We start from the raw sequence: 54,889 nt of genomic DNA, 5'->3' as shown, positions 1-54,889 counted from the left end.
GGGGGAGAGGGGCGTGCCGTTCAGCGTGGCACTGCGCACCTCGGCCGCGCAGTCGACGAAGGTCTCCGCGCCGGGTTCGTGGCAGGTGAAGGTCACGGTGGACACGCACCGCACCTCCGGGCCGTCGGGCAGCGCGGTGAGGTCGATGTCGACGTCGTACCGCTCGACGCTCAACAGCGAAGCCCTGTGCTCGGCTTCGGTACGGGTCAGGCTGCGGATCCCCATGTGTCCTCCCTCGGCAGACAGCGGGCGTCAGCGTACGACGGGGGTCGCCGAAGATCACAGGCATTTTCAAGTGGCCCGCGGACAGAGCGATTTGGGGCCGCCGTCACAAACCCGCGACGGCATCCGTCAGCGAGGCGTCGGACCGAACGAAAGGACCATCCGATGCTGAACAACATCATGTACGTCACGATCTACGTCACCGACCAGGACCGGGCGCTGAGCTTCTACACGGAGCAACTGGGCCTGGAGAAGCGGGTCGACGCGCCCGGCCTCCAGCAGCGTTTCCTCACCGTGGGTGTCCCCGGCAGCCCGGTCGAGCTCCTCCTGTGGTCCCACGCGCCGTCCGCGGGAGTGCCGGCCGAGCCGGAGTCGGGCCTCGCGCCCGGTCCGGTCTTCCTGGAGTCGGACGACCTGAGGAAGGACTTCGAGCTGCTGCGCGGCCGCGGAGTCACCTTCGACCAGCCCGAACCGGAGGACTACGGGTACGGCATCCGCATCGAGGCGGTGGACCCGGACGGCAACCGGATCGCCCTGCGCCAGCGCAAGAGCTGACGCCGCTCAGCTGCTCCGCCGGTCCGCGAGGAGGAGGACGGAGAGGGCGACGGCCGGCGCACTCAGGGCTTCCGTGCGCGCTCGTCCACGAACCGGGCGGAGACCCCCAGGCCCACGCCGGTGGCCGCGAGAGCCGCGAGCGTCGGGTTCACATAGCCGGGGACTTCACGGTCGTACGTCGAACCGTCGTTGCGGTGGCAGACGAAGCGGACCGGCACGTACCAGACGCGGTAGTCGTCGATCCGGTAGTCGGAGGCGGTGACGCCCGTGCGGCACGGGATGATCGGGGACGAGTCCGTTCCGCCGTCCTCCGCCGTCAGTACCGCGCCCGCGACGACGAGCATGCCCCACGCGTACACCGCGGCCGCGCCCGCCGCGACGACGTACGCGAGACCGCGCAATGACGGCGCGAGGCCACCGCGCCCCAAGGCGGCGAGGCCCGCGCCGAGGAATGCCACCCCGGACACCACGGCTATCACGACGAACAACAGACTGAGGAGGAAGCTCACGCATCAGGGACGATCAAGGGGCGTTCGGCGGTTGCACAAGTCCGGCCCGCGGTGGGCAGATAGCGTGCGGGCATGACCGGTCCCGCCGAGCCCCCGCTGCTCTTCCTGGACGTCGACGGAACGCTTCTGCCGCTGGCCGGGGCGCGGCTCCCCACCACACTCGAAGGCTGGGGCGACTGGGAGCAGGTGACCAATCCCCAGCTGGCGAAGATCGATGCCGGCCACGGCCCGCGTCTGCTCGCGCTGCCCTGCGCGCTGGTGTGGGCGACCGCGTGGATGCACCGGGCCAACGCGGTGATCGGGCCGCTGCTCGGGCTGCCCGGCCTGCCCGTGGCGGAGCTGCCCGAGGCGCCGATGACGGACGCGGTGGGCGAGTTGAACTGGAAGACGCGGGCGCTCGTCGAGGCCGCGGCGGGGCGCACGTTCGTGTGGGTCGACGACGCGATCACCGACGTCGACCGTGCGTGGGTGGCGTCGCACCACGCAGGGCAGGCGCTCCTCCTGGGCGTCGATTCCGGCACCGGTCTCACCGGCACCGACCTGGCCGTCGTGGCGGACTGGCTGCGCCAAGTCGGCTCCTACGACGGCGTGTTGTGCGAGGACTCCGACGCGCCGTGAGCGTCGGTCGCCGCGGACGTTCGCCGCTGACCCGCGCCTTCGTGCACCGCTCGGTGGCCGCCGCGCAGGGCGGAGGCGACGGCGGAGATCACGGCCATGCCGGTGGCCACGCTGAAGACGATGGTCAGGCCGTGGTGGAACGGGCCGGAGACCAGTTGCGGGAAGAAGGTGTGGCCGGTCAGGGCGGCGCGCTGGGACTCGGAGACGTGGTCGAGGGCGCCCTGGGAGGTGAGCAGGTGCTCGATCGGGTTGTTGCCGAGGAACGTCGCGAACAGGGTGCTGACCGGCGGCAGCGACGCGGCGTGCTCGGCCGCCGCTGCCGGTACGCCGTGCGCCTGGAGTCCGTGGCTGAGTGTCCCCGGCAGCGAGGAGGCGAGTCCGGAGACCATCAGGGAGAAGAACACGCCGATGGACAGTGCCGTACCGGAGTTCTGGAACGTGGACCGCATGCCCGAGGCGACTCCCCGGTACTCCGGCGGCACGCTGCCCATGATCGAGGACGTGTTGGGTGAGGAGAACATGCCCTGGCCCAGGCCGTTGAGCAGCAGCAGCGCCGCGAACGTGCCGTAGTCGAAGTCGACCGGCAGGGCGAGCAGTCCGAGGAACGAGCAGGCGACGAGGGCCAGGCCGAGCGTGGAGAACAGGCGCGCGCCGAAGCGGTCGGACAGGTAGCCGGACAGCGGACCGGCGAGGAGGAAGCCGAGGGTGAGCGGGAGCATGAAGATGCCCGCCCACAGCGGCGTGTCCTCGAAGTCGTAGCCGTGCAGGGGCAGCCAGATGCCCTGCAGCCAGATGATGAGCATGAACTGGAGCCCGCCGCGCGCGACCGCCGTCAGCAGGGCCGCCAGATTGCCCGCGGCGAACGCCCGGACCTTGAACAGGGCCAGGTTGAACATGGGTTCGGCGATGCGCTTCTCGACGTAGCAGAAGAGCAGTAGCAGTACGACGCCCCCGGACAGGCCGGTGAGCACCCACGGGTTTCCCCAGCCGGTGGCGCTGTCGCCGTAGGGCTGGATGCCGTAGGTGATCGCGGCCAGGAGGATGCCGGCGCCCGACGCGAAGGTGACGTTGCCGAGCCAGTCGACGCGGCCGGGGCGGCCCGTCGCGGTCTCCCGGAGACTGACGTACGACCAGATCGTCCCGGTGACGCTGATCGGGACGCTCACCCAGAACACGGCGCGCCAGTCGACCGCCGCGAGGAATCCGCCCGCGAGGAGGCCGAGGAACTGTCCGGCGAGCGCGGTGATCTGGTTGATGCCCAGCGCCATGCCGCGCTGCCGGGCCGGGAACGCGTCGGTGAGGATGGCCGCCGAGTTGGCGGTGAGCATGGACCCGCCGAAGGCCTGGACTATGCGCCACAGGATCAGCCACAGGGCGCCCGCCCCCGCGTGGAACGGGTCGAGGGAGAGCGCGACGGACGCACCCGCGAAGATCAGGAAGCCGAGGTTGTAGATCCGTACCCGGCCGAACATGTCGCCGAGCCGGCCGAGCACGACCACGAGCACGGCCGAGACCAGCAGATAGCCCAGGATCATCCACAGCAGATAGCCGATGTTGCCGGGCGCGAGCGGGTCGAGGCCGATACCGCGGAAGATGGCGGGCAGCGAGATGATCACGATGGAGGCGTCCATCGTGGCTATCAGCACGCCGAGCGTGGTGTTCGACAGCGCGACCCACTTGTAGCCGGGCCCGGGCTCGGAGCGCGCCTTCACAGCCGCTCCGCCATCCGGTCGAGGAGCGGCAGAGCCGCCGCGAGCGTGGCGCGCTCCCGGTCGGTGAACTCGTCGAGGACCGCGGCCAGCCGCTGCACCGACTCGGAGCGCCGCTCGGCCAGCATGGCCCGCCCCTGCTCGGTGACCTCCACGATGCTCCGCCGCCCGTCTGCCGCGTCAGGGGTACGACGGACCAGCCCGCGCTGTTCGAGCACCGCGAGGGTGCTCGCCATCGCCTGCGGACGCACGCGCTCCATCTCGGCGAGCGAGGTCGGCGAGTCGGGCCCGTCGGCGGCCAGCCGGGCCAGCACGGACACACCCGACAGCGATACGTCCCCCACGGCGTGGGCCTGCCGCAGCCGCCGCGTCATACGCCCCACCGCGAGCCGCAACTCGGAGGCGAGCCGTGTGCTGTCGCTCGTATCCGCTCTCATGGGTACTAACATTAGGTTTATCAGTCTGGACTGTTCAATCAATTGTTAGTAAATGTGACGACCTGTTCAAATTTGGACAAGCGGCCCAGCAGTCGGTGCCATGAAGGTCCTGCGAGAGCGGACCGAGCTCGCCGAAACCTTCGGCTGGGTGTCCCAGTTCTCCGACGCATCAGTGAAGACGCTGGGCGTGCTGGACGCGGCGGTGGGGTTCGGCCTGATCCTCCCGGCCGCGACCGACATCGCACCGGTCCTCGTCCCGCTGGCCGCGCTCGGCGGCATCGCGCTCGCCGGCGGCGGAGCGGCGGCCGACTACTCGTCGCCCTCGCCCTCGCTCTCGACGAACAGCAGCCGCACGAAGTCCTTGACCGGGCCGACGATGTCGAGGTCCTGGTCGAGGACCCACTGCAACTGGAGCCCGTTCAGTACGGCATGGAACAGGATCGCGGCGTTCTCGGGGCTGATGCCCTCGCGCAGTCTGCCGCGGGCCGCCTCGTCCGGGAAACCGTCCGAGAACTGGGCGCGACTGCGCTCATAGCGCTCGACGAAGTAGACGTGGGCCGGGTGCCCGGGCCGTGACGCCCCCACGGCGAGCTCGATCCACAGCCGCATCAGCTCCGGCGCCTTCTGGTGGTGCCGGAGCAACCCGCCGAGATACGGCGCCAGTTGGTCGAAGCCGCCGACCTGGGCCAGACCCTGCTGCCACTCCTCCGCGTCGCGCTGGGCGAGCACCTCGGTCAGCAACTCGTCCTTGTCGCGGAAGTGGTGGAGAAGGCCGGCATGGGTGATCCCGGCCCGTTCGGCGATGTCCCGCAGGGAGGCCTTGGCGTAGCCCTTCTCGGCGAAGCTGTCACGGGCCGCCCGTACGATCTCCGCCCTGCGCGCCGGCGTCCCGGCGTACGGCCCGCGCGCTTTGGCCCGGCCTTTGGTCTGCCCCACAGTGCAACCACCCTCCCGGTCCGGTACGCCGATCAGCCCTCAGCCGTCCGCGGAGGCACCCTCGTACCGCTGGAGCATCTGCTCCACGAACGCGAGGGCTTCCGCGTGCCGTGCGGTCATGCCCATCGTGTTCTCCATCATGATGATCCGCCCGAGCGCGTTCGTCAGCATGAGCAGCACCGCGGGGGAGAGTTCGGGCGGCAGCTCCACGCCGGTCTCCGTGAGGCGGCGGGTGAGCGCCTCCAGCTGGGCCTCGCGGTAGCGCTCGGCGCGCTCGGCCAACTCGGCGCGGATCGCCTTGCGGTGGTTGGCGAGCGCGGTGAACTCCGTGGTCAGCGCGTTGCCCGGATGGCTGTTGAGCTGCCACAGCGCGCGCAGCGGCCGCGGCCCGTCGAGGAGGCGGATCTGCCGCTCCAACTCCTCGTCGCCGCGCCGCCGCAGCACGGCCAGGAACAGGTCGTCGAGCGTGCGGAAGTAGTACAGCACCAGCGCCGGCGCCACCTCGGCCTCGCGCGCGACCCGGCGGATGCCCACCGCCGCGTACCCCTCCTTGAGCATCAGGCGCTCGGTGACGTCGAGCAGCACCTGGCGGGTCTTCGAGTTCTCGGTGCCCATGCGGCGGGGTGCGGTCATGCGGCTCATTCTCCTTGACGGTTCCACGCGCCGATCTCCTTGACGGTTCCACCCACCGATGTTAAACACTTGTTCAGCGCTCGTGTTAAACACTCGTTCAGCATGGACGGAGGGCCAGTCGCATGGCTCGCTATACGGGCACCCGCATTCCGCGCGTCGAGGACCCGCGGCTGCTGACCGGCACCGGCACCTACGTCGACGACATCGTCCGCCCCGGCATGCTCCACGCCTGCTTCGTCCGCAGCCCGCTCGCCCGGGCCCGCATCGCCGGGATCGACGTCTCGGACGCGCTCCAACTCGACGGCGTGCACGCCGTGTTCACGGCCGCCGACCTCAACCCCGGTGTGCGCGAGCAGTGGTACACGCTGAACGGGCGCGACCACCCCGACACACCGCGCCCGCCGCTCGCCGAGGACGAGGTGAGGTTCGTCGGCGACCCGGTCGCGATGGTCGTGGCCGTGGACCGCTATGTGGCCGAGGACGCGGCCGAGTCGGTCGTCGTCGACTACGAGGAGCTGCCTCCGGTCGTCGACTACGCCACCGCGCTGGAGTCCACCGAGTCGGTGCACGCGACCCACCCCGGCAACCTGGTGGGCGAACTCGCCGGGCGCCCCATGGAGGATCTCGCGCCCGTCTTCGACAGCGCCCCGCACGTCGTGAGCGTGACCGTCCACCAGCAGGCCTACGGCCCGGTCCCAATGGAGACCCGCGGCATCGTCGCCGAATGGTCGGCGCCCGCGGGGGAGATGACGATCTGGGCGGCGACCCAGTCCCCGCACGAGGTCCGCTCCTTCTGCTCCCGGCTGCTGGGCGTCGACGAGCACCGGGTGCGGGTCGTCATGCGGGACACCGGCGGCGGCTTCGGGCAGAAGGTGCTGCCGCAGCGTGAGGACATGTGCGTGATGCTGGCCGCCGTGAAGCTGCCCGCCGCCCTCAAGTGGATCGAGGACCGGCAGGAACACCTCCTCGCCGCCGGACAGGCCCGCCACGAGCATGGTGAGGCCCGCATGGCCCTCGACGGCGACGGCCGCATCCTGGCCGCCACCCTCGACCACGTCCAGGACGCCGGCGCCTATCCGACCCCGTCCCCGGTGCAGAGCGGCATCGCCGTCGGCATGCTCTTCCCCGGCCCGTACCGCATCCCCGAGGGCACCTTCCGCTCCCGCTTCGTCTTCTCCAACACCAGCGGCCGGGTCGCGTATCGCGGCCCCTGGCAGTTCGAGTCGATGGCCCGCGAGGTCCTCCTCGACACCGCCGCCCGTGAACTCGGGCTGGATCCGGTCGAGTTGAGGCGCCGCAACATGCTGCGCCGTGAGGACCTGCCCACGGCGAACTTCAACGGCATGCCCTACGACGACATCACCCCGTACGAGACCTTCGAGCAGGCCCTGGAGATCCTCGACCACCCGGCCTTCCGGCGCGAACAGGAACAGGCCCGCGCGCAGGGCCGTCACCTCGGCGTCGGCACCTGTACGTATGTCGAACCGACCGCGGGCGCGACGCCGTTCCACGGCACCGAGGGCGCCACCATCCGTATCGAGCCGTCCGGCAAGGTGAACGTCTAGATGGCCGGCGGATCCTGCGGGAACAGCCTGGAGACGACGGTCGTCCAGCTCACCGCGGACGCGCTCGGGGCGGCCGTCGAGGACGTCGCCACCATCCAGGGTGACACCGCCCTCACTCCGTACGGCGCCGGAACAGGCGGCAGCCGCTCGGGTCCGATGACCGCCGGCGCCATCGCCGAGACCGCCTCCGGACTACGCGAGCGCATCCTCGCCATCGCCGCACACCGCCTCGAAGTCGCCGTCGGAGACCTGGAGTTGACCGGCGGCCGGGCAGCCGTGAAGGGGGACCCTTCGACGGGCCTCACCTTCGCCGAGATCGCCGACCTCGCCTACTTCCAGCCCCACGCCCTGCCACCTGGCGTCCCGGCCGGCCTGGAGGCCACCGGACGCTACCGCACCCCGCACTTCATGATCTGGGCCAACGCCACCCACGTCTGCACCTGCGAGGTCGACCTGGCCACCGGCGCCGTGAAGCTGCTGCGGTACATCGTCAGCGAGGACTGCGGGCCGATGATCAACCCCAGTGTGGTGGAGGGGCAGATCCACGGCGGCACGGTCCAGGGCATCGGCGGCGCACTGTACGAGCACCTCGCCCACGACGAGGACGGCAACCCCCTCGCGACCACCTTCATGGACTACCTCCTGCCCACGGCCACCGAGGTACCGACCATCGAACTCGGGCACATCGAGACACCGAGCCCCGGACCCGGCGGCCACAAAGGCGTGGGCGAGGGCGGCGCGATCGGCTCCGCGCCCGCCGTGGTGAACGCCGTCGCCGACGCCCTCGCACCGCTCGGCGTGCGCATCAGCAGGCTGCCGCTGACACCCGCGTCGATCGTCGACCTCGTCGAGCAGGCCCGCAGGAGGAGCGCATGAAACCGGCCGCGTTCGACTACCACGCGCCGGACAGCGCCGAGGAGACCGTCGCGCTCCTCGCCGAGCTGGGCGAGGAGGCGAAGGTCATCGCGGGCGGGCAGAGCCTGGTTCCGATGCTGGCCCTGCGGCTCGCGTCGTTCGGGCATCTCATCGATCTGCGCCGCGTGGAAGCGCTGCGGGGCATCGAACCCCGCGACACCTCGGTGCGCATCGGCGCCACGACCACCCAGGCCGCCATCCAACGCTCGGAAGAATTACGGCGGTTGACACCTCTCCTCGCCCGTGCGACCCCGCTCATCGGCCACTTCCAGATCCGCAACCGCGGCACCCTCGGCGGCTCCCTCGCCCACGCCGACGCCGCGGCCGAGTACCCGGCGGTGGCACTGACCCTCGACGCAGAGCTCGAAGCGCTGTCGGTGCGGGGGCGCCGTACGATCCCGGCCGGGCGCTTCTTCACCGGGACCTGGACCACGGCCCTGGCCGAGGACGAACTCCTCACGGGCGCCGTCTTCCCCGTCTGGTGGCCGCCCTGCGGGTTCGCCGTCGAGGAATTCGCCCGCCGCAGCGGCGACTTCGCGCTCGCCGGCGCCACGGTCGCCGTCGGCCTCGATGCCGCCGGGCGGATCGACCGGTGTGCCATAGCCCTGTTCGGACTCGGCCCGGCCCCGCGCAGGGCCCGCACGGCGGAGGCGGAACTCATCGGCACCGAGCCCGACTTGGACAAGGCCGACGGCATCGGGAGCCTCGCCGTCGCCGACCTCGACTCGATCCCCTCCGACCTGCACGGGTCGGCCGCATACCGCCGGCGCGTCGGCGCGGCCATGGTGGCCCGGGCCTGGCGGCGCGCCGTACGAGAGGCAGTCCATGGCTGACGTCGATGTCCGGGTACGGGTCAACGGGACCGTGCGCCGGGACACCGTGCCACCCCGCCTCACCCTCGCCGACTTCCTGCGCGTCAACTGCGGCCTGACCGGCACCCACTTGGGCTGCGAGCACGGCGTCTGCGGGGCCTGCACGGTGCTGCTGAACGGTGAGGCGGTGCGCGCCTGCCTGGTGTTCGCCGTGCAGGCCGACGGGAGCGAGGTGACGACCGTCGAGGGGATCGCGTCGGCCGACGGTCAACTGTCCGTCGTACAGGCCGCGTTCCGTGAGCACCACGGACTGCAGTGCGGCTTCTGCACGCCGGGGTTCGTCATCTCCGTGACCGCGTTCCTCGCCGAGAACCCCAAGCCGACCGGCGAGGAGATCCGCGAGGCCCTGTCCGGGAACCTGTGCCGCTGCACCGGCTACCAGGGCATCGTCAACGCGGTCCGGGCCGCCGCCGACAGCGAGGACCGCGCATGAGACTGCAGAGCACGCTGACCATTCCGGTGGCGGTGGGGGAGGCATGGCGGGTGCTCCTCGACATCGAGCGCATCACCCCGTGCGTGCCCGGGGCGACGCTCACCGGCCGGGACGGCGACAGCTTCCGGGGCCGGATCAAGGTGAAGCTCGGGCCCATCGGCCTCACCTACAGCGGAACCGTCACCTTCGTGTCGCTCAACGAGGCGGCGAAGACAGTGGTGTTGAACGCGACCGGCCGGGAGACGCGCGGCAACGGGACCGCCAAAGCGACCGTGACCTGTCGTCTCGTCGACTCCGGCGGCGGCGCCACCGACGTGCTCGTGGAGACCGATCTCGCCGTCACCGGCAAGCCCGCCCAGTTCGGCCGCGGCACGCTCGCCGAGGTGGCGGGCACGCTCATCGGGCGGTTCGCCGAGAACCTCGCCGCCGAACTCGCGGCCACGGCACCGGACATGGCGTCGGACGAGCCCACCGTCGTACGACCGCCCACCGCCGACCCCATCGACCTCGTCGAGGCGACCGGAGCCCTCAAGCGGCTGCCCCCGATCGCCACCGCACTCGCCGCGCTGCTCCTGCTCGCGCTGGTCCTGCGCAGCCTCCGACGCACCGCACGGTGACCCACCACCGTCACCCCAACGCCCCTCAACCCACCCACGAAGAGAGGTCAGTCATGCCCGGACGAGTCGAAGGCAAGGTCGCCTTCATCACCGGTGCCGCCCGCGGCCAGGGCCGCAGCCACGCCGTACGGCTGGCCGAGGAAGGCGCCGACATCATCGCGATCGACGTGTGCAAGCAGCTCGACGGCGTCGTCTTCCCGATGTCCACACCGGAGGACCTGGAGGAGACCGTCAACCAGGTGCAGAAACTGGGCCGGCGGATCCACGCCGTGCAGGCCGACGTCCGCGACCACGACGCGCTCAAGGCCGCGGTGGACGACGGCGTCGCCGAGTTCGGGCGTCTTGACATCGTGGTGGCCAACGCCGGCCTCGGCAGCGACGGCGCCACGCTCGACGCCATGGGGGAGAAGACCTGGCGCGACATGATCGACGTCAACCTCACCGGCGTCTGGCTGTCCACCAAGGTCTCCACCCCGCACATCGTCGCCGGGGGCCGGGGCGGCGCGGTCGTCCTGACCAGCTCGGTCGGCGGCCTGAAGGCCTACCCGAACATCGGCCACTACATCGCCGCCAAACACGGTGTCGTCGGCCTGATGCGCACGCTGGCAACGGAGTTGGGGCCGCACGGCATCCGCGTCAACTCCCTGCACCCCACCCAGGTCAACACACCGATGGTGATGCACGAGGGCACCTACCGCATGTTCCGCCCCGACCTGGAGAACCCCACCGTCGACGACTTCGCGGCGGTCTCGCAGGGCATGCACATGCTCCCCACCCCCTGGGTCGAGCCGCTCGACATCAGCAACGCCGTCCTCTTCCTCGCCTCCGACGAGTCCCGGTTCATCACCGGCGTCACCCTCCCGATCGACGCCGGCGCCCTCCTCAAGTGAGCCGCACAGCAGAGGAGTTGTGCCCGTGACCGCCACCGACACCCTCTACTGGGACCCCTACGACCCCGACCTCGCCCGCGACCCCTACCCCCTGTACGCACGCCTGCGCGAGGAGGCCCCGCTCTACCACAACGAGCAACACGACTTCTACGCCGTCAGCCGGCACGCCGACGTCCAGCGCGGCCTCGCCGACTGGCAGACCTACTCCTCCGCCCGCGGAGACATCCTGGAGATCATCCAGGCGGACCTCGAACTCCCGCCCGGCACCCTCATCTTCGAGGACCCGCCGGTCCATGACATCCACCGCCGCCTGCTCGCCCGCGTCTTCACGCCCCGCCGGATCGCCACCCTCGAACCGCGCGTACGGGCCTACTGCAGGCGCGCCCTCGAACCGGTCACCGGCGCCGAGCGCTTCGACCTCGTCGAGGCCGTCGGCGCCGAGATGCCGATGCGCGTGATCGGGATGCTGCTCGGCATCCCGGAGGCCGACCAGCCCGCCATCCGCGACTACACCGACGACACCCTGGGTACCCGGGACGGCGGCAAGATCGACCACGAGAACATCCTCAGCACGGACGCCTTCAAGGCCTACATCGAGTGGCGCAAGCAGCACCCCTCGGACGACCTCATGACCGACCTGATGACCGCCGAGTTCGAGGACGAGAACGGCGTCACCCGCACGCTCACCGACGACGAGGTCCTCACCTACTGCACGGTGGTCGCCGGCGCCGGCAACGAGACCACCGGCCGCCTGATCGGCTGGTTCGGCGCGCTGATGGCCCGATTCCCCGACGCACGACGGGAGTTGGCGGCCGACCCGACCCTCATCCCGAACGCCGTCGAGGAGATCCTCCGCTTCGAACCGACCGGCCCGTTCACCGCACGGTACGTCACCGAGGACGTCCGGCTGTACGACCGTACGGTCCCGGCGGGAAGCGCCATCCTGTTCATCCAGGCAGCCGCCAACCGCGACCCGCGCCGCTTCCCCGACCCGGACACCTTCGACATCCACCGGATCACCCAGCACATGAGCTTCGGCGTCGGCGCCCACTACTGCCTGGGCGCGGCCCTGGCCCGCCTGGAGGGCCGCGTCGCCGCGGAGGAGATCCTCGCCCGCTTCCCCGGCTGGGACGTCGACTGGGACCACGCGGAGCTGGCGCAGACCTCGACCGTCCGCGGCTGGAAGACCCTGCCGCTCATCATCGAAGGAGCCCGGCGATGACGGACCACTGGACGGTCACCGTCGACAAACGCGTGTGCGTCCGCACCGGCCTGTGCGCGGCCTCCGCACCCGAGGAGTTCGAACTCGACGAGAGCGGACAGGGCCGCGCGAGGTCCGAGACGCTGCCCGCCTCCGAGACCGTGCTGGAGGTCGCCGAGTCGTGCCCGATCGAAGCCATCGGCATCAAGCACGCCAAGACCGGGGAGCGGATCTTCCCGCCGGAGTCCTGAGCGCACTGTCCGAACCATTGTGCTGAGACGCCCGCATTCATAAGCTAACCACCTGGAAGGTATTGAAACGATTCAAGCAAAGGGGCCTGAGCCGTGGCCGAGGACAACGGAAACGCGCTGAGCCGCAGACAGCTGCTCGGCATCATGACGGCGACGGCAGCCGGGGCCGCGCTCCCGCTCGCCACCGCACCCGGCGCCGCGGCGGCGAGCGCGGGACACCCTTCCGCTCCGGGGCGCCTGGAGGTCGACTCCCGCGTCGCCCCCTTGAACACCGGGACCGCACCGGCCTTCAGCTGGATCCCTCCGGTGGCCCGGCAGTCCGCGTACGAGATCCAGGTCGGCACCGGACGCGGTCGTGCCGACGTCTGGCGCAGCGGCAAGGTCACGGGCTCCGACAGTACCGAAGTCGCCTACGGAGGCCGGGCGTTGAGCCCGGAGCAGGCGTACCACTGGCGGGTGCGGACCTGGGACGAGAAGGGCACCCCGGGCCCCTGGAGCGAGCCGTCGAGCTGGGAGACCGGACCCGAGGACTGGTCCGGCGCACAGTGGATCGGCGGCCGCACACAGCAGGACCACGACTGGAACGACCTCACCGCCACCGTCGTCTTCCGCGGCGGCACGGACCCCGTGTCCGGCCTCTCGCTCCTCCTGCGCGCCGAACCCATCGGCAAGACCTGGGGCGAGGGCCTCAACTGGACCCTCCGCCGGAGCGGCGACGACATGCAGCTGGTCATGAGGACCAGCCACTACGCCGGCAACACCTGGATCGACGACGGCACTTCACAGCCCGACTGGGGCGTGAACCACTACGACCCGCAGAGCGAGACCAACCCCACCACGGCCGGCACCCGCACCGTCCCCATCGCCACGGTCACCCTCCCCGCCACGACCGGCCTCACCAAGGACACCTGGGCCACCCGCGACCACACCGTCCAGGTCACGGCCCACGGCCTCACCGTCACCACCACCGTCAACGGCGTCGAGGTCGACACCCGCACCCTCACCGGCGACCAGATCCGCCGCCACGGCAGCTTCGGCTTCGCCGGCGGCACCGGCGCCACCATCCGCGGCGTCAAGGTCACCGGCACCGGCGCCCGGGACTTCGCCGTCGACCTCACCACCGGCGCCAACCCCTTCGAGAGCGGCATCGCCACCCTCGCCGGCCTGACCTTCCCGCCGAAGAATCCGTACATCCCCGCCAAGAACGCGATCCTGCCCATCGCCGCCCCGGCCCCGCTCCTGCGCCGCGCCTTCACCCTCCCGCGCGGCCGCCGTATCGCCAGGGCCCGTCTCCACCTGAGCGCCGCGGGCAACGTCACCCTCACCGTCAACGGCGCCCCCCTCACCGTCAACGGCGCCCCCCTCACCGTCGACGGCAAGCCGCCGACCGGCGACCGCACCAACGTGCCCCGCCTCCTCACCGACCAGAGCACCTACGACCGTACGGTCCTCTACGACACCTTCGACGTCACCGCACTGCTCCGCGCGGGCGGCGAGAACGTCCTCGCCGCCGAACTCGGCCGCGGCTGGTATGGAGTGACGACCCCTCAGGAGTGGTACTGGCAGCTCGCCCCGTACACCGGCCAGCCCCGTCTGCGCGCCAAGCTCGTCGTGACCTGCACCGACGGCTCCACGACCACGCTGGTCACCGACGAGGACTGGCTCACCACGGACGGGCCGACCGTCTTCGACTCCGTCTACTCGGGGGAGAAGTACGACGCCCGGCGCGCCGAGGAGCTGGGGGAGTGGCGGTCGGCCGGCCACCGCACCGGACGCGACTGGCGCCCGGCAACTGTCCTGATCCCGCCGGGCAGTTGCTCCGGCCCGTCCCCGAAGTACCACGGCGTACTGCCCGCCACGACGATCCCCGAGGGCTTCAAGCCCGCCGCCGTACGGGCCCACGCGGCCGAGCCGGTGCTGGTGAACCGGATCCTGCGCCCGGTGTCGCTCACCGAGACGGCACCCGGCTCAGGCGTCTGGGTCCTGGACTACGGCCAGATCATGACCGGCCTCGTCCGGCTGTCCCTCACCGGCATCCGCCCCGACAAGGAAGGCCTCACCCTCCGCATCCGCGGCGGCAACCGCATCGCGAGCGGCGACGGCACCACGGCCTCCCCGCTCTCGGTCGAGGAGGAGAACTACCAGCACGACGCCAACCTCCAGACCCACTACTACACCCTGGGCAGACGGCCGGCGCAGACCTGGGAACAGCAGTTCAGCCACTTCGGCTTCCGTTACCTCGAAGTCATGAACCTCGAAGCCGTCCTCGGCCGGATCCCCGACCTCGCCAGGGACTCCGAGGTCCTGACCGTCGCCGTCGCCCGGACCGGCTTCGCCCGCACCGGCACCTTCACCACCGACAACGCCCTGATCAACCGCCTCCAGAGCAACCTGGAATGGGCCGAGCAGAACAACCTCGTCCAGAAGCCCACCGACACCCCGTCCCGGGAGAAGAACGGCTGGACCGGCGACGCCATGGCCAGCTCCGAGTCCCAGTCACTCACCTGGGACGTGAACGCCGTCCTCACCAACTATCTGCGCCACTTCCCCGACACCCAGATCTCCACCGGCCAACTCCCCATGTTCGTCCCCGTCGCCAAGGGCGGTTACGGCTACGACCACACGCCCGGCTGGAGCGCGGCGTGGAAGGCGGTACCGGCCTGGGACTCGGCCTTCTTCGTCATCCCGCGCGAACTGCACACGTACTACGGCAACAGCAGCCTCTACGCCGAGCTGTACGACCACCAGGACACGCTCCTCACCTACTACGAGACCCTGTTCACCGCCGAGAACGACTACAAGTTCGAGGCCTCCCTGGGCGCCTACTCCGGCGCGGAGGCCCCCGGCAGCAACGCCGTCATCAGCCTCGCCTTCTACATCCACTTCTGCGACTACATGGACGAGGTGGGACGGCGTCTCGGCCGCACCGAACGCGCCGCCCACTACGCCGAGTTGGCCCGCACCCTGCGCAAGGCCTTCATCGCCGACTACTGGGACCCCGGCCTGGGCCACTTCACCCAGGGCAGCATCTCCAGCGAGAACACCCTGGCCATCGCCTTCGACCTGGTCCCGGGCTCCGACCTCGACCCGGACGACCCCCGCCACCTCGCGGGCACGAAGCCAGTCGCCGAGAACAAGCGGGCCCTCGCGAAGCTGCTCGCCGACCGGATCGTCGCCGCCGACCACCACATCCAGAACGACATGTACGGCTCGCGCTACGAGTTCAACATCCTCAGCGACTACGGCTACACGGACATCGCGCTCAAGGCCGTCACCCAGACCGGCGTGCCCGGCTACGTCCACCAGATCGCCAAGGGCGCGACCTCGCTGTGGGAGCAGTGGACCGACCGGCTCTCGGTCGACCACCACTACCGCTCCAACGTGGCGAGCTGGTTCTACCAGAGCCTCGCCGGCATCAAGCCGACCTCAACAGCCTACGAAACGCTGCGAGTTCGGCCGTACATCCCCTCCGTCGCGGTCAACAGCGAGGTCCCGAAGAGCGTCGACGACACCGACCTGTCGCCCGCGACCCTCGACCACGTCAGCTCCTCGATCGACACCGTACGCGGCACGGTGGCCTCTGAGTGGCGGCGGAGGGCGGACGGCCGGATCGACCTCGCGGTCACCGTCCCGTACAACACCGAGGCCGAGATCTGGGTGCCCACACAGGACAAACCGGTGAGCGCGCCGAGCGGCGTCACCCACGTCCGTGACGAGTCGTCGGGTGGCGCCGCCTATGCGGTGTACCGGGCGCGGGCGGGGTCGTACCGCTTCAACGCGTAATTCAAATCCGTGTCCCTCACGCCCGGTTCGGCGTGAGGGGTCCGTAACTCTGCTTTGTTCCGGATGACTTGGTTCGGTAACCGAAGGTGGCTGAAGTGATGGTCACGCGCGGCGCCGAGGTGCAAGACCTCGGCGCCAGGCATGGAGGATGTCATGTCCGAAATGTATTTCGACGTGCGCCGCCCCGACGGTTCGACCCGGAGGGCCTGATGACTTCGGCACCGCGGCTCGCGGGGACTCACCACACCGTGGCCGTGATCGGCGGCGGCCAGGCGGGACTGTCGGTCAGTCACGGTCTGCGCGAACGCGGCATCGGTCATGTGGTCGTCGAGGCGAACCGGGTGGGACACGAGTGGCGGGAGCGCCGCTGGGACTCCTTCTGCCTGGTGACGCCGAACTGGCAGTGCAGACTGCCGGGTCACCCCTACGCCGGCAGTGACCCGGACGGCTTCATGGTCCGCGACGAGATCGTGCGCTACCTGGAGGAGTACGTCGCCGCCTTCCGACCCCCACTGGTGGAAGGCGTGTCCGTGACCCGGCTGCGCCGCTCGCCGGCCGGCGTCTTCGAGGTCGCCACCACGGCGGGGGAGTTCACCGCCGACCAGGTGGTCGTCGCGACCGGCCCCTACCACCGGCCGAGGATCCCGAGGGCCGCCGAGCGGCTGCCCGCCGCGGTCGCCCAGTTCCACTCCTCCGAGTACCGCAACCCGGACCAACTCCCGGACGGTGCCGTCCTCGTGGTGGGCACCGGGCAGTCCGGCTGCCAGATAGCCGAGGACCTCCACCTGGCCGGGCGGCAGGTGCACCTCGCGGTCGGCAGCGCACCCCGGGTCGCCCGCTTCTACCGCGGCCGGGACTGCGTGGCCTGGCTGGACGAGATGGGCCACTACACCAAGAGCATCGACGTGTTCGACGACGCCGACGCGGTGCGCCTGCGGGTCAACCACTACGTCACCGGACGGGACGGAGGCCGCGACATCGATCTGCGCGCCTTCGCCCGCGACGGGATGCGCCTGTACGGCCGTCTGACCGAAGTCGGCCACGAGCGGCTGGAGTTCGCGGACGACCTGAAGGTGAACCTCGACCGCGCGGACGCGGTGGCCGAGGGCATCAAGGACGCGATCGACGCGCACATCGAGGCAGGCGGCATCGAGGCACCCGAGGAGGCGCGATACGTACCGGTCTGGGAACCGGACGGACAGGCGGGCGAGTTGGACCTCGCGGCGGCCGGTGTCACCTCCGTCATCTGGGCGACCGGCTTCACCCGTGACCACCGCTGGATCGAGATCCCGGCCTTCGACGGGCGTGGCTACCCGATGCACTGGCGGGGCGTCTCCAGCGTGCCCGGCCTGTACTTCCTGGGCCTGCCCTGGCAGCACACCTGGGGCTCGGGCCGGTTCGAGGCGGTGGGCCGGGACGCCGAGTTCCTCGCCGACCACATCGACGCGGGCCGCCGTATGGCCGACGTGTGCGGAGCCCTGACCGGTGCTCCCACCGCCGTCACGTCCGCACTCCCCATCGGGTGAAGGGCCGTACCCCGTCATGGTCTTCGACGCACACCGCCACATCGGTGTCCTGCCCGCCTTCCCCTTCTACGGCGGTCCACCCGTCAACCCCGACACCACCGCCCGCGCCACCGTCAAGCAGCTCCTGGCCGACCTGGACGCGGAGGGCACCGAACGCGCCCTGGTCATCCCCAACTACGGCGTCCCCGACCCGGCGATCGCCTTCTCCTTCAACGAGCTGGCGATCGAGGCCGCGCAGAGCGACGACCGGATCCGCGCCGGCCTGTGGGTCTCGCCGCGCCCGGAGGACGACCGACGCACCGACCAGGCACTGGCGTTGGCCGGGGAGCGGGGCGTGCGGGCCCTCAAGCTGAGCTTCCTGCTCGGCGGCCGCCCCACGGACCCGGCCTGCCGCCCCCAGCTGGACCGTGTCTTCGCCACCGCCGCGCGGCACGGCCTCGTCGTCCACGTGCACACCTCTCCCGGCGCCGCATCCGACATCGACGAGGTCGGACACCTCGTCGACCGGTACGCCGACCAAGTGCCCGTCCACCTCGTGCACTTCGGCGGTGGGATGAGCGGCCACATCAAACTCGCCGGCTCCCGGTTCTTCGACTGGATCACGGCCGGCAAGCGCGTCTACACCGACCTCTCCTGGGCCATCGGCTTCACTCCCCGCTGGCTGGCCCAGGAGATCGAGCACCGCGGCATCGGCCACGACCGGGTGCTCTTCGCCAGCGACCAGCCGTGGGGCGACTTCGCGGGCGAGTACGCCCGGCTCGCCGCGGCGACCGGCGGCGGCGCCCTGGGCGACCTCGTCTTCCGGGACACCTTCGCCACGCTCTACGACTGACCGATCCCGTCCCCCTTCCGCACCCACAAGGAGACAGCCATGTCCGAAACCGCCCAGCTCAGCGATGTCGAGCAGAAGTCCCTCGACGAGATCCCGCACCCCTCCCTGCCCGAGGGCTCCAGCATCTACGGCTCCACCAAGGTCTTCCCCGACTACCAGGCCGAGAACGGCGAGACCTACTTCACCCTGGTCCACGGCATCGCCCACGAGTCCTCGGTGTCCTTCGTCGCCGTCCTGCAGGCGACCCGCGCCCTGCGCAAGGGCTTCGAGACCGCCATCTACTTCTACGGTCCCGGCTCCCTCAACTGCCTGGCCACCCGCGGCTTCCCGACCACCGGCAACTCCGCCTTCCCGGGCGAGCACAACATCAACAACCAGCTCAAGACGTTCATCGCCGAGGGCGGCAAGGTCTACTGCTGCCGCTTCGGCCTGTCCCTGCACGGCGCCCGCGAGGAGGACCTCATCGAGGGCGTCATCCCCACCCACCCCCTCGACGTCCAGGACGCGCTGATCCACTACGCGCGCAAGGGCGCCATCATCAACTCCACGTACCAGCTGTAAGGGGCCGGCCATGAGCGTTGGCACCGGATCGACAACCGTGGACGTCCGCATCATGACCCGTGCCGAACTCGCCCTGCGCGGGGTCGCGTCGGACGCTCCCGTGCGGCGTCCCGACGGTGCGGGACCCAGCGACGACGGCCACGTGCTCGTGGGCGGTGCCAACGCGGCCCTGCCCATCAACCCCCAGAGCCCGTACCGCGTGCGCGACGGCCGGGTCTGGCTCGGTGAGGACGACACCGGCCTCACCCTGACCGCCGTACAGCGTCCCAGGTTCTACGACCTCACGACCGCCGACGGCGTCCCCTACGAGCACATCGCCCGGCTGCACGGCGCCGACGTCCTGGCCACCACCGTCGTCCAGACCTGCATCCGCTACGCCGAGTCCGACCGCTGCCGCTTCTGCACCATCGAGGAGTCCCTGCGCTCCGGCGCCACGGTGGCCGCCAAGACCCCGGCGCAGCTCGCCGAAGTCGCCGAGGCGGCCGTACGACTCGACGGCGTCAAGCAGATGGTGATGACCACCGGCACCACCACCGGCCCCGACCGCGGCGCCCGCAGCCTGGTCCGCTCCGTGCGGGCCGTCCTGAAGGCCGTACCCGGTCTGCCGATCCAGGTGCAGTGCGAACCACCGGGTGATCTCGCCTGGATCCGCGCCCTGCACGACGCCGGGGCGACCGCGATCGGCATCCATGTGGAGTCCCTCGACGACGAGGTGCGGCGGCGCTGGATGCCGGGGAAGTCGTCCGTCCCGCTGGCCGAGTACGAGGCCGCGTGGGACGAAGCGGTACGGGTCTTCGGGCCGAACCGCGTCTCCACCTATCTCCTGGTCGGCCTCGGCGAGGATCCCGACGAACTCATCGCGGGGGCAGGTGCGTTGATAGACCGGGGCGTGTATCCCTTCGTCGTCCCCTTCCGGCCGATGCGCGGCACCCTCGCCGCCCGCGACGGAATCACCGCACCCAGCGCCGAGCTGCTGCGCCACGTCACCGAAGGAGTCGCCGTCAGGCTGCGTGCCGCCGGGATGCGCGGCGCCGACCAGAAGGCGGGGTGCGCGGCCTGCGGGGCGTGCAGCGTACTGCCGACCGCAGGCGGGTGAGGGCGTGCTCCTCGACGGATCCCCGACACCGGCGGCGACCGAGAGGCCGCAGGACATCCTGGCTCTGCTGGGCGACCGCAGCACCCTCGCACGCCAGACCTCCTTCCACGTCGAAGAGGCCGCCGGGCAGGGCGAATCGGCCGCTTACCGGCGGCTGCGCCGGAACGTCTTCGTCCACGAGCAGGGCCTCTTCCACCGCCACGACCTGGACGACCGGGACGACGATCCGCGCACGGTGGTGCTGGTCGCCAAGGACGCCGACGGCACGGTCCTCGGCGGGGTACGGCTGGGGCCGGTCGCCGACGGCCCCGACCTCGGCTGGTGGGCGGGCGGCCGACTCGTCGTCACGCCGGGCGCCCGTGGCCCCAGGGGCATCGGGGCGGCGCTGGTGCGAGCGGCGTGCGCCCGGGCGGAGGCGGAGGGCGTACTGCGCTTCGACGCGACCGTCCAGGCGCGCAACGAGTCCCTGTTCCGGCGGCTGGGCTGGCGATCCGTGCGGCCGACCGAGGTGGCGAACACACCGCACATGCTGATGCGCTGGCCCATCGGCCGCATCGCGGCGCAGACGGCCCTGACGAAATCCGCCCTGGGCCCGCTGCTCTCCGGGCTCCTCGAACCGGCGGTCCGCGATGCCGCCCCGGACCCGGTCGGCGGGGCTCCGGGCAGCGCGTCGGGGGCCGCCCTCGGCGGCGCGGGGTTCGTCGGCGACGACGGCACCCCTGTCCCCGGCACCGACGTGATCGCCGCGTGCGACGCGATCGTGCCCTCGATGGTCGAACGCGACCCGGAATGGGCGGGCTGGTGCTCCGTCCTCGTCAATGTCAACGACCTCGCGGCGATGGGCGCCGCACCGCTCGGCCTGCTCGACGCCCTCGGCGCCAGGGACGCCGGGCACGCGGCCCGGGTGCTGGACGGACTGGCCCGCGCGGCACGGGCGTACGCCGTTCCGGTCCTCGGCGGGCACACCCAGCTCGGTGTCCCCGCGGCCCTGTCGGTGATCGCGCTCGGCCGGGCCGCGCACCCGGTGCCGGGCGGTGGCGGGCGGCCGGGCCACGCCGTACGGCTGACGGCCGACCTCGGCGGCGGCTGGCGACCGGGGTACCGGGGCCGTCAGTGGGACTCGACGACCCATCGCCGTACGGACGAACTGCGCGCCATGACCGGCGCGGTGGCCGCCGCCCGGCCCGCCGCGGCCAAGGACGTGTCGATGGCCGGGATCGCCGGCACCCTCGGCATGCTCGCCGAGGCGAGCGGCTGCCGGGCGCTGCTGGACGTGGCCGCCGTACCGCGACCGGCCGCCGAAGCCACCGTCGGCGACTGGCTGACCTGCTTCCCCGGCTGGGCCATGCTCACCGCCGACGCGCCGGACGCCCCGCCGCTGCCCGCCGGGCCCGCCACGGGCGCCGTTTGCGGCGAACTCACGGCAGGAGCAGGCGTCGGGCTGCGCTGGCCCGACGGAGAGATCACCGAAGCGGTCACCTCCACCGTGACCGGGATGGGACCCGCATGAGCACCCTGCGCATGGCCGCCGTCGCCGCCGAATTCGGCCGCGACCTCGAAGAGGACTTCGCGATCGCCGAACGGCTGGTCAAGGAGGCCCGGGAACAGGACGTACGACTGCTCGCTCTCCCGGAAGCGTGCCTGGGCGGATACCTGCTCAGCCTCGACGACTCCGCCGAACTCGACGAAGGCCCGCCCGCCCTCGCCCTCGACGGCCCCGAGATCCGCCGACTGGCCACCCTGGCCCGGGAGATGACCGTCGTCGCCGGCTACTGCGAGGCGGATCGGGACGGCCGCCGCTACAACAGCGTCGTCTGCGTCAGCGGTGACGGTGTCCTCGGCAACCACCGCAAGGTCCACCAGCCCCTGAGCGAGGACGCGTCCTACGCCTCCGGCGACCGCTTCCACGCCTTCGACACGCCGGTCGGCCGGATCGGGATGATGATCTGCTACGACAAGGCGTTCCCGGAATCCGCCCGGGCGCTGGCGCTGGACGGGGCGCAGATCGGGGTGTGCGTGTCGGCGTGGCCGGGTGCGCGCACCAACGCGACCGCCGACCTCGAAGAGGACCGCTGGAAGCGCCGCTTCGACCTCTTCGACCGGGCCCGCGCGCTGGAGAACCAGATCGTGTGGCTGTCGGCCAACCAGGCGGGGACCTTCGGGTCGCTACGCTTCGTCGGCAGTGCCAAGGTCGTCGACCCCGGCGGCGAGATCCTCGCCGGCACGGGAGTGGCGGCAGGCATCGCCGTCGCCGAACTCGACGTCGTCCAGGCTCTGGAGACCGCACGCCGGTCGATGGGGCATCTGCGCGACCGGCGGCCCGAGACCTATACACACGCAGGAGCAGTCAGCGCATGAGCACGATCCGGATCGCGGCCGCGGCCGCCCACTTCGGCCGCGACCTGGAGTTCGACCTCGCCCGCATCGCCAAACTGATCGACGACGCACGTGCCGCCGGGGCCGGGCTGCTCGTGCTGCCCGACGCGGCCCTCGGCGGATACCTCGCCGACCTGCGCCATCCCGACCCCGAGGCGCTGCCCCCGGCCCTCAAGCCCGACGACCCGCTGATCCTCCAAGTGGCCCGACTGGCCGCCGAGATGGTGGTCTGCGTCGGCTACTGCGAGGACGCGGGGGACGAGCGTTTCAACGCCGCCGTCTGTGTCAGCGGCGACGGCGTCCTCGGTCGCCACCGCAAGGTCCACCTCCCGGCCGGCGAGGTCGCCGCCTACGCCCCCGGCGACCGCTTCGACGCCTTCGACACACCGGTCGGCCGCCTCGGCATGCTCATCGACTACGACAAGACCTTCCCGGAGTCCGCCCGCTCCCTCGCCCTGGACGGCGCCGAGATCCTCGCCTGCCTGTCCGCCTGGCCCACGTCCATCACCAACCGGGCCCCGCGCATGGCCCAGGACCGCCAGGCCAAGCTCTTCGACCTCTACGACCAGGCCCGCGCCGCCGAGAACCAGGTCGTCCTCGCCTCCTCCAACCAGACCGGCGCCATGGGCGGCATGCGCTTCCTCGGCCAGGCCAAGGTGGTCGGCCCCGGCGGCGACGTCCTCGCCCGCACCTGGTCCAAGGCGGGCCTCGCCGTCGCCGAGCTCGACGTCGCCGCCGAGACCGACCGGGCCCGCCGCGTCCTGCGCCACCTCGACGAACGCCGCCCCACCGCCTACCGGGAGGCCCGGACGTGAAGATCGCCCTGCTCAGCTACTCCACCAAGCCGCGCGGCGGGGTCGTCCACACCCTCGCGCTCGCGGAGGCCCTCGCGGCGCTCGGCGAGGACGTCACGGTGTGGACGCTGGGCCGGGGCGGCGACACGGGCTTCTTCCGGCCGGTCTCCCCGGCGGTACGGCTGCGGATCGTGCCGTTCGCCGACGGGCCCGCCGGTGAGACGGTGGGCGAGCGGGTGCTGCGCTCCATCGCCACCCTCCGCGAGGCCTTCGACCCCGCCCCGTACGACATCGTCCACGCTCAGGACTGCATCAGTGCCAACGCCGTCGGCCGCTGCGTCCGCACCGTCCACCACATCGACCACTTCACGACTCCCGAGCTCGCGGCCTGCCACGAGCGGGCCATCGTCGAGCCGTACGCGCACATCTGCGTGTCGACGGCTGTGGCGGAGGAACTCCGGGCGGGCTGGGGCCTGTCGGCGGAGGTGATCGCCAACGGGGTGGCGTACGACCGGTTCGCCGTCACCGATCCGACGGCGAGGGCGAGTTGGCGCTCCCGTCTGGGCCGGTACGTCCTGACCGTCGGCGGCATCGAACCCCGCAAGGGCTCCCTGGACCTGCTGGAGGCGTACGCGCTGCTGCGCGCCGATCACCCCGACGTACGGCTGGTGATCGCGGGCGGCGAGACCCTCTTCGACTATCGCGACTACCGTGCCCGCTGGGAGCGGCGGGCGAGCGAACTCGACGTGCAGCCAGTGGTGTTGGGCCCGGTACCCGACCATGAGCTGCCCGCCCTGGTCGCCGCCGCCGACGCGTTCGCCTTTCCCTCGCTCAAGGAGGGCTTCGGCCTTGCCGCCATGGAGGCCCTGGCCGCGGGCGTCCCCCTGGTCGTACGTGACCTGCCCGTCCTGCGCGAGGTCTTCGGCCCGGCAGCCCGCTTCGCCGCCACGCCCGCGCAGCTGGCCAACGCGCTCGGCCACGCCCTCACCGCCGACGAGCCGGCCGGACGGGCGGCCGGACGGGAGCTGGCCGCCGCCCACACCTGGACCGAGGCGGCCCGTCGCCACCTGGCCCTGTACCGCTCCCTGCGCTGAGGATCCGCGAGGCGGTGGGGATCGGCGGGCTCGATCCGGTGGACGTCACAGTCGATCGTCCAGGCGGCGCTTGGCGAGTCAGGTGACGAGTCAATGCCAGGTGGGCATCATGCTCGCCGGGTAGCGGGCGCCGGCCGCGCCGTGGGGGAGGATCTCCTGGATGCGGGCCAGGTCCTGAGCGGTGAGGGTCACGTGCGCCGCGGCGGCGTTCTCCTCCAGGCGGCGCGGGCTGCGGGTGCCCGGGATGGGGACGATGTCCTCGCCCTGGGCCAGCAGCCAGGCGAGGGCGAGCTGGGTGACCGCGATGCCCTTGCTCCGCGCCAGGGCGGTCAGCGCCTCGATGGCGGCGAGGTTCCGCTCGTAGTTCCCGGGCTGCCAGCGCTCGTCGAAGCTGCGCATGTCGTCCGCGGGGTAATCGGCGGCCGGCTTCACGGTGCCGGTGAGGAAGCCGCGGCCGAGCGGCGAGTACGGCACGAAGCCGATGCCCAACTCCCGTACGACCGGCAGGACGTCCGCCTCCACGGCCCGTTCGAACACCGAGTACTCGGTCTGCAGGACGGACACCGGGTGGACGGCGTGGGCGCGGCGGATGATGTCGGGGCCCGCCTCGCTGAGGCCGAAGTAGCGCACCTTGCCTTCGGCGATCAGCTCGCCGACCGTCCCGGCCACGTCCTCGATCGGGACGTCCGGGTCGACGCGGTGCTGGTAGAGCACGTCGATGTGGTCGGTGCCGAGATGGCGGAGGCTGTTCTCGGTGACCTCGCGGATGTGCTCGGGTCGGCTGTCGAAGGCCGCGCCGACCTTGCTCGGATCGCTCAGGTCGAAGCCGAACTTGGTGGCGAGCGTGACCTCGTCGCGGAAGCCCTTCACGGCCCGGCCGAGCAGCTGCTCGTTGCTGCCGGTGCCCATGCCGTACAGCTCGGCCGTGTCGAAGAGGGTGACGCCGAGTTCGTGGGCGCGGTGGATGGTGGCGACGCCGCCCTGCTCGTCGCCGGCGCCGTAGGCCATGGTCATGCCCATGGTGCCCAGACCGATGGCGCCGACCTCCAGACCCTGGGTGCCGAGTGTGCGGTGCGGGAGTTTCGTGTCGTGCTGTGTCATGCCGTCAACGCTAGGAACGCGGCGCCCGGAGGTCATGGGGCACCGATCGCATAGGATTGCCCAATCCTCTCAATCGGCTTTGTGTGAAGGGCGCCTCTGATGCTGGACCCGCTGGCCCGTGCCGTCGAGCGGCACTGTGACGGGCGGTGGTCCGAGACCGCCGTGCCCAGGCTCTCGCTGGTCTCGCTCGACGAGCTCATCGAGCCGATGCAGGTGAGGTACGAGCCGATGATCTGCTTCATCGCCGACGGCGCCAAGCGCACCGCGGCGGGGGACCGCACCTGGGTCACCCCGCGTGGCGAGATGGCGCTGATCACCCTCGACCTGCCGGTCACCGCAGCCTTCGAGAAGGTGCCCTACCGCGCCGCGGTCATGCGCCTGGACAGCCGGGAGCTGGCCGCCGTACAGATGGAACTCGACGAGGCCGGATCGCCGCCGCCACCCGCCGTCACCGCGGCCGTGACCGCGCCCATGGCGCCGGAACTGGTCGACGCGGTCACCCGCTGGGTCGGCCTCCTCGACAACCCGGAGGACATCCGCCCGCTGGCGCCGCGCGTCGAGAGCGAGATCCTCTACCGGCTGCTGCGCAGCCCGCTCGGGCCCGTGCTGCGCCAGTGGTCGCTGGCCGACTCGGCGGCCTCCCGGATCCGCCGGGTGGCCCGCTGGATCTGCGACCACTACACCGAGCCCCTCGGCATCGACGAGATCGCCGAGGTGGCCCGCATGAGCCCGGCCACCCTGCACCGGCACTTCAAGACGGCCACCGGCATGAGCCCGCTGAGGTTCCAGAAGCACCTGCGCCTCCAGGAGGCGCGACGGCGCCTGTTCGCCGGCGATGTGACGGCGGCCCAGGTCGCCCAGGCGGTCGGCTACGTCAGCGCCACCCAGTTCAACCGCGAGTACCGCCGCGAGTACGGCCTGCCGCCCGGCCAGGACGCCCAACGCCTGCGTGCCCGCCTCGCCGAGGCCCGCCAGGTGCCCGTGCTGCTCGACGGGTCGGGCGCGAAGCCCTGAGCTACGGCTTTCTGGTGAGGCTTCCCGACACCGCGTAGACCTGTTCCGGCGTCAAAGGCCCGACCGGCAGCGGTCGGCGCGCGGCCTCGGTGCGCAGGCCGTCGAGCTGGAAGGCGACGGCGCGGCGCCACACGTGCGGGGCCGACTCGGCGGCGGCGCGGGCCAGGTTCGCGTTGGCGCCGAGGATGAGCACGAGGTCCGCGCTGGTGAAGTCGGGGCGGAGCGTGCCGGCCTCGCGGGCGCGCTCGACGATCCGCTCCACCGTGGCCAGGGTGCGGCCGCACACCGTCATCAGGCGCTCGGCGCCCGGGTACCGGCCGCCGACCACGTCGGCCACGGCCGGATCGGTGGCCTGCAGCTCGCAGATCTTCTCGATGTAGTACGCGAACCCGTCCCAGGCGTCCTCGAAGGCCAGCGCCCGCTGGGCGATCGCGTCCAGGCGCTCCGCCGCCAGGTCGGTCACCACCTCGTCGATGAGCGCCTCGCGGGTGCCGAAGAGGTTGTAGAGCGTGCCGTGGCTCACGCCGGCCCGCCGTGCGATCTCCTTCAGCGGCACCTGCAGCCCGCGCTCCTGGAACAGCTCGGCGGCGGCTGCCCGCAGCTTCTCCGCGTTTCGTTGCGCGTCGGCCCGCATCCGGTCGTTCCTCCCGCTCCTGGTACGGCGTCCCCCATGGTCGCATCCTTTCCCGCACGGCAACTTGACCGCCGGGTCAAGTTCCATGTTACGGTCTCGAAGTAAGTTGACCAGTGGGTCAAGATGTGTGTCCGTGAAGGAGCATCCCCATGTCCAAAGTGATCGCCGTCTTCGGAGCCGGTACCGGCCTCGGGCTCGCCGTGGCCCGCCGTTTCGGGCGCGAAGGCTTCCGTGTCGCCCTGGTGGCGCGCCGCAAGGAGCGCCTGGACGCGCTGGTCGAGGAACTCACCGCCGAAGGCATCGAGACGGCCGGTTTCCCCGCCGATCTGCAGCGGCCGGCCGAGGTCCCGGCGCTGGTCGCGGCCGTCCGCGAGCGCTTCGGCCGGATCGACGTGGTCGAGTACGGGCCCATCGGCGGCGACCAGGGCTTCACGCCGGCCGCCCGGCTGGACGCGGCCACCCTCGAAGGGCTGATCCCGCTGCTCCTGCTCACCCCCGTCGAGGTGGCCCGCGCCGTCCTGCCCGAGTGGACCGAGCGCGGCGACGGCGGCTTCCTGATGACCACCGGCGCCACCGCCGTGACGCCGGTGGCCCACCTCAGCGGCGTGGGCCCGGTCATGGCCGCCGCCCGCAACTACGTGTACTCCCTCAACGCCGAACTGGCGGAGGCCGGCATCTACGCGGGCACCCTCTCCGTCGGCGCCATGATCGCCCGCAGTGAGGGCAGCGAGAAGGCGGCCGAACTCGGCCTCGACGGCTTCCCGGTCGTCGACCCCGACGAACTCGCCGCGCTGTACTGGGAGATGTACACCGAGCGCGACGGCGCGGAGCGCCTGTACCCCCGGCCCGCCTGAGCAGGTTCGCTCAAGCGCCCTGAACGACCGCGGCCGTGCGCAACGCGGAGGCCCCCTCCCGCCACGCCGCCAGGAGCCGGGTCGCCAGCCGGTCCTCCAGGTGCCCGGTCGCCCGGATCCCGAACACCACGTCGGCGTCCAGCGAGGGCTCGTCGGCCAGCAGCCCGCCGACGACCTCGTGCCGTACGACCTGTTCGTGCACCGCGTCCGCTTCCACGTGCTCGGTGTAGAAGCGGACGGCCGCCGGGCCCGCCCCCACCCGGCGCAGCCCCTCGGCGAGGCGGCGGGAGGCCGGGGACGAGGTCACCTCGACGGCCGTGAAGTGCCCGACCAGCGCGCCGCGCAGGGAGCGGTGCAGGCCGAACAGGGACATCAGGTTCACGACGGCCAGCGCCTCGGCGGGTGCCTCGTCGAGGTAATGGCCGTACGAGGTGTCGAGACCGAGGTCGGCCATGAGGTCGGCGAACAGCTCCGCGTGGATCTCGTCGGCGCGGCCCGCGCCGAACTCGTCGAACTCCACGGCGACCATGCCGGCCTTGGCCCGTCCCCGCAGCCTGGGGATCACCCAGGCGTGCGGGTCGGCCTCCTTGAGGTGGTAGAGCGAGCGCAACGCCGCGTACTCACGGAAGTGTCCGAGGGTGCCGTGTGCGCGCAGGAAGTGCGAGAGGCCGCCGTCGTCACCGACCGGTTCGAGCTGGAGTTCGTCCAGCACCCGCTCGGCGGTGTCGCCCGCCCTGACCGGCACGTCCGCGCGCAGCGCGCTCAGGAAGCGGTCCTCCAACGCGGCGCGCAGGGCGAAGAGTTCGGGATCCCATTCGCAGTCGTCCGGTACGCCCTCGAAGCCCTGGTAGTGCAGTTCGTAGAGGACGTACAGGGCGAGCTGGAGGTCCTCGCCGTAGGCGTCGGGGGCGGGCGGGGAGGGCCGCAGCGGCGCGCCGCGCAGGGCCCCGGTCACCAGGGCCGAGAGCGGGCCGCGCGGCTCGGGCAGGGCGGGTGGCCGGGTGTCGCGTCGGGAGCGGAGGCCTGTCATGCGGTGTCGCCTCGTTTCGTACGGCGGCGGTGGCTGGTGTCGCACCAGGGCAGCAGACGGCTGCGGCGGCATGTGCACACGGCCACCGTGAAGCGGTTCGAGACGGTTACCTCGCCGTCCTCGCCCACGACTTCGACCGGCCCCTCGACGAGGAGGGGGCCGTCGCGCTGGACGCGGATGCGGCGGGGGCGTTCAGGTGTGTTCGGCATGGATCACCACCAGCTCCTCCGTCGTACGGTCGGCGGCCAGGCCGCGCTCGCGCAGCCACGCGAGCCGGGAGCGCAGCACACGCCCGAAGGGCAGCCGGGCCCGGTCCACGACCTCCGCCCGCAGCCCGCCCGCCCCGAGGCGGGCCAGTGTCTCCTCGACGCCGCTCAGGTGCGAGTGCACGATCAGCAGAGCCCCGGTCGGCCGCAGCACCACGGGCGCGGTCGCGCAGATCCGGTCGATCAGCAGGCGCCCGTCCGGCCCGGCGTCCCAGGCGCGGGCGCTGCCGCGGGGCGGAGCGGTGCCCGGCGCGGGCACGTACGGCGGATTGGTGACGACCAGGTCGAACCGGCGGCCCGGCACGGCGGATGCCAGATCACCGTGGCGCACCCGCACGGACTGCCCGTTCAGCCGGGCGTTGCACCAGGTCGCGGCCAGCGCCCGCCAGGAGATGTCCACGGCGGTCACCCGGCCGCCCAGCCGGGCCGCCTCCACCGCCAGCGCACCGCTTCCGGTCCCGAGGTCCAGCACGTCCGCACCGCGGCGGAGCTCCTCCCGGAGCATCGCCCGGCGCAGCAGCCGGGTGTCGGTCTGCGGGGCGTAGACCCCGGGAGGCGCCCAGAAACGCAGCGGGGGCGCGGCGGCGAGGGATTCGGTCGTCATGACGGCGCCACGGCCGGGCCGGTGCCCGCGACGGCGGCCCGGTGTCGGAGGGCTTGAGGGGAGTGGTCGATCACGGGTGCTCCGAGGGGGGAATCGGCGGCTGGGGGAGGGCCGGAAGAGGAACCGGCGGTGTCACACGGGTACCCCCAGGCAGCACACGTAACGACCGTCCATGACGTAGCCCGACCGGGGTCGCCGGTCACGAAAAGGGGCTCCGGGACAGCGAGGCGAGGAGGTCGGCGGGGTCGGCGAAGACGGCGTCGGCGCCCGCCTCTTCGAGGTCCGCGCGGGGAATGCCGCCGCACAGCAGTGCCACGCACCGCACCCCGGCCCGGCTGCCCGCGCGCATGTCCCACACGGTGTCGCCGACGAACACGGCACGCTCGGCCGGCACCCCGGCCAGCTCCAGCGCCCGCTCGACGGGCTCAGGGGCCGGTTTTCCCTCCTCGACGTCATCGGCGCTGGCGGTCGCCTTGATGGCCTCGTCGGCGTCGATCGCCCGCCGCAGCGCGGAGAGTTCGTCGCCGCTCGCCGACGTGGCCAGGACCACCGTCCAGCCGTCGTCGGCCAGCCGGCGCAACAGGGTTCCCGCGCCGGGCAGCGGCACCAGCCGCTCGAAGTACTGGCCGTACAGCACCTTGTGGGCGGTGCTGAGCTCTTCGACGTCATCGGCGGACAGATCCGCCTTGTCGCCGAGCAGATGGTCGATCAGATCCTCCGAGCCGAGTCCGACCGCCCGGTGGATGGCATGTGTGGGCACGTCGTGCCCGGCCCGGCGGAACGCCTCCCACCAGGTCACCACGTGCAGATGATTCGTGTCGACGAGGGTTCCGTCCACGTCGAACACGGCTGCCCGGTTCAGGCCGTCGTGCGCACGGCCACCCGCATCAGGCATGACGAGACTCCTTCCGTACGGTGCGATGACTCACGGCGCCTGGATGTCCCGCTTCTCCAGCGGCCGTACGGCGGGCCCCTGGAGGATCCGGCCGTCGGGGGCGAACCGCGAGCCGTGGCACGGGCACTCCCAGGCCTGCTCGGCGCGGTTGAAGGCGACGACACAGCCCAGGTGGGTGCACTGCGCGGAGACCGCCCGCAACTGCCCGCTCTCGTCGCGGTGCACGGCGCACCGGTGCCCGCCCAGACGGATCACGGCACCGTCGCCCGGCTGGATGTCCTCCGGCGCGGGCGGGGTCACGGCCGGCAGCCGGTCACCGACGAAGTGCCGGGCCACCTGGGCCTGGTGCTTGAGGAACGACGTCCCCTCGCGCAGCACGGACCCGACCCGGCGCGGATCGTACAGACCCGCCCACTCCACCTCGCGGCCCTCGACGAGGTCGCTGATCAGCCGGCCCGCCATGATGCCGCCGCTCAGCCCCCAGCCGCCGAAGCCGGTGGCCACATAGGTGTGCCGGCTGCCGGGGTGCAGCGCGCCGACGAGGGGAACGGAGTCGGTGGAGTCGTTGTCCTGCGTGGCCCAGCGGTGGGTGCGCGTCAGCCCCGCGAAGTGCTCGTCGGCCCAGGCGGCAAGCCGGTCGAACCGTTTTTCGACGTCGGCGGTGCCGGGCGTGAAGTGCTCACCGGTGACGATCAGCAGCCGCTTCCCGTCGCCGTACGGCGCGCTGCGCACGGACCGGGTGGAGTGCTCGGGCGTGATGTACATGCCGCGCGGCGCCCGGTCGGCGTCGATCGTGCCCGCCACGACCAGCTCCCGGCGCGGCGAGAGACGGGTGAAGAGCAGCGCGCGGTCGAAGACGGGATAGTGCGTGGCGATCACCACCACTCCCGCACGCACCGACACACCGGTGTCCGTGGACAGCACGCACGGCTCGGACTCGGTGAGGCCGGTGACCCGCGTGCCCTCGTAGACGGTCCCGCCGCGCCGGCGCAGATCCTCCGCGAGCGCGAGCAGATATTTACGGGGATGGAACTGGGCCTGCCCCTCCACCCGGACCGCCCCGGCGACCGGGAACGGGAGATCCGTCTCCGTGACGAACTCGGCCGTAAGCCCCGCCTCCCGTGCGGCGTCCGCCTCCGTCCGCAGCTCCGCGGTCCGCCCGGGATCGCGGGCGTAGGTGAAGGCCGCGGCCTCCTCCCACTCGCACTCGATCCCGAGGTCGGCGACGATCTCGGCGGCGCGAGCGATCGCGGCCGACTGCGACTCGGCGTACAGCCGGGCGCCCTCGGCCCCACGGCTGCGCCGCAGCCGCTCGTAAATAAGGGTGTGCTGCGCGGTGAGCTTGGCCGTGGTGTGCCCGGTGACCCCGGCGGCGATCCGGTCGGCCTCCAGCACGGCCACCTCACGGCCGCGCCGGGCCAGCTCCCACGCCGTACTGAGCCCGGCGATCCCGGCGCCGACCACCGCGACGTCCACGCTCACGTCCCCGGCGGGCGGTGGCGCGGGGACGCCGGGCGGCGCCGTCTCGAGCCAGTACGATCCCCCGAGGTCCCGGTCGTTGTTCATGACCGCCGGGTTCCCACCAGGCCGGATCGACACGCACGACCTGCGCCCGGGTCAGTCCTTCGCCACCACGCGGAACGTGTCGAGCCCGCTGTCGGCCGCGTCGGGAAGGTTCATGCCGGCCCGGACACCCGAGGTCAGATAACGCAGCACCGGCGCGGTCAGCCGTTCGCCGGGCAGGACCGCCGGGATGCCCGGGGGATACGGCGTGATCATCTCGCCGGCGATCCGGCCCTCGGCCTCCTTCACGGGCACGTCGGCGTGGTCGGCGAAGTACGCGTCCCGCGGCAGAGTGACCTGCGCCATCCGCAGCTCGGCCGGAGACGGCACGTCGACCCGCGGCGCGTCCCGCAACTCGTCCGCGTGCCCGGCCAGATCGCGCAGCGCGGACAGCAGCCGGGCCGCGGTGTCCTCGTCGTCGCCGTGGGTGAACTGGGCGCTGATACGGCGGTGGTCGAACAGGTGCATGTCCAGGTGGTGCCGCTCGCGCAGCCAGTCGGCGGCCGCGTAACCGGTGGTGCCCAGGTCGCCGATGTCCATGACGACCGGCAGGGGATCGAACTCGGCGGCAAGCCCGGGACCGCAGAAGTCGTCGGCGTCGTTGACGTGGAAACCGTCGATCTCCTCGATCCCGGCCCGTACGCGGTACGCCAACTGCAGTGCATGGTCGATGAGTTCGCGCCCGTGCTGGACCATCTGCCGGCGCCAGGCGTCGATCCCGGCGTACAGCAGCACGTTGGGGCTGGTGGTGCCGAGCAGGTCGGCGCGGGAGGAGAGCTCGGCCGGGTCGACGAGATCGCCCTGCAGATGGAAGACGGAGCCCTGCTCCAGACCGCTGCCCATCTTGTGGATGCTGGTCACGCAGACGTCGGCACCCGCGTCCATGGCCCAGGACGGCAGGCCGTCGTGGAAGGGCAGATGCGCTCCCCAGGCCTCGTCCACGATCAGCGGGCGGCCCCGGCGGTGGCAGACCTCGGCGATGCCGCCCAGGTCGGCCGCCGAACCGTACGGGGTCGGACTGGTGACGAGGGCGCCGTCGGCCTCCGGGTGCTCGCCGAAGGCCTTCTCGTAGGCCGCGGCCGACGGGGGATGGGCGAGATGGCGGCCGGCGTCCCACTCCGGTTCGACCCACACCGGCTCGACCCCGGACAGGATCAGACCGGCCACCACCGACTTGTGCGCGTCCCGCCCGACCAGCAGCCGGTGCCCGGGCCGTGTCACGGTCAGCATGGCCGCCTTGACGGACAGCGAACTGCCACAGGTCGAGAAGAAGGTGTGCTCCGCGTGCACGGCGTCGGCCATCAGCTCCTCGGCCCGCTCCAGCACCCGGCCGCGCGAAAGACGGTCGTCCAGGCCGCCGTTCGCCAGGACGTCACCCAGGAACACGGCGTCACCGAGAACCGCCCGGGCCCGTGGATCCGCGCCCCGCGCCTGCTTGTGCCCGGGCGGCGTGAAGCCCAGCTCACCGGCCTCCCGGTAGCGGGCGAGAGCGTCCAGTACGGGCACCTCGTCGTGGTTGAGAGCCATGGTCACGGAGTTCCCCCGACGGCCCGGCGCATGCGTGGGGCCGGTCCGGGTGGCCGGACCGCCGCCGGGTACCCGGCCCACGGCGTCCCCCGGAAGGGCTACTGGCCCGGCTCGCCGCAGCACCCCGCTCGGCCCGGATGCGGTCGGGAGGACCGGGGTCGGGACACCGCTGGATCATGTCTGCTGACCTTGCTCGCCGACGCGGAGGTGACGGTCGTGCCATCCGACCCCTCCGTACAGCCTCCCGGCGGCGCGGACCCCTCGGCGGCGGAGGTACGGCTGCGGGTCGTCGAGGCGCTCTCGGCCGCCGCCCGGGCGTCGACACCCAGCAGGCCCCGGAGGCACTGTGCCGGGCTTCTGCCGCTCGGTGTGGGCGGATCGCCGATCGGTACGCTGGACCTCTACCGCGACCGGCCCGGCGGCCTGTCCCGCAGCGAGCTCGCGATCGCGCTGTGGACGCGGGACGCGGTCACGTTCGCGGTGCTGAATCTGCGTCCCCGCCGCAAGGGCGGCGAACACGGGCCAGGAGACGAGGTAGCGCCTCGGCATCGACGCGACTCCGGGACGCCTGGCCACCCACGGCGACATCGAGGACGCGGTCCTACGGCTCCTCGGCTAGCCGCACCTTCGCCGGTGCGCCGCTACCAGCACGCCTGCGGCTGATACTCGCTCTCGCGGACGATCTCCGGACCGGCGTCGTCCGCGGGCCGCGCCTCGGGCCTGCCGGCCCTGGCGACGGCCGCCGTGAGCTGCTTCTGGACCGGGTCCGGCAGCGCGGCGCCGTGCACCGCGGTCACCACGTCCTTGGCCAGGCGGTGCAGTTTGGTGTTCGTGTTCTGGGATGCGGTGACCAGCACCTCCCACGCCTGCTCCGGGTCCAGGTTGAAGGACGCCATCAGGATCCCGCGGGCCAGGTCGATGTCCGGCCGGGTCCGCAGCGCCCGCCGGAGCTGGACGACCTCGGCCTGCAGCAGCCCGTCGTCCGTGAGCTCGGGGGGCTCGGCCGGCTCGGCCGTGAAGAGGTCATAGGTGTCCGTGAACCTCAACAGGCGTTCCGCGGCGGGACTCGCGGACGTGACGGCGACCGTCTTCTCCATTGCGAACGCGTCACGGCGAATGGCCAGCAGCACGTTCAGCGCGGAACAGTCCGCGAAGGACAGCCCGCCCAGATCCAGGTCCACCCCCGTCTCGGACCTGGCGAGAGCATCGCGCAGCGCGTGCCGAAGGCTCTGACTGTCGTCGAGGCAGAACTCACCGCTCACGGTGACGGCCACTCGGTCGCCGTCCGGCCCCGCCTTCACCACCAGATCCCTGAAGGGCTCAGACGTGCGCCCGGCGCGGTATCCGCTCGTGAACGGCTCCTCATAGGAACGTTCCGGCATGATCGCCTCTCGCTGAACACTCGAAGTAATCCCTCTTCCCAGACTCATACCCCCCTCAAGACACGTCAAGGCATACATGAATTTTCTTTCGCGTTTTGGTGTGCGCGAACGTGCGGTCGTAGGATTTGGTCATGGTGGGAGTCGATGGAGTACCCGAGCCGCACAACGGATGGACGTTCCTCACCAGCCACGCGCGTGTGTTGGCCAGCATCGCCGACAACCACAACGCCCGCATCCGTGACATCGCGGCGCGTTGCAGACTCACGGAGCGTGCGGTGCAGAAGATCATCGCGGACCTGGAGCGTGACGGCTATCTGTCCCACACCCGCAGTGGGCGGGCCAACAGCTACCGCATCGACCCGAGCAAGATCCTGCGTCATCCCGCCGAGGCCGGGCTGACCGTGGCGTCGCTGCTGTCGATGCTGGTGCGGGACGAGGCCGAACGCAAAGGTGTGGTCGGGCAGGTCCGGACCGAGTCCTGAGTGCGCGGCGACGACCGCGATGATGACAGGGTGAGGACACGCAACGGCGAGTCGGTGCTGACGAGGACCGTGCGCATCTTCGAGGCGTTCACCCCCGAGGAGCCGGCCATGACCGTCTCCCAACTCGCCCGCCGCACCGGACTGCACGTGGCGACCGCCTCCCGTCTGGTGGCCGAACTCGTCTCCCACGGCTTCCTGGCCCGCGACGCCGACCGCCGCATCCGGATCGGCACGCGCATGTGGGAACTGGCGACCCGGGCCTCACCCACCCTGTCCCTGCGCAACACGGCGATGCCCTTCATGGAGGGCGTCCACGACGTCGTCGGCCACCACGTCCAACTCGGCGTACTGGACGGCGACGAGGTGCTGTTCCTGGAGCGGCTCTCGGCACCCGGCGCGGTCATCAACTACACCCGCATCGCAGGCCGGCTGCCCCTGCACGCCTCCTCCAGCGGCCTGATCCTCCTCGCCCACGGCCCCGCCGACCTGCGCGAACGGCTCCTCGACGGCCCCCTGGAGCGCTTCACCACCGACACCCCGGCCACCGCCGCCCGGTTGCGGGCCGAACTGGCCGACATCCGCCGGCAGGGATACGCGCACTGCCCGGGTTACGTGCATCCCGACGCCCTCGGCATCGCGGCACCGGTGCGCGACGCCCGCGGTGACGTCGTGGCCGCGCTGGCGGTCATCGTCCCGAACGAGGAAGGCGCGTCATCCATCGTGCCGGTGGTCCGGACAGCGGCCCGGGGCATCTCGCGCGCACTGGGCGCGCCCCACCGCACCTGAACTCGCTCTCTCAATGAATGAGAAGCCCGTCGCGACAGCACGGCACGCCCCCGCATCCTGCCTGGCAGACCGGCGACGGGAGGCGACGACATGGCGATACCCGGGAATGCACCGCAGGCGGCGACCCTGACGGTCGCCGCCAAGCAACCCGTGGCCGAGGGCGTGGTGGCCCTCACTCTCACGCACCCGGACGGCACCCGTCTGCCGGACTGGACACCCGGCTCCCACATCGACCTCGTCCTGCCGACCGGCACCACCCGCCAGTACTCCCTGTGCGGCGACCGCTGGGACGCACACACCTACCGCATCGCCGTCCTGCGGGAACCCGAAGGCCGCGGCGGATCGGCTTACATACACGACGAGTTGAGGCCGGGCGACCGCGTCGGCATCAGCGCCCCGCGCAACCACTTCCCCCTCGCCCCCTCCGAGAAGTACCTCTTCATCGCGGGCGGCATCGGCATCACCCCACTGCTGCCGATGATCCACCAGGCCGAACTCCTGGGCCTTGACTGGCAGTTGCTCTACGGCGGCCGGACGCGCGCCTCGATGGCCTTCCGGGAACAGCTGACACAGTCGTACGGCGATCGTGTGCACGTCGTCCCGCAGGACGAGTCCGGCCTCCTGGACCTCGACGCCTGGCTGGGCACCCCGCGACCAGGCACCAAGGTGTACTGCTGCGGCCCCGCCCCGCTGCTCGCCGCCGTCGAATCGGCCTGCGCCGCCTGGCCGCCGTACTCCCTGCGGGTCGAGCGTTTCACCGCCGCGCTCCAGGCGCCGCCCGTACGGGACCTGCCCTTCGAGGTCGAGCTGCGCCGCACCGGACGCACCGTGACCGTCACCCCGGAGGTCTCGGTGCTGGAGGCGGTGCGCCGCGCGGGCGCCGACGTGCTGTCCTCCTGCGAGCAGGGCACCTGTGGGACCTGCCTGACACCGGTCCTGGAGGGGCGGCCGGACCACCGCGACTCCGTGCTCGCCGACCATGAACGCGCCGCGAACGACTGCATGTTCCTGTGCGTGTCGCGCTCCCGCGACGACCGCCTCGTCCTCGACCTGTGACGCCGCACGCCCCAAGGAGCCGCAATGACCGAGGCACTCGAGCGCCCCGTCGTACCACCCGTCAGCGACGCCGACCCCTTCGCCGCCGACGTCCTCCTGGAACCCGAGCCACTGCACCGGACCCTGCGGGAGGCGGGCCCGGTCGTCCGCCTCTCGCGTTACGACGTCCACGCGCTCGCCCGCTACGAGCACGTGCACGCGGCCCTGCTCGACTGGCAGCACTTCGAGTCGGGCTCGGGGGCGGGTCTCGCCAACTTCCGGCACGAGAAGCCGTGGCGCCCGCCGAGCCTGCTCCTGGAGGCCGACCCGCCCCTCCACGACGCACCATGCCGGGTACTGCGCGAGATCCTCGCACCGCCCGCCCTGCACCGCCTGCGCGCCGGCTGGCAGGCGGTGGCGGAGGAGATCGTCGACCAAGTCCTCTCCCAGGGCAGCGAGTTCGACGCCTTCCCCGCCCTCGCCGAGGCCTTCCCACTGCAGGCCTTCCCGGACGTGGTGGGCCTGGGCCCGGACGGCCGGGAGAACCTCCTGCCGTACGGCAACATGGTCTTCAACGCCTTCGGCCCGCGCAACGGCCTCGTGACCGCGGACGCCCCCCGACTCGCCGAGCTGTCGGCCTGGGTCAACGCCCAGTGCAGGCGTGAGGCGTTGAGCGAGGACGGTTTCGGCGCACAGATCTGGGCGGCGGCCGACCGCGGCGACCTGACACAGGAACAGGCGCCGCTGGTGGTCCGCTCCCTGCTCTCCGCGGGCTTCGACACCACCGTCCACGGCATCGCCGCCTGCCTGTACGCCCTCGCCACCCACCCCCAGGAGTGGCAACGGCTGCGGAAACGGCCGGAGTTGGCGCGGGTCGCCTTCGAGGAGGCGATCCGCTGGCAGTCGCCGGTGCAGACCTTCTTCCGCACCGCCACCACCGACGTCACGGTCGCCGGCACGCTCATCCCGGCCCACACGAAGATCCTCATGTTCCTCGGCGCGGCCAACCGCGACCCGGCCCGCTGGCCCGACCCCGACCGCTTCGACCTCACCCGAGACCCCTCCGGCCACGTCGGCTTCGGCATGGGCATCCACCAGTGCATCGGCCAGCACGTGGCCCGCCTGGAGGCCGAGACGCTCCTGACGGCCCTGGCCCGCCGGGTCGAGCACCTCGAACTCACCGGCCCACCGCGCCGCCACCCCAACAACACCCTGCGCTCCTGGACTTCGCTGCCGATGCGCGTCCGTCCGGCCGCCTGAACAGGCCGTCAGCTGCCCCCGAGCGCCTCCTCGGCGTCGTGGCCGTAGATCCAGCCGTTGCCCACCAGCGGATCGGAGGCGGCGAGCGCCGCGTCGCGGGCCTGCTGGTCGACCCCGTCGGGCAGGTGGTTGATGTCCCGGCGGGCGTGACTGAGGTGCTGAAGGCGGGCGGTGCGTTCGATACGGGCCAACTCGTAGCGTTTGAGGGCCGGTTCGGGTTCGTCCGGGGAGGCGGCCAGACAGCGGGCCAGTACGGCCGCGTCCTCGATGGACTGGGCGGCGCCCTGTGCGAAGAAGGGGAACATGGGGTGCGCGGCGTCGCCGAGGAGGGTGATCCGGCCCCGGCTCCAGTGCCGGAGCGGAGCCCGGTCGAGCAGCGCCCAGCGTCCGGGCGTGCCACCGGCCGCGATGAGGTCCCTCACCCGCGGGTCCCAGCCGGCGAACTCCGCGCCGAACTCCTCCGAGGTGGCCGTCGCGTTCCACGACTCGACCGTGTAGTCACCGGCCGGAGCGATGCCGACGACATTGACGGCGCTGCCGCCGGCGATCGGATAGTGCACGAAATGCCGACCGGGCCCGAGCCAGAGGGTCTGGGCCGGACGCAGGGCGAATTCGGGCGCGGCTCGGGCGGGGACGACGGCACGGAAGGCGCAGAGGCCGGAGTAGGTCGGCGGCGCGGGCTCGGCGACGGTGTTGCGGACGACGGAGTGCACGCCGTCGGCGCCGATCACGACGTCGGCCTCTACCGCGCCGCCATCGCCGAAGCGCAACAACGCCCCGTCCGGGCGGGCCTCGACGCCCGTGCACCGGGCGCCCAGGCGGACCCACGCACCGGGCACGGCCGACCTCAGCGTGTCGAGCAGATCGGCGCGATGAGTCACGTAGGTGCGCTCGCCGTACAACTTCTCGCACACCCCGCTCAGCCGCTCCACCGACAGCACACGCCCGTCCGCCCAGCGGCGGAACTCCCACCCCCACTCCAGCGCCACCGCCCGGCGCAGGAACCGGTCCATGAGGCCGAGCCGACGCAGCAGTCGTACGGCATTGGGAGCCATGATGATGCCGGCGCCGACCTCGGTGAGCGCGGCGGCCTGCTCATGGACGGTCGCGGTCAGACCGGCGCGGCGCAGGAAGGCGCCGACGGCCAGTCCGCCGATGCCGCCACCGACTATGGCGATGCGTGGGCCGTGCGCGGGGGGAGGCATGGGACCACATCCTCACAGGGCTTCGGCGACTCCGAAAGCGCCTGTGCCGGCGGGCAACGCAATGTGGCCGTCGTCCGTGAGGAGACGACGCCGGGCGTCGGCCGGCATCTTTGAGCCGGGGTGCGCTGAGCGAGGCGCGGGTCGGTTCACTGGTGGGCGCGGCGGAAGTCGCCGGGGGTGGTGCCGGTGTGGCGGGTGAAGAACTTGCCGAAGTTGGTGGGTTCGGAGAAGCCGAGGCCGCGGGCGATGACCGCGACGGGCTGGTCGCTGTGGGCGAGGAGGCGCTGCGCCTGGAGGGCGACCCGGGCGTCGATGACCTGTTTGACGGGCTGTCCGGTGGCGGCCAGGCAGGCCCGGGTGAGGGTCTTGACGGTGTAGCCGAGGCGGTGGGCGTAGTCCTCGGCGCGGCGGGTGGAGGCGTACGAGCGCTCCAGTTCGGCGCGGAAGCGGGCGTAGATCTCGCCGCCCGCGCCCGGGTCGCCGTGCTCGCCGGGGGAGGGCAGCCGGGCGATGTGCAACAGCAGCGTGGCGAGCAGGAGTTGGAGGATCTCCCGCGACACCGAGCCGTCCGGGCGGGTGAACTCGGCCCGCACCTGACTCACCAGCGTGGACACGGTGGCGTAGTCGCGGCCGGCGCCCAACTGCCGTGAGACGGGCCCGTACCACTCGTGCACCAGCCGGTCGGTGCTCGCCAGGTGCGGCGGGAAGGCGGGCGTGAACAGCACCAGGGTGCCGTTCATGGTGCCGGCGCGCCCGAAGCGCTGCACCTGGCCGGGCCGGATCCACAGCAGCGTGCCCGGGCGGCAGGGGTGGGTGACGAAGTCGACCGCGTGTTCTCCACTGCCCTCGGTGATCAGGACGACGGAGTGGAAGTCGACGCGGTGGACGCGCTCGAGACGTCCGTCGCTCATCCGGGAGTGCACCGTGGCCAGGTCGGTGACCTCGATGCCGGAGACGGGACTCGTGGGCGGATGGAAACCGAACCCGGGAATCGCGCCGTCACCCTCCACCGAGTGATCGGCCCGCGCCTGCGTCATCATCGTCACCAGCCTTTCCGCATGTCCGATTCCGACCATCACGGGTCTTCAGGGTATCTCGCCCGGAGACCGGTCCAGGCGTGACAGTGGGGGAGTGGACGGCGGACCGGATGCCGTCCGGACTGGAAGAAGGCGCATCATGAACGGAACTGTCACCGTCATCGACAAGGGAACGGTCCGCGTCCACAGCTACCTGGCGCCGGACGACAGTCTGAATGTCACCACCCAGCTGATCGAGACGCCGGCCCGGATCATCGCGGTCGACGGGCAGTACGCCCTCGGCTACGCCGACGAGGTCGTCGCCTACGCGCAGGGCCTGGGCAAGCCGATCGACCGGCTGATCGTCACCCACGCCCACCCCGACCACTTCAACGGCGCGAGCCGCTTCGGCGCCCCCGTCCACGCCCTGCCCGCGGTACGCGACCAGATCGCCGCCCACGGCGACAGCGGCGACCCGTCGGGTGCCGTCATCCCGGCCTCCGACTTCACCCCGACCGTCGAGATCACGCCGGGCACTGAGGTGATCGACGGCGTGCCGTTCGTCTTCCAGGCCCACTCCGGCGGGGAGGCCGCGGACCAGCTGGTCGTCGGACTGCCCGAGCAGGGCGTCCTGGTCGCCCAGGACCTCGTCTACCACGACATCCACCTGTTCCTGGGCAACAACGACATCGACGGCTGGCGCAAGGCCGTCGACGCCCTCGCCGTCGAGCAGTCGTACGACACCGTCCTGGCCGGGCACGGGCTGCCCGCCGGACCGGAGATCTACGCCGAGCTGCGTAGCTACCTGGCCGACGCGCGCGAACTGCTCGGCGACGACGGGGAGGCGTACAAGAAGGCGATCCTCGGGCGGTATCCGTCGTACGGCGGCGCGTTCCTGATCGACATCGCCAACCGGTTCCTCTTCGGCGCCCAGGAAGCCTGAACCCACCCACCGGACAAGGAGAACGCGAACGATGAGCAGGATCGTGGTGTTCGGGGCCGCCGGCAAGGCGGGCTCCCGTGTCGTCGCCGAGGCCGCCGCGCGCGGCCACGCCGTCACCGCCGTCGCCCGGGACGCGGCGCGGCTGGACGGACTCCCCGACGGCGTGCGTCCGGTGGTGGGTGATGTCACCGACCCCGACACAGTGGCGGCGCTCGCCAAGGACGCCGACGCCCTCGTGCTGACCGTCGGCGGCCCCGACGCCCGCCTCTACACCGATGCGGTGGACAGCGTCGCCGCCGCCGTACGCGCCCTGGGCCCGGCCAGCCCGCGCATCCTGCACATGGGCGGTGGCGCCAGTCTGCTGAACGCCGACGGGGTGCGCTTCTTCGACGCGCCCGGCTTCCCCGAGGAGTTCAAGCCGTACGCCGTCGGCCAGATCCGGGCGCTGGAGGCATATCTGGTCCTCGGTGACGACGTCACCTGGACGTACATCTCCCCGCCGCCCGTGCACTTCGCGCCCGGCGAGCGCACCGGCCGCTACCGCACCGCCCTGGACCATCCGGTTGTGGGCGAGGACGGCCAAGCCCGTATCTCCTACGAGGACTTCGCCGTGGCCCTCGTCGACGAGATCGAGCACCCACGGCACCTGGGCCACCGCTTCACGGTCGGACATTGAGGCGTGGCGGACCCGGTGTTCGGGCGGTTCACCGGTAGCGTCGCCGCGAAAGGGGTGAATCGTCCCATTCGGAGTGTCGGGCCCGTGCCGCGGTCGGCCGCGCCGGGCCCACCGGGGCGCCGGTTTCCCGCCCCGCGAGCAGGGCACTCGCGAGGCGCTCGCCGCTCCGGCACGGCTGAGGAGGACCATGACCGAAGTGTCACCACGCCTCGACGAGAGGCGTACGTCCTCCCCTGCCGGGACCTCGCTGAGCCGCACCCTGCTGGGCTGGCTCACGACGACCGACCACAAGGTCATCGGCCGCCTCTACATGGTCACCGCGTTCGGCTTCTTCCTCTTCGGCGGCCTGCTCGCACTCGGCATGCGCGCCGAACTGGCCCGCCCCGGGCTGCAGTTCATGAACCAGCACACCTACAACCAGCTCTTCACCATCCACGGCACGATCATGATGCTGCTGTTCGCGACGCCGATGTTCGCCGGGTTCGCGAACGCAGTGATGCCGTTGCAGATCGGCGCCCCGGACGTGGCGTTCCCCCGGCTCAACGCGCTGTCGTACTGGATGTACCTGTTCGGCGGCCTGATGGTCGTGTCGGGGTTCGTGGTGCCGGGCGGAGCTGCCGCCTTCGGCTGGTTCGCGTACGCCCCGCTCAACAGCGCCTACTTCTCGCCCGGCGCGGGCGCCGACCTGTGGGTGATGGGACTGGTCGTCACCGGCGTGTCGACCACCTTGGGCGCCGTCAACTTCATCACCACGATCCTGTGCCTGCGCGCCCCCGGCATGACGATGTTCCGGATGCCGATCTTCACCTGGAACACCCTGTTCACGTCGATCCTGGTGCTCCCCGCGTTCCCGGTCCTGACCGCGGCCCTGCTCGCCCTGGAGTGCGACCGCAAGTTCGGCTCGCACGTCTTCGACGCGGCCAACGGCGGCGCCCTGTTGTGGCAGCACCTGTTCTGGTTCTTCGGGCACCCGGAGGTCTACATCGTGGCGCTGCCGTTCTTCGGCATCGTCTCCGAGATCATCCCGGTCTTCTCGCGCAAGCCGCTCTTCGGCTACGTCCCCATGATCGGCGCGACGATCGCCATCACCATGCTGTCGGCGGTCGTATGGGCGCACCACATGTTCGCCACCGGAGCGGTCCTGCTGCCGTTCTTCTCCGTCATGTCGTTCCTGATCGCCGTCCCGACCGGGATCAAGTTCTTCGCGTGGATCGGCACGATGCACCGGGGCTCGCTCTCCTTCGAGACCCCCATGCTCTGGGCGGTCGGCTTCCTGGTGTCCTTCCTGCTGGGCGGCCTGAGCGGCGTGCTGATCGCCTCGCCGCCCCTCGACTTCCACGTCACCGACTCGTACTTCATCGTGGCGCACCTGCACTACGTGCTGTTCGGCACCGTCGTCTTCGCGATGTTCGCCGGGTTCTACTTCTGGTGGCCCAAGTTCACCGGGAAGGTGCTCGACGAGCGGCTGGGCAAGCTGCACTTCTGGCTGCTGTTCCCGGGATTCCAGCTGACCTTCCTGGTGCAGCACTGGCTCGGCGAGGAAGGAATGCCGCGCCGTTACGCCGACTACCTGCCCTCCGACGGCTTCACCCTCCTCAACACCCTCTCCTCCAGCGGTGCCTTCCTCCTCGGCATCTCCACCCTGCCGTTCCTGTACAACGTCTGGCGCACCGCCGCCAAGGGCACCCGCGTCACCGAGGACGACCCCTGGGGCTACGGCCGCGGCCTGGAATGGGCGACGGCCTGCCCGCCCCCGCGCCACAACTTCGTGGCACTGCCCCGGGTGCGCTCGGAGTCCCCGGCCTTCGACCTGCACCACCCCGACATCGCGCGGCAGGCGAAGAAGGAAGGACTGCGGTGAAGATCGAGGCACTGCTCTTCGGAGGCGTCGCCGTCTTCTTCGGCGGCGCCGCAGCGCTCTACGGCGTGTGGTCGAGGGACCCGGCCGGCACGGCGGCCCTCGTCGTGGCGTTCGCCATGGCCGCCCTCGTGTCGTTCTTCTGCGCGGTCCAGTACGTCCGCCGCGGCCGGCGCCCCCAGGACCGTACCGAGGCCGAAGTGGCCGACGCCGCCGGGCCGTTGGACTTCTTCCCGCCCCACAGCCCCTGGCCGGTCCTCACCGCCCTCGGCTTCGCCGTCGCCGCGACCGGCGTGGTGTTCGGGCTGTGGCTGTTCCTCATCGGCGTCGGGATTCTGGCGCGGAGCGTTCTGGGTCTGGTTTTCCAGTACGTGAACCGGGGCGCAGATCCGGAGCGGAGCTGACCGGCACGCGCGGAGCGCCGGGCCGGAAGTCCGTCACCGGGCGGTGGCCGCTCTCGTAACCGCCCGCCGGCGTCTGCCGCACCTCACCGGTCTCCTCACCCCCGCTCAACCGCTCCTGCTCCATGCGCAGCAGCGCGTGGCACAGCCCGCGGGTCAGCAGGAAAGCGACAACCGGCCCCACCACCAGGGCGATCCGCAGAATCCAGGTCAGGGTGTTCACCGAGATCCGGAAGCTCTGCGCGATGACGTCGTTCCCGCCGGCCAGCAGCAGCACACCGTAGAAGGTGATGCCCGCGACTCCCAGCCCGGTGCGCACCGGGCGCTCGCGGGGCCGGTCGCACAGGTGCTGCTCCTGCCGCCACTCCCCGGTCAGCCGCTGCTCGACGAAGGGGTAGGCGTACAGGACGGCGAACAGCAGGGCGGGCAGTACGACGGCAGGCAGCAGCACGTTCCACATCAGCGTGTGCCCCGCGAAGCTCGTCTCCCACGGCGGCACGAGCCGGAGCGCGCCCTCCAGGAAACCCACGTACCAGTCGGGCTGCGAACCCGTGGAGACCTGGTCGGGACGGTAGGGGCCGTACACCCACACCGGATTGATCTGCGCCACGCCGGCGAGGAAGGCCAGCACACCGAAGACGGTCAACGACAGGCCGATGGAGGAGGCCATGAACTGCGGGAAGAGCGGCTTGCCCACCGCGTTCGCGTTGGTGCGGCCGGGACCGCGCCACTGCGTGTGCTTGAGATAGAACACCAGGATCAGATGGACCGTCACGAGCGCCACCAGGACTCCCGGCAGCAGCAGGATGTGCATCGCGTACAGGCGCGGAACGATGTCGTGGGCGGGGAACTGGCCGCCGAACACGAACATGGCGACATACGTCCCCACCACCGGGATCGACAGCATGATGCCCTGGGCGATCCGCAGCCCGGTCCCGGAGAGCAGGTCGTCGGGCAGCGAGTACCCGGCGAAACCCTCTGCCAGGGCGATCACGAACAGCGTGACGCCGATGACCCAGTTCATCTCGCGCGGCCTGCGGAAGGCGCCGGTGAAGAAGATCCGCAGCAGGTGCAGCCCGATCGCGCCGATGAACACCAGCGCGGCCCAGTGGTGCAACTGCCGGATGAGCAGCCCGCCGCGCACGTCGAAGCTGATGTGCAGGGTCGAGTCGAAGGCCTCCGACATCCGCACCCCGTGCAGCGGCGCGTAACCGCCGTCGTAGACGACCTCGCGCATCTCGGGCTTGAAGAAGAGGGTCAGCCAGACGCCCGTCAGCAGGAGTACGACGAGGCTGTAGAGAGCCAGCTCACCGAGCAGGAACGACCAGTGGTCCGGGAAGGCCTTCCGCAGCAACTGCCCGCCTCCGTCGTGGACCGGCAGCCGCCCGTCCACGGCGTTCACGAACCGCTCGCCGGGCCGGGGGCGTTCGCCCGGCACACTCCCCATGGACCCGCCTCCTCTGCTCACCCGCACGGCTGCACTCTGGTCATGCCTTGCCAGAGGTACGCGGCGCCGGGTACCCCACCCCGGCGAAACACTCGCGCGACAACCGTCAAACACCCGATCAGCAGAGGGGGAGCCGACGGTGTCGAGCGCCGAGCTCAGGCGCAGGCGTCCTGGAGGGCGACGCGCCGCACGGTGCGCAGCGTCGAGCGGAGACTGTCCGGATCGGTCGAGCCGAGAGCGAGGCGGAGCGCCTGCGGTGTGTGCTTCGTGGTGGTGAAGGGCTCCGCCGTACTGACGGAGATGTGCTGACGCGCGAGGGTGGCGGTCAGGCGGTCGGCGCGTGCGTCGTCGGGCAGCGGCAGCCAGGTGAAGTAGGAGGCGGGGTGACCGACGAGCGGCAGGCCTTCCAATTCCTGCCGGGCGAGTGCCTGTCGGGCCTTGGCGTCGTCTCGTTTCCGCGCTTCCAGACGGTCCACCGTCCCGTCGTCGAGCCAGCGGCAGGCGATCGCGGTGGTGAGGGCCGGGGCGTTCCAGGTGGTCGCCCGGATCGCGCGTTCGAGCGAGGGCACCCTGGACGGTGGCGCGACGACGAAGCCGACCCGCAGACCGGTGGCGACGCTCTTGGACAGCCCCGAGACGTAGACGGTGATGTCCGGCGCGGTCGCCGCCAGCGGCGGGGGAGGGGCCTCGACCAGGTAGGCGTATGCGGCATCCTCGACGATGAGCGCACCGCATCGCCGCGCGATCTCGATCAGACGGAGGCGGTCGGCCGCCGGCATGACCCAGCCCAGCGGGTTGTGCAGGGTGGGCATGGTGTGGATCGCGTGTACCGGGCGGGTCGCGCACAGCTTCTCCAGGGCGTCGAGATCGGGCCCTTCGGCGGTTACGGGGATGGGCTCCAGGTCGAGATGAAAGGCGTGCGCGAGCACCTTGAACCCCGGGTAGGTGAGTGCGTCGACCGCGACGACGTCCCCCGCTTTGAGCGCGGCCATGACGGTGACGGCGAGCCCGTGCTGCGCCCCGTTGACGACGAGGACCTGGTCCGCGTCGGCGGTGATCCCTCGACGCATGAGGTGCCGTGCGATGGAGGCTCTGTCCTGGGGGCGTCCTCGATGGGGCTGATAGCGCAGCAGGGAGTCGATCTCACCGGAGGTGGCCACCTCGCGCAGGGCCTGCCGCAGCAGATCGGCCTGGTCGGGCAGCGCCGGGTAGTTGAAGTTGAGGTCGACCACATCGCTGGCGGCGATCTGCTGGTCGATGCCGTGACCGGCGGGCACCGCGATGTCCCGCACGAACGTGCCGCGGCCCTGTTCCCGGCTCACCAGGCCCATCGCCTCCAGTTCGGCGTAGACCCGGGTGGCGGTGACGAGGGCGATGCCCTCACGGGCGGCGAGCCCGCGGTGGGTCGGCAGCCGCGTCCCCGGGGCGAGCCGGCCCGACCGGATGTCGGAGGCGAGCGCGTCGACCAGCGTCTTGTACCGCGGGGCAGCCATGCACCGGATTGTATCCATGACAATTCTTTGACTGTCCTGCTCATGGGTCCTTACCGTCGAGCTCCACCCACCCGGAAGGACAGCCGCCGTGCACATCGCCATCCTCACCTTCGAGGGCTGCAACGAGCTCGACTCCCTGATCGCCCTCGGCGTCCTCAACCGCGTCAGGACCGACGACTGGCGTGTGACCATCGCCACCCCCACCGCCAAGGTGACCTCGATGAACGGCGTGGTCATCGAGCAGATGTCCACGCCGGAGGAGGCCTGCGCCGCCGACGCCGTCATCATCGGCAGCGGTATCGCCACGCGCGAGGTCGTCGAAGACCCCGCGATCATGAACGTCTTGCGCGGCCTCGACCCCGCGCGCCAGCTCATCGCCGCCCAGTGCTCGGGCGCGCTCGTAATGGCCAGGCTCGGCCTGCTCAACGGCATTCCCGCCTGTACCGACCTGACCACCAAGCCCTGGGTCGTCGCCGCCGGCGTCGAGGTCCTCAACCAGCCCTTCTACGCCAACGAGAACATCGCCACCGCAGGCGGCTGCCTCGCCTCCCACTACCTCGCCGCGTGGATCATCGCCCGCCTGGTCGGCAAGGAGGCCGCCGAGAGCGCGCTGCACTATGTCGCGCCGGTCGGTGAGAAGGAGGAGTACATCGAGCGCGCGTGGCGCAACATCACGCCGTACCTGCCGGCTCCGACGCCGGTGCTTGCCTGAAACAGGCAGTCGCAAGCAGCGTCCGGGACAGTAGCCAGTCTGTACAACGCTCGGCCGTCACCGCTACGTTGACGTCCTGAATCGGGCTCGTCGACGCGTTGGTGGCTGGGTGGCGCGTCTCCTCGACGTGTCCGATGGAGACCTCGTGTCCTACCGCTCCCTGTTGAGGGCTGCCGGCGCCGGCTTCTTCCCTCTGGGACTGCTCGCCCGCCTGCCGTACGCGACTTCAGCCCTCTCCACACTCATCCTGCTCCAGGCCTCGACCCACAGCTATGCCTTCGCCGGACTCGCCGCCGCGACCCAGAGCATCGCCATCGCCCTCGGCGGGCCGTTGGTCGGAGTCCTGGCCGACCGCTACGGCCACCGGCGGGTGGGCGTGGTCGCAGCGATCGCCAACTTCGCAGCCTGGGCCGCCCTGCTGGCCGCGAGCCTCGGCAGCGGCCGGGACAGCATGTTCGTCGCGTCCGCCCTCGTGGGCGTGACGCAGCCCCAGGTCGGCCCCCTCGTACGCGTGCACTGGTCACGCCTGTTGCAGTCCCGCGGCGAGCGCCGGCTGCTCCCGACAGCCCTGTCCTACGAGGCGTCCGCCGACGAGCTGAGCTTCGTCGCCGGTCCGGTGTTCGTCGGGCTGCTCGCTTCCCTGAGCCCGCTGGCGCCCACCATCGCGACCATGGCGGTGATCGTGGCAACCACCTTGCCCTTCGCCGTGATCTACGCCCATCCCGCTTCCGACCAGCAGCCGACCGCGCCGCACGACAAGCCGCGCCTGCCGGGTCGCCCTCTAACCGTCATGTTCCTGGCCATGGCCGCAATGGGGGTGGTCTTCGGGGCGGTCCAGACGGCCGTCACCGTCTACGCCGACACGATCGACAAACCGGGCGCCGCAGGCCTGATCTACGCCGAATTCGGCATCGGCAGCGCCCTGACCGGTGTCGCCTGCGCGTGGCTCCCGCGGCAGTTCTCCTTGCGCGCCCGCTACCTTTCCTTCGCGGCGACTCTTTGCGCGGGCACGCTCTTCCTGTTCATCGGAGCCCAACTCATCTCCCTGCCCGCCGCGGTCGCCGCCGCGAGCCTGACCGTCGCGCCCTACATGATCAGCCTGTACGCGCTCACCGAACGCCTCGCTCCGACGGAACGCGCCGCCGTCGCCATGACCGTCCTGTGCGCCGGTGGTCCCCTCGGCGTGGCTGTCGGACAGGCCGTGTCCGGCAGTCTCGCGGAAAGCCACGGCGTGGAAGGCGCCCTCCTGGTCGCTGTCACCGCCGCAGCGGGAGCCCTCCTGCTCGCACTCTCGACAGTCCTGGCCGACCGGCAGCGCAACATCTGGATCGTCGACACCATTGCGCAGTCACGATATTCGGCGTCACCCGATGAGAGCATCCACAATGGAACTGAAAAGCCGTGAGAATACCGGAAGTTGACGAGCTGTACGGTCAATCAAAGCCGCGAAATGCGGTATGATTGGCCTGTATTGAATAGCCGCGCATGCGGGCTCGCTGCTTATTCGGAACGAGGAGACCAGGGTGCCGGAGAGGAATATCGATTTCGGCAGTTTCGGGGCCCGCGGCATCAAAGGGCACGAAGCCGTGGCCCGCCGGCTCGACGCACTCGCCGGATTCATCGCCACCCCCATCACCCAGCACCGCGGCCTGCTGGCACGCCTGCACTACCTCACGCGCAGCGACCACGCCCGGCAGGCGGCCCGGGACGCCGGCCTCGCGGTCACCGACCGCACCCTGAAGGCCTGGCTCGACGGCAGGCGCAGCCCGTCCAAGAAGAATCTGCAGGCCATCGAGACCGCCTACCGCACGGTGCGGCGCCACAACGTCGCGCGGTACCTCCTCGCCCGCCTCAACCGCGAAGGCCGCGGCACCCGCGTCGAGTTCCACCCGCTCAACCAGAGCCAGGTACCCAGGCCCCGCCAGCGCGTCATCGAATACCGCACCCTCAACGTCCGCCACTGGGACCGCATCGTCGAGGCCTGGGCCGCGGGCGACGACTCGGCGCTCGACGACGCCTGGGTCAACGACGTGACCATGGACCTCGGCAGCCAGTGGGGCGAGTACGAGTACGTCACCACCATCGGGTTCGCCGCCTAGACCCGCGCAGCCGTGCACGCACTCGTCGACCGGCCCTGAGGCCGGGGCGGGTGGCGGCCGACCACCATTTGGCCCTCGTCTTTGTACCTTTTGCGTTCTTTGGGGAACGTAGAAGAGTCAGTAGCCCTCCTTCTGGACGAAGGAGACCGCGCCGACAGGCAAACGGGGATCGTGGTATGGGTCTGACGAGCGAGACGACCGTCTGTGTGACGGCAGTCCTGGCCGCCGTATGTGTGGGGCTGCTGGTGTGGCTGTGGCCGCGGTTCGCCGCGAAGGGGCTGCGGCAGGTGCTGGGACGGCTGGCGGCCATCGGGGTGACCCAGGTGGTGATCGTCGCGGCGTTCGCGTGCTGGCTCAACTCGTCGTACCAGTTCTTCGGATCGTGGGGCGAGCTCTTCGGCCACGTCGAGACCGCACCCGTCGGCGTCACCCGGGCAGGCGCCGGCAACGACGACGACACCGCCAACGGTGTGGCGGTCAAGGGGGCGCTGGTGCAGCCCGGTTCCGACGAGCAGCTCAGCCGGGTCAGCGGACTGCCCTCCGGGCCCGCGTCGGTGAACGGGCGCGTGGAGTCCGTGAAGGTCATCGGCCGGCGCACGGGCGTGATCGACCCGGCCTTCGTGTACCTGCCGCCGCAGTACTTCCAGAAGGCCTATCACCGGCAGCGTTTCCCGGTGATCGTCGCGCTCAGCGGCTACCCGGGCAGCATCTTCAACCTCGCGCAGTATCTGCGGGTGTCACAGATCGCCGGACAGCTGCAGAAGAGCGGCCGGATGCAGCCCACCGTGATGGTGATGATCCGGCCGACCATCGCCCCGCCCCGCGACACCGAGTGCGTGAACGTCCCGGGCGGCCCGCAGACCGAGACCTTCCTCGCCAAGGACCTGCCCGACGCCCTGAAGTCCGCCTACCGGGTCGGCCATGACGCCAGCGCCTGGGGCGTCATGGGCTACTCGTCGGGCGCCAGCTGCGCCCTGCAGCTCACGATGCGCAACCCGCACGTCTACACGACGGCCGGCGCCCTCTCTCCCGACTACCGCGTCAAGGACGACCCGACGACCGGCAACCTCTTCGGCAGCGGACTGGGCCGCGTCAACCGCGTCAACGGCCACGACCTGATGTGGCGGCTCAAGCACCTGCCCGCCCCGCAGGTGTCCGTCCTGGTCGCCGAGAGCAAGCACGGCGAGCGCGGCTACCCGCAGACCCAGGCGTTCATCAGGGCCGTCCGCGCACCCATGCGCGTCGTTTCGATCCTGCCCGAGCACGGCAGCCACAACTTCCCGACCTGGGTACGGGAGATGCCCGCGACCCTGAAGTGGATGAACCAGCAGCTGACGTTCCCGCAGGACATCGTTCCCCGCCCCCACAAGAAGGGCACGGTCGAAGCCGCCCGCCCCAAGCCCGACCACGGCACCCTGCGCGCCGAGGGCACGGAGCCCGCTCCCACCGCCACACGGCACAAGTGACGGCCGCTTGCTGCCTGGGCCGCGTCACTTCTCCGGCGGCGGAGCGAGCAGCATGGGCCACTCGTCGTCCGACGCGAGCAGTTCGTCGAGCGTCGCGTCGGGGCCCGCGGTGAAGACGGCGGTCGGTTCCGCCAGGTGTGAGGTGAGGGCCGGGTCGGCGGACGCGCGGACCTCCAGCACCAGCACGGCCCGCGGGTCCACGGACGACCGGCCGGGGAAGTCCGCGGGGTCCACGCCGACCTGACGCAATGCCACGGGGTGTACGGCGATGCCGACCACGAGGTGACCGGCCTCGGCCGACTTCTCGGCCCAGCCGTCGGTGCGGACCAGGTAGAACGCGCCGTCGCCCTCGTAGCAGTAGGAGCCCAGCGCGGCGACGGCACGTTCCCCGGGCGTGCCCTCGGCGTCGACGACGAGGACGGCGTAGGCCGTCTCGGGAGCGTCGGGGTCCATGCCGGAGCGCAGGTACAGGCGGGCCATGGGACGGAGCCTCCGGAGCGATCTGGAGCGGCGGGGGGAGAAGTGCAGTACAGCACATGAAAACTGGTCGGCGTACGACCCTGGTCCACGGGCACTACTGGCCGGTATACAAGCTCAGTTGAACGGGGTACGGCCGCACGCGGGTCGAGCCCTGCCATGACGGCTCGGACCAGGAGGCCTCCATGAGACATGTGACGGATCCGGCTGCACCGGCGCCGACGCGCCGACGGGCAAGGACAGTTGCGGCCGCGGTCAGTGGCTGTGCGCTGGTCCTGGCCGCCGGGACACCCGCGGCGGCGCACTCGAACGGCGGACACGGCGACCGGAACACCGAGTACGTGGCCCTCGGTGACTCCTACACCTCGGGCCCCCTGATCCCGACCCAGGTGGACGCGAACTGCGCCCGCTCCGACCACAACTACCCGTCCCTGGTGGCGGAGGAGCGAAGAACAACCGTCTTCGTCGACATGAGCTGCGGCGGCGCGACCACCGAGGAGATGTGGAAGCCCCAGGGCACCAACGGACCCCAACTGGACGCCGTGGACCGGGACACCGACCTGGTGACGGTGCAGATCGGCGGCAACGACATCGGATTCGGCACCATCATCGGCACCTGCGCCCAGCTTGCCGCCAAGGACCTGGCGGGCAACCCCTGCCAGCAGTACTACACCTCGTCCGGCGTCGACCAGTTGGCGCTGACGATCCTCAAGACAGCACCGAAGATCACCAAGGTGCTCAAGGACGTGCACGAAAGGTCACCGCACGCGCGCGTGCTGGTCGTCGGATACCCGGACCTCCTACCCGACGACGGCAGCGGCTGCTACCCCTCGGTGCCCTTCGCCGCCAAGGACTTCCCCTACCTGCGCGACACCGAGAAGCGCCTGAACCTGATGCTCCGCCTGACGGCCGCGCTCAACCACGTCGAGTACGTCGACACCTACGGCCCCACACGCGGCCACGACATGTGCAAAGCGCCCGCGGACCGCTGGATCGAGCCCCTCCAGCCGGCCTCACCGGCGGCTCCGGCCCACCCCAACGCGAAGGGGGAGGCGGCCATGGCGGAGGCCGTAATGGCGAAGTTGGAGGCAGGCCGCGGGCACTGACGCTCCGGTCACGAGAGGAACTTGCCCGCCAGGAGGCGGGCAAGGGCCCAGTCCTGTGCGGCGACGTAGTGTGGGAAGAGCCCGACGACGAGCACTCGACGACTGACCCGGTGATCCGGCGACCTGGTGGAGGTCATGTCTCCGTGTCCGCTTCCACCGTGAGCCAGATCTCGAAGCAGTTGCGGCGGGCCAGTTGCATCACCCCGATCGCGGCCCGGCCGCCCACGCCCGCCTCCGTGCCGAAGACCTCGACGAGGAGGTCGGTGGCGGCGCCCGCGACCAGGTGGACCTCCTCGAACTCCGCGGTGCAGACCACGAAACACAGGGCGCGGACCACGGACGTCACCCGGTCCAGGGAACCGAGGGCCAGGCGGATGCCGCCCAGGGCGTTGACGGCGGCGGCGCGGGCCGCCGCCTGGCCCTGGGCGAGCGTGACGTCGTCGCCCAGCCTGCCGGGGTGCAGGATGACACCCGCCCGGTCCTCCGGGGTGAATCCGCTGAGGAAGACGAGACGGCCGCTGCGGTGGAACGCCTTCACGGTGCCGTACCGCCCGCCGTACGGAGGGTTGCCGTAGTCGGGGACGGCGAGGCCCAGCCGGGCGGCGCGTGCTTCGGGGGTGTCGGCGGGGCTCACGGGCGGTCCAGGAGCCGGCGGGGGCCGTCCACCAGCAGGGTGTCCAGCAGCCGTTGGTCCACTCCGCGGCCGCGCAGGGCCGGGACGATCCGGCGCAGCAGGTGGTCGTAGCCCATGCCGCCCCAGCGGCGCAGCTGGGTCTTGGTCCACACCGAACAGCCCAGCACCATACGGTCGGCGAAGCCGTCGGCGAGGAACTCCTCGACGGCGTCCAGGCGTTCGGCGTCGGTGGGGTCCTTGTAGCCGTCGCGGTAGTAGGCCTCGTTGCCGAAGCACCACTCCAACGTCGCCCCGGCGGCGGCGAGTTCACGCAGGTACGGGCCGTCGATGTACTCGTCCACGTTGCACAGCACGACCCGCTCGGGCGGCAGCCCGGCCGCGGTCAGCAGCTCCAGCACCTCGACTCGCGGACGAGTTCGGGGTGTCCCGTGAGACCGTGCAGCGGGTGCTTGCCGAGCTGAAGAGCGAAGGGTGGGTCGAGTCCCGTCAGGGCAGCGG

General features: G+C 71.3%; 58 protein-coding genes and 2 pseudogenes (1 of these 60 cut by a window edge). 37 read left to right on the top strand and 23 right to left on the bottom strand.

All coding sequences use genetic code 11. The annotated features are described in order from the left end of the window. A protein-coding gene (pepN, locus tag ABZ848_RS20480) for an aminopeptidase N (protein WP_360833664.1) crosses the window boundary here: on the bottom strand, positions 1 to 225 show its 5' end (the start). 2,205 nt of this gene lie to the left of the window's left edge; only the first 225 of its 2,430 coding nucleotides appear in the window; its start codon is at positions 223 to 225; its stop codon lies off the left edge, out of view. A 162-nt stretch (positions 226 to 387) separates the two neighbouring features. Here pepN and ABZ848_RS20475 point away from each other — a divergent pair, with 162 nt between their 5' ends. Continuing rightward, positions 388 to 777, top strand: coding sequence for a VOC family protein (locus tag ABZ848_RS20475; RefSeq protein WP_360833662.1), 390 nt, complete (start codon positions 388 to 390; stop codon positions 775 to 777). A 62-nt stretch (positions 778 to 839) separates the two neighbouring features. Here the strand turns inward: ABZ848_RS20475 and ABZ848_RS20470 are convergent, their stop codons facing one another. Continuing rightward, on the bottom strand, positions 840 to 1,286 hold the full coding sequence (locus tag ABZ848_RS20470; protein WP_360833660.1) for a hypothetical protein: 447 nt from the start codon (positions 1,284 to 1,286) through the stop codon (positions 840 to 842). 72 nt (positions 1,287 to 1,358) lie between these two features. On the opposite strand from ABZ848_RS20470, the gene ABZ848_RS20465 reads away from it, so the two are divergent. After that, the gene (locus ABZ848_RS20465; RefSeq protein WP_360833658.1) at positions 1,359 to 1,904 is read left to right on the top strand and encodes an HAD domain-containing protein; all 546 of its coding nucleotides are present in this window, start codon (positions 1,359 to 1,361) and stop codon (positions 1,902 to 1,904) included. Here the strand turns inward: ABZ848_RS20465 and ABZ848_RS20460 are convergent. Both ABZ848_RS20460 and ABZ848_RS20455 read right to left on the bottom strand, forming a co-directional pair. Next, positions 1,865 to 3,616, bottom strand: a complete 1,752-nt coding sequence (locus ABZ848_RS20460; protein ID WP_360833656.1) for an MFS transporter — start codon at positions 3,614 to 3,616, stop codon at positions 1,865 to 1,867. The genes ABZ848_RS20465 and ABZ848_RS20460 overlap by 40 nt on opposite strands. Next, on the bottom strand, positions 3,613 to 4,050 hold the full coding sequence (locus tag ABZ848_RS20455; protein ID WP_360833654.1) for a MarR family transcriptional regulator: 438 nt from the start codon (positions 4,048 to 4,050) through the stop codon (positions 3,613 to 3,615). The genes ABZ848_RS20460 and ABZ848_RS20455 overlap by 4 nt, the downstream gene beginning before the upstream one ends. 100 nt (positions 4,051 to 4,150) lie before the next feature. Between ABZ848_RS20455 and ABZ848_RS20450 the strand changes: the two are divergent. Beyond that, positions 4,151 to 4,348 (top strand): annotated as a pseudogene (locus tag ABZ848_RS20450) (DoxX family protein); the annotation flags it as partial. An 11-nt stretch (positions 4,349 to 4,359) separates the two neighbouring features. On the opposite strand, the gene ABZ848_RS20445 reads toward ABZ848_RS20450, so the two are convergent. Both ABZ848_RS20445 and ABZ848_RS20440 read right to left on the bottom strand, forming a co-directional pair. Continuing rightward, positions 4,360 to 4,986, bottom strand: coding sequence for a TetR/AcrR family transcriptional regulator (locus tag ABZ848_RS20445; RefSeq protein WP_360833652.1), 627 nt, complete (start codon positions 4,984 to 4,986; stop codon positions 4,360 to 4,362). Between the two features lie 39 nt (positions 4,987 to 5,025). After that, positions 5,026 to 5,619 carry a helix-turn-helix domain-containing protein gene (locus tag ABZ848_RS20440; protein ID WP_360833650.1) on the bottom strand — a complete coding sequence of 198 codons (594 nt, stop codon included), beginning with the start codon at positions 5,617 to 5,619 and terminating at the stop codon, positions 5,026 to 5,028. Between the two features lie 122 nt (positions 5,620 to 5,741). Here ABZ848_RS20440 and ABZ848_RS20435 point away from each other — a divergent pair, with 122 nt between their 5' ends. From ABZ848_RS20435 to ABZ848_RS20355, 17 genes are all read left to right on the top strand, one after another. After that, positions 5,742 to 7,184, top strand: coding sequence for a xanthine dehydrogenase family protein molybdopterin-binding subunit (locus tag ABZ848_RS20435; protein ID WP_360833648.1), 1,443 nt, complete (start codon positions 5,742 to 5,744; stop codon positions 7,182 to 7,184). Then, positions 7,185 to 8,060 (top strand): molybdopterin cofactor-binding domain-containing protein, encoded by an 876-nt coding sequence (locus ABZ848_RS20430; RefSeq protein ID WP_360833646.1) that lies wholly within the window; start codon positions 7,185 to 7,187, stop codon positions 8,058 to 8,060. Continuing rightward, positions 8,057 to 8,932, top strand: coding sequence for a xanthine dehydrogenase family protein subunit M (locus tag ABZ848_RS20425; RefSeq protein WP_360833644.1), 876 nt, complete (start codon positions 8,057 to 8,059; stop codon positions 8,930 to 8,932). The genes ABZ848_RS20430 and ABZ848_RS20425 overlap by 4 nt, the downstream gene beginning before the upstream one ends. Then, positions 8,925 to 9,404: a (2Fe-2S)-binding protein gene (locus ABZ848_RS20420; RefSeq protein WP_360833642.1), complete on the top strand. Its 480-nt coding sequence runs from the start codon at positions 8,925 to 8,927 to the stop codon at positions 9,402 to 9,404. Before ABZ848_RS20425 ends, ABZ848_RS20420 begins: the two co-directional genes overlap by 8 nt. After that, positions 9,401 to 10,021 (top strand): SRPBCC family protein, encoded by a 621-nt coding sequence (locus ABZ848_RS20415; RefSeq protein ID WP_360833640.1) that lies wholly within the window; start codon positions 9,401 to 9,403, stop codon positions 10,019 to 10,021. Before ABZ848_RS20420 ends, ABZ848_RS20415 begins: the two co-directional genes overlap by 4 nt. Before the next feature lie 53 nt (positions 10,022 to 10,074). Beyond that, complete coding sequence (locus tag ABZ848_RS20410; protein ID WP_360833638.1) at positions 10,075 to 10,911, top strand: mycofactocin-coupled SDR family oxidoreductase; 837 nt, start codon at positions 10,075 to 10,077, stop codon at positions 10,909 to 10,911. A 25-nt stretch (positions 10,912 to 10,936) separates the two neighbouring features. Continuing rightward, a complete protein-coding gene (locus tag ABZ848_RS20405; protein WP_360833636.1) occupies positions 10,937 to 12,133 on the top strand; it encodes a cytochrome P450 in 1,197 nt (398 codons plus the stop codon). Beyond that, positions 12,130 to 12,363, top strand: a complete 234-nt coding sequence (locus ABZ848_RS20400) for a ferredoxin (RefSeq protein ID WP_360833634.1) — start codon at positions 12,130 to 12,132, stop codon at positions 12,361 to 12,363. The genes ABZ848_RS20405 and ABZ848_RS20400 overlap by 4 nt, the downstream gene beginning before the upstream one ends. A gap of 93 nt (positions 12,364 to 12,456) precedes the next feature. Further along, positions 12,457 to 16,146 (top strand): family 78 glycoside hydrolase catalytic domain, encoded by a 3,690-nt coding sequence (locus ABZ848_RS20395; RefSeq protein ID WP_360833632.1) that lies wholly within the window; start codon positions 12,457 to 12,459, stop codon positions 16,144 to 16,146. 209 nt (positions 16,147 to 16,355) lie between these two features. After that, entirely contained in the window at positions 16,356 to 17,672 is a 1,317-nt protein-coding gene (locus ABZ848_RS20390) for an MSMEG_0569 family flavin-dependent oxidoreductase (protein ID WP_360833630.1), read from the top strand. A gap of 16 nt (positions 17,673 to 17,688) precedes the next feature. After that, on the top strand, positions 17,689 to 18,504 hold the full coding sequence (locus ABZ848_RS20385; protein ID WP_360833628.1) for an amidohydrolase family protein: 816 nt from the start codon (positions 17,689 to 17,691) through the stop codon (positions 18,502 to 18,504). A gap of 39 nt (positions 18,505 to 18,543) precedes the next feature. Continuing rightward, positions 18,544 to 19,065 carry an MSMEG_0572/Sll0783 family nitrogen starvation response protein gene (locus ABZ848_RS20380; protein ID WP_360833626.1) on the top strand — a complete coding sequence of 174 codons (522 nt, stop codon included), beginning with the start codon at positions 18,544 to 18,546 and terminating at the stop codon, positions 19,063 to 19,065. Positions 19,066 to 19,075: 10 nt separating this feature from the next. Next, positions 19,076 to 20,161 (top strand): MSMEG_0568 family radical SAM protein, encoded by a 1,086-nt coding sequence (locus ABZ848_RS20375; RefSeq protein WP_360833624.1) that lies wholly within the window; start codon positions 19,076 to 19,078, stop codon positions 20,159 to 20,161. 4 nt (positions 20,162 to 20,165) lie between these two features. Beyond that, positions 20,166 to 21,671 (top strand): MSMEG_0567/sll0787 family protein, encoded by a 1,506-nt coding sequence (locus ABZ848_RS20370; RefSeq protein ID WP_360833622.1) that lies wholly within the window; start codon positions 20,166 to 20,168, stop codon positions 21,669 to 21,671. After that, entirely contained in the window at positions 21,668 to 22,519 is an 852-nt protein-coding gene (locus tag ABZ848_RS20365) for a carbon-nitrogen hydrolase family protein (protein WP_360833620.1), read from the top strand. The genes ABZ848_RS20370 and ABZ848_RS20365 overlap by 4 nt, the downstream gene beginning before the upstream one ends. After that, a complete protein-coding gene (locus tag ABZ848_RS20360) occupies positions 22,516 to 23,352 on the top strand; it encodes a carbon-nitrogen hydrolase family protein (protein ID WP_360833618.1) in 837 nt (278 codons plus the stop codon). The genes ABZ848_RS20365 and ABZ848_RS20360 overlap by 4 nt, the downstream gene beginning before the upstream one ends. After that, positions 23,349 to 24,425: an MSMEG_0565 family glycosyltransferase gene (locus ABZ848_RS20355; protein WP_360833616.1), complete on the top strand. Its 1,077-nt coding sequence runs from the start codon at positions 23,349 to 23,351 to the stop codon at positions 24,423 to 24,425. The genes ABZ848_RS20360 and ABZ848_RS20355 overlap by 4 nt, the downstream gene beginning before the upstream one ends. 90 nt (positions 24,426 to 24,515) lie before the next feature. Here the strand turns inward: ABZ848_RS20355 and ABZ848_RS20350 are convergent, their stop codons facing one another. Beyond that, on the bottom strand, positions 24,516 to 25,526 hold the full coding sequence (locus tag ABZ848_RS20350) for an aldo/keto reductase (RefSeq protein WP_360833614.1): 1,011 nt from the start codon (positions 25,524 to 25,526) through the stop codon (positions 24,516 to 24,518). 99 nt (positions 25,527 to 25,625) lie between these two features. Between ABZ848_RS20350 and ABZ848_RS20345 the strand changes: the two genes are divergently transcribed. Then, on the top strand, positions 25,626 to 26,540 hold the full coding sequence (locus ABZ848_RS20345; protein ID WP_360833612.1) for an AraC family transcriptional regulator: 915 nt from the start codon (positions 25,626 to 25,628) through the stop codon (positions 26,538 to 26,540). 1 nt (position 26,541) lies between these two features. On the opposite strand, the gene ABZ848_RS20340 is transcribed toward ABZ848_RS20345, so the two are convergent. Continuing rightward, positions 26,542 to 27,174 carry a helix-turn-helix domain-containing protein gene (locus tag ABZ848_RS20340; RefSeq protein ID WP_360833610.1) on the bottom strand — a complete coding sequence of 211 codons (633 nt, stop codon included), beginning with the start codon at positions 27,172 to 27,174 and terminating at the stop codon, positions 26,542 to 26,544. Between the two features lie 149 nt (positions 27,175 to 27,323). Here ABZ848_RS20340 and ABZ848_RS20335 point away from each other — a divergent pair, with 149 nt between their 5' ends. Next, the gene (locus ABZ848_RS20335) at positions 27,324 to 28,028 is read left to right on the top strand and encodes an SDR family NAD(P)-dependent oxidoreductase (protein ID WP_360833608.1); all 705 of its coding nucleotides are present in this window, start codon (positions 27,324 to 27,326) and stop codon (positions 28,026 to 28,028) included. A 10-nt stretch (positions 28,029 to 28,038) separates the two neighbouring features. Here the strand turns inward: ABZ848_RS20335 and ABZ848_RS20330 are convergent, their stop codons facing one another. The 6 genes from ABZ848_RS20330 to ABZ848_RS20305 all read right to left on the bottom strand — a co-directional run bounded on the left by ABZ848_RS20330 (position 28,039) and on the right by ABZ848_RS20305 (position 33,913). Then, positions 28,039 to 29,058: an iron-containing redox enzyme family protein gene (locus ABZ848_RS20330; protein WP_360833606.1), complete on the bottom strand. Its 1,020-nt coding sequence runs from the start codon at positions 29,056 to 29,058 to the stop codon at positions 28,039 to 28,041. Then, the gene (locus ABZ848_RS20325) at positions 29,055 to 29,267 is read right to left on the bottom strand and encodes a CDGSH iron-sulfur domain-containing protein (protein ID WP_360833604.1); all 213 of its coding nucleotides are present in this window, start codon (positions 29,265 to 29,267) and stop codon (positions 29,055 to 29,057) included. Before ABZ848_RS20325 ends, ABZ848_RS20330 begins: the two co-directional genes overlap by 4 nt. Beyond that, on the bottom strand, positions 29,251 to 29,928 hold the full coding sequence (locus ABZ848_RS20320) for a HemK2/MTQ2 family protein methyltransferase (RefSeq protein ID WP_360833602.1): 678 nt from the start codon (positions 29,926 to 29,928) through the stop codon (positions 29,251 to 29,253). The genes ABZ848_RS20325 and ABZ848_RS20320 overlap by 17 nt, the downstream gene beginning before the upstream one ends. Positions 29,929 to 30,127: 199 nt before the next feature. Further along, positions 30,128 to 30,790, bottom strand: a complete 663-nt coding sequence (locus ABZ848_RS20315; RefSeq protein WP_360834124.1) for an HAD family hydrolase — start codon at positions 30,788 to 30,790, stop codon at positions 30,128 to 30,130. A 63-nt stretch (positions 30,791 to 30,853) separates the two neighbouring features. Continuing rightward, complete coding sequence (locus ABZ848_RS20310; protein WP_360833600.1) at positions 30,854 to 32,389, bottom strand: FAD-dependent oxidoreductase; 1,536 nt, start codon at positions 32,387 to 32,389, stop codon at positions 30,854 to 30,856. Between the two features lie 51 nt (positions 32,390 to 32,440). Next, positions 32,441 to 33,913, bottom strand: coding sequence for an aminotransferase class I/II-fold pyridoxal phosphate-dependent enzyme (locus ABZ848_RS20305; RefSeq protein WP_360833598.1), 1,473 nt, complete (start codon positions 33,911 to 33,913; stop codon positions 32,441 to 32,443). A gap of 216 nt (positions 33,914 to 34,129) precedes the next feature. Here ABZ848_RS20305 and ABZ848_RS20300 point away from each other — a divergent pair, with 216 nt between their 5' ends. After that, complete coding sequence (locus tag ABZ848_RS20300; RefSeq protein WP_360833596.1) at positions 34,130 to 34,576, top strand: hypothetical protein; 447 nt, start codon at positions 34,130 to 34,132, stop codon at positions 34,574 to 34,576. Here the strand turns inward: ABZ848_RS20300 and ABZ848_RS20295 are convergent. Continuing rightward, entirely contained in the window at positions 34,555 to 35,295 is a 741-nt protein-coding gene (locus ABZ848_RS20295) for an ANTAR domain-containing protein (RefSeq protein WP_360833594.1), read from the bottom strand. The two genes, ABZ848_RS20300 and ABZ848_RS20295, sit on opposite strands and share 22 nt — an antisense overlap. Positions 35,296 to 35,426: 131 nt before the next feature. Between ABZ848_RS20295 and ABZ848_RS20290 the strand changes: the two genes are divergently transcribed. The 4 genes from ABZ848_RS20290 (at position 35,427) to ABZ848_RS20275 (ending at position 38,858) form a co-directional block, all read left to right on the top strand. Then, positions 35,427 to 35,777 carry a helix-turn-helix domain-containing protein gene (locus tag ABZ848_RS20290; RefSeq protein ID WP_360833592.1) on the top strand — a complete coding sequence of 117 codons (351 nt, stop codon included), beginning with the start codon at positions 35,427 to 35,429 and terminating at the stop codon, positions 35,775 to 35,777. Positions 35,778 to 35,807: 30 nt separating this feature from the next. Further along, the gene (locus tag ABZ848_RS20285) at positions 35,808 to 36,563 is read left to right on the top strand and encodes an IclR family transcriptional regulator (RefSeq protein ID WP_360833590.1); all 756 of its coding nucleotides are present in this window, start codon (positions 35,808 to 35,810) and stop codon (positions 36,561 to 36,563) included. Positions 36,564 to 36,653: 90 nt separating this feature from the next. Next, the gene (locus ABZ848_RS20280) at positions 36,654 to 37,619 is read left to right on the top strand and encodes a PDR/VanB family oxidoreductase (RefSeq protein ID WP_360833588.1); all 966 of its coding nucleotides are present in this window, start codon (positions 36,654 to 36,656) and stop codon (positions 37,617 to 37,619) included. Positions 37,620 to 37,643: 24 nt separating this feature from the next. Then, entirely contained in the window at positions 37,644 to 38,858 is a 1,215-nt protein-coding gene (locus ABZ848_RS20275; protein ID WP_360833586.1) for a cytochrome P450, read from the top strand. Positions 38,859 to 38,866: 8 nt separating this feature from the next. On the opposite strand, the gene ABZ848_RS20270 is transcribed toward ABZ848_RS20275, so the two are convergent. After that, positions 38,867 to 40,063 carry an FAD-dependent monooxygenase gene (locus ABZ848_RS20270; protein WP_360833584.1) on the bottom strand — a complete coding sequence of 399 codons (1,197 nt, stop codon included), beginning with the start codon at positions 40,061 to 40,063 and terminating at the stop codon, positions 38,867 to 38,869. Between the two features lie 146 nt (positions 40,064 to 40,209). Then, entirely contained in the window at positions 40,210 to 41,100 is an 891-nt protein-coding gene (locus ABZ848_RS20265) for an AraC family transcriptional regulator (protein WP_360834122.1), read from the bottom strand. A 139-nt stretch (positions 41,101 to 41,239) separates the two neighbouring features. Here ABZ848_RS20265 and ABZ848_RS20260 point away from each other — a divergent pair, with 139 nt between their 5' ends. The 4 genes from ABZ848_RS20260 to ABZ848_RS20245 all read left to right on the top strand — a co-directional run bounded on the left by ABZ848_RS20260 (position 41,240) and on the right by ABZ848_RS20245 (position 44,960). Further along, on the top strand, positions 41,240 to 42,022 hold the full coding sequence (locus ABZ848_RS20260) for an MBL fold metallo-hydrolase (protein WP_360833582.1): 783 nt from the start codon (positions 41,240 to 41,242) through the stop codon (positions 42,020 to 42,022). Positions 42,023 to 42,053: 31 nt separating this feature from the next. Continuing rightward, positions 42,054 to 42,698, top strand: coding sequence for an NAD(P)H-binding protein (locus tag ABZ848_RS20255; RefSeq protein ID WP_360833580.1), 645 nt, complete (start codon positions 42,054 to 42,056; stop codon positions 42,696 to 42,698). Positions 42,699 to 42,885: 187 nt separating this feature from the next. Then, entirely contained in the window at positions 42,886 to 44,559 is a 1,674-nt protein-coding gene (gene ctaD, locus ABZ848_RS20250) for a cytochrome c oxidase subunit I (protein ID WP_360833578.1), read from the top strand. Next, positions 44,556 to 44,960, top strand: coding sequence for a cytochrome c oxidase subunit 4 (locus ABZ848_RS20245; protein ID WP_360833576.1), 405 nt, complete (start codon positions 44,556 to 44,558; stop codon positions 44,958 to 44,960). The genes ctaD and ABZ848_RS20245 overlap by 4 nt, the downstream gene beginning before the upstream one ends. On the opposite strand, the gene ABZ848_RS20240 is transcribed toward ABZ848_RS20245, so the two are convergent. Together ABZ848_RS20240 and ABZ848_RS20235 are read right to left on the bottom strand one after the other, a co-directional pair. Next, entirely contained in the window at positions 44,875 to 46,404 is a 1,530-nt protein-coding gene (locus ABZ848_RS20240) for a ubiquinol-cytochrome c reductase cytochrome b subunit (RefSeq protein ID WP_360833575.1), read from the bottom strand. The genes ABZ848_RS20245 and ABZ848_RS20240 overlap by 86 nt on opposite strands. 155 nt (positions 46,405 to 46,559) lie before the next feature. Then, the gene (locus ABZ848_RS20235; RefSeq protein ID WP_360833573.1) at positions 46,560 to 47,897 is read right to left on the bottom strand and encodes a PLP-dependent aminotransferase family protein; all 1,338 of its coding nucleotides are present in this window, start codon (positions 47,895 to 47,897) and stop codon (positions 46,560 to 46,562) included. 88 nt (positions 47,898 to 47,985) lie between these two features. Between ABZ848_RS20235 and ABZ848_RS20230 the strand changes: the two genes are divergently transcribed. The 4 genes from ABZ848_RS20230 to ABZ848_RS20215 all read left to right on the top strand — a co-directional run bounded on the left by ABZ848_RS20230 (position 47,986) and on the right by ABZ848_RS20215 (position 52,174). Continuing rightward, positions 47,986 to 48,609, top strand: coding sequence for a DJ-1/PfpI family protein (locus ABZ848_RS20230; RefSeq protein ID WP_360833571.1), 624 nt, complete (start codon positions 47,986 to 47,988; stop codon positions 48,607 to 48,609). 145 nt (positions 48,610 to 48,754) lie between these two features. Beyond that, positions 48,755 to 50,014 (top strand): MFS transporter, encoded by a 1,260-nt coding sequence (locus ABZ848_RS20225; protein ID WP_360833569.1) that lies wholly within the window; start codon positions 48,755 to 48,757, stop codon positions 50,012 to 50,014. Positions 50,015 to 50,132: 118 nt separating this feature from the next. Next, positions 50,133 to 50,708, top strand: a complete 576-nt coding sequence (locus ABZ848_RS20220; protein ID WP_360833567.1) for a transcriptional regulator — start codon at positions 50,133 to 50,135, stop codon at positions 50,706 to 50,708. A gap of 176 nt (positions 50,709 to 50,884) precedes the next feature. Continuing rightward, a complete protein-coding gene (locus ABZ848_RS20215; protein WP_360833565.1) occupies positions 50,885 to 52,174 on the top strand; it encodes an alpha/beta hydrolase-fold protein in 1,290 nt (429 codons plus the stop codon). A 24-nt stretch (positions 52,175 to 52,198) separates the two neighbouring features. On the opposite strand, the gene ABZ848_RS20210 is transcribed toward ABZ848_RS20215, so the two are convergent. Continuing rightward, the gene (locus ABZ848_RS20210; protein ID WP_360833563.1) at positions 52,199 to 52,654 is read right to left on the bottom strand and encodes a hypothetical protein; all 456 of its coding nucleotides are present in this window, start codon (positions 52,652 to 52,654) and stop codon (positions 52,199 to 52,201) included. A 182-nt stretch (positions 52,655 to 52,836) separates the two neighbouring features. Here ABZ848_RS20210 and ABZ848_RS20205 point away from each other — a divergent pair, with 182 nt between their 5' ends. Continuing rightward, a complete protein-coding gene (locus ABZ848_RS20205; protein WP_360833561.1) occupies positions 52,837 to 53,757 on the top strand; it encodes an SGNH/GDSL hydrolase family protein in 921 nt (306 codons plus the stop codon). A gap of 8 nt (positions 53,758 to 53,765) precedes the next feature. Here ABZ848_RS20205 and ABZ848_RS20200 read toward each other — a convergent pair whose 3' ends face one another. Genes ABZ848_RS20200 through ABZ848_RS20190 form a run of 3 tightly spaced genes read right to left on the bottom strand, consistent with a single transcriptional unit; the run spans position 53,766 to position 54,789 of the window. Then, a complete protein-coding gene (locus ABZ848_RS20200; protein WP_360833559.1) occupies positions 53,766 to 53,894 on the bottom strand; it encodes a hypothetical protein in 129 nt (42 codons plus the stop codon). Continuing rightward, positions 53,891 to 54,391, bottom strand: a complete 501-nt coding sequence (locus tag ABZ848_RS20195) for a RidA family protein (RefSeq protein WP_360833557.1) — start codon at positions 54,389 to 54,391, stop codon at positions 53,891 to 53,893. Before ABZ848_RS20195 ends, ABZ848_RS20200 begins: the two co-directional genes overlap by 4 nt. Further along, complete coding sequence (locus ABZ848_RS20190) at positions 54,388 to 54,789, bottom strand: hypothetical protein (RefSeq protein ID WP_360833555.1); 402 nt, start codon at positions 54,787 to 54,789, stop codon at positions 54,388 to 54,390. Before ABZ848_RS20190 ends, ABZ848_RS20195 begins: the two co-directional genes overlap by 4 nt. A gap of 17 nt (positions 54,790 to 54,806) precedes the next feature. Here ABZ848_RS20190 and ABZ848_RS20185 point away from each other — a divergent pair. After that, positions 54,807 to 54,889, top strand: a pseudogene (locus ABZ848_RS20185) (GntR family transcriptional regulator); the annotation flags it as partial.

Source organism: Streptomyces sp. NPDC047081 (genome assembly GCF_040643775.1).
Classification (GTDB): Bacteria; Actinomycetota; Actinomycetes; order Streptomycetales; family Streptomycetaceae; genus Streptomyces.
Note: the sequence above shows the minus strand (reverse complement) of the source record. Positions and strands in the feature narration are given on the sequence as shown.

Coding starts and splice junctions, on each gene's coding strand:
- ABZ848_RS20475 (WP_360833662.1), top strand. CDS start 388: ATGCTGAACAACATCATGTACGTCACGATCTACGTCACCGACCAGGAC.
- ABZ848_RS20465 (WP_360833658.1), top strand. CDS start 1,359: ATGACCGGTCCCGCCGAGCCCCCGCTGCTCTTCCTGGACGTCGACGGA.
- ABZ848_RS20455 (WP_360833654.1), bottom strand. CDS start 4,050: ATGAGAGCGGATACGAGCGACAGCACACGGCTCGCCTCCGAGTTGCGG.
- ABZ848_RS20440 (WP_360833650.1), bottom strand. CDS start 5,619: ATGACCGCACCCCGCCGCATGGGCACCGAGAACTCGAAGACCCGCCAG.
- ABZ848_RS20435 (WP_360833648.1), top strand. CDS start 5,742: ATGGCTCGCTATACGGGCACCCGCATTCCGCGCGTCGAGGACCCGCGG.
- ABZ848_RS20430 (WP_360833646.1), top strand. CDS start 7,185: ATGGCCGGCGGATCCTGCGGGAACAGCCTGGAGACGACGGTCGTCCAG.
- ABZ848_RS20425 (WP_360833644.1), top strand. CDS start 8,057: ATGAAACCGGCCGCGTTCGACTACCACGCGCCGGACAGCGCCGAGGAG.
- ABZ848_RS20420 (WP_360833642.1), top strand. CDS start 8,925: ATGGCTGACGTCGATGTCCGGGTACGGGTCAACGGGACCGTGCGCCGG.
- ABZ848_RS20415 (WP_360833640.1), top strand. CDS start 9,401: ATGAGACTGCAGAGCACGCTGACCATTCCGGTGGCGGTGGGGGAGGCA.
- ABZ848_RS20410 (WP_360833638.1), top strand. CDS start 10,075: ATGCCCGGACGAGTCGAAGGCAAGGTCGCCTTCATCACCGGTGCCGCC.
- ABZ848_RS20400 (WP_360833634.1), top strand. CDS start 12,130: ATGACGGACCACTGGACGGTCACCGTCGACAAACGCGTGTGCGTCCGC.
- ABZ848_RS20390 (WP_360833630.1), top strand. CDS start 16,356: ATGACTTCGGCACCGCGGCTCGCGGGGACTCACCACACCGTGGCCGTG.
- ABZ848_RS20385 (WP_360833628.1), top strand. CDS start 17,689: ATGGTCTTCGACGCACACCGCCACATCGGTGTCCTGCCCGCCTTCCCC.
- ABZ848_RS20380 (WP_360833626.1), top strand. CDS start 18,544: ATGTCCGAAACCGCCCAGCTCAGCGATGTCGAGCAGAAGTCCCTCGAC.
- ABZ848_RS20375 (WP_360833624.1), top strand. CDS start 19,076: ATGAGCGTTGGCACCGGATCGACAACCGTGGACGTCCGCATCATGACC.
- ABZ848_RS20365 (WP_360833620.1), top strand. CDS start 21,668: ATGAGCACCCTGCGCATGGCCGCCGTCGCCGCCGAATTCGGCCGCGAC.
- ABZ848_RS20360 (WP_360833618.1), top strand. CDS start 22,516: ATGAGCACGATCCGGATCGCGGCCGCGGCCGCCCACTTCGGCCGCGAC.
- ABZ848_RS20350 (WP_360833614.1), bottom strand. CDS start 25,526: ATGACACAGCACGACACGAAACTCCCGCACCGCACACTCGGCACCCAG.
- ABZ848_RS20345 (WP_360833612.1), top strand. CDS start 25,626: ATGCTGGACCCGCTGGCCCGTGCCGTCGAGCGGCACTGTGACGGGCGG.
- ABZ848_RS20340 (WP_360833610.1), bottom strand. CDS start 27,174: ATGCGGGCCGACGCGCAACGAAACGCGGAGAAGCTGCGGGCAGCCGCC.
- ABZ848_RS20335 (WP_360833608.1), top strand. CDS start 27,324: ATGTCCAAAGTGATCGCCGTCTTCGGAGCCGGTACCGGCCTCGGGCTC.
- ABZ848_RS20330 (WP_360833606.1), bottom strand. CDS start 29,058: ATGACAGGCCTCCGCTCCCGACGCGACACCCGGCCACCCGCCCTGCCC.
- ABZ848_RS20325 (WP_360833604.1), bottom strand. CDS start 29,267: ATGCCGAACACACCTGAACGCCCCCGCCGCATCCGCGTCCAGCGCGAC.
- ABZ848_RS20320 (WP_360833602.1), bottom strand. CDS start 29,928: ATGACGACCGAATCCCTCGCCGCCGCGCCCCCGCTGCGTTTCTGGGCG.
- ABZ848_RS20310 (WP_360833600.1), bottom strand. CDS start 32,389: ATGAACAACGACCGGGACCTCGGGGGATCGTACTGGCTCGAGACGGCG.
- ABZ848_RS20305 (WP_360833598.1), bottom strand. CDS start 33,913: ATGGCTCTCAACCACGACGAGGTGCCCGTACTGGACGCTCTCGCCCGC.
- ABZ848_RS20295 (WP_360833594.1), bottom strand. CDS start 35,295: ATGCCGGAACGTTCCTATGAGGAGCCGTTCACGAGCGGATACCGCGCC.
- ABZ848_RS20290 (WP_360833592.1), top strand. CDS start 35,427: ATGGTGGGAGTCGATGGAGTACCCGAGCCGCACAACGGATGGACGTTC.
- ABZ848_RS20280 (WP_360833588.1), top strand. CDS start 36,654: ATGGCGATACCCGGGAATGCACCGCAGGCGGCGACCCTGACGGTCGCC.
- ABZ848_RS20275 (WP_360833586.1), top strand. CDS start 37,644: ATGACCGAGGCACTCGAGCGCCCCGTCGTACCACCCGTCAGCGACGCC.
- ABZ848_RS20270 (WP_360833584.1), bottom strand. CDS start 40,063: ATGCCTCCCCCCGCGCACGGCCCACGCATCGCCATAGTCGGTGGCGGC.
- ABZ848_RS20265 (WP_360834122.1), bottom strand. CDS start 41,100: ATGACGCAGGCGCGGGCCGATCACTCGGTGGAGGGTGACGGCGCGATT.
- ABZ848_RS20260 (WP_360833582.1), top strand. CDS start 41,240: ATGAACGGAACTGTCACCGTCATCGACAAGGGAACGGTCCGCGTCCAC.
- ABZ848_RS20255 (WP_360833580.1), top strand. CDS start 42,054: ATGAGCAGGATCGTGGTGTTCGGGGCCGCCGGCAAGGCGGGCTCCCGT.
- ctaD (WP_360833578.1), top strand. CDS start 42,886: ATGACCGAAGTGTCACCACGCCTCGACGAGAGGCGTACGTCCTCCCCT.
- ABZ848_RS20240 (WP_360833575.1), bottom strand. CDS start 46,404: ATGGGGAGTGTGCCGGGCGAACGCCCCCGGCCCGGCGAGCGGTTCGTG.
- ABZ848_RS20235 (WP_360833573.1), bottom strand. CDS start 47,897: ATGGCTGCCCCGCGGTACAAGACGCTGGTCGACGCGCTCGCCTCCGAC.
- ABZ848_RS20215 (WP_360833565.1), top strand. CDS start 50,885: ATGGGTCTGACGAGCGAGACGACCGTCTGTGTGACGGCAGTCCTGGCC.
- ABZ848_RS20210 (WP_360833563.1), bottom strand. CDS start 52,654: ATGGCCCGCCTGTACCTGCGCTCCGGCATGGACCCCGACGCTCCCGAG.
- ABZ848_RS20205 (WP_360833561.1), top strand. CDS start 52,837: ATGAGACATGTGACGGATCCGGCTGCACCGGCGCCGACGCGCCGACGG.
- ABZ848_RS20200 (WP_360833559.1), bottom strand. CDS start 53,894: ATGACCTCCACCAGGTCGCCGGATCACCGGGTCAGTCGTCGAGTGCTC.